Genomic DNA, 56,769 nt, shown 5'->3' with positions numbered 1-56,769 from the left:
CGCGACCAGGAAGAAGATGGCGCCCTTGAGGCCCTTCTTCGCCTCCGCGACGACCTCGGATTTGGCCAGCTCGACCTCGGCGCGGATCAGCGTCGAGACGTGTTGTGTGGCATCGCCGACGAGTTTCCCGAGGGACTGCTCGCTCGCTACCACGTCGTCATCGCTCGACAGGGGGAGGTAGGGCACGGCCCCCACGCCGTCGGGGCCGGTACGTTCGTGCTTGGGGCTGCTCACACCGGTCATCGTGCCACGTGCCCCGATCACGGGCGCGACGGACCGGCGAGTGTCGCCTCATCAATCGTCTTCGCGCGCGTGCACGCGGCTGCGGTGCAGCAGCATCGCGGCGGCCGAAAGCGAGGCGATGGCCGAGGCGATCAGCACCGCCGCCTTCGCCAGCTCGACGGCCTCCCCGTCGAGCGCGAGGTCGGCGATCAGCAGGCTCACGGTGAACCCGACGCCGCCGAGCATCGACAACGCGCCGATGTCCCGCCAGCCCATACCCCTGGGTTTCTCCGCGAGCTTGAACTTCACCGCCAGCAGGCTGGCGCCGAAGATCCCGAGCAGTTTCCCGCCGACCAGCCCGATCAGCACGGCCAGCGGCAACGCGGTGGTGAACACCGCGCTGAGCGATTCGCCGTCCACCTTGATCCCGGCGGCGAACAGCGCGAACAACGGCACCGCGACCGCGGCCGACCACGGCTGCAACCGGTGTTCGAGCCGGATGGCGGGCGCGTGCTCCTCGCCATCGTCGGCGCGGACGCGGGTGAGCAGACCGAGCGCGACGCCGGCGATGGTGGCGTGGATGCCGGCCGAGTGCACCGCGATCCAGGTGACCAAGGCCAGCGGCACGTAGATCCAGGCGCTGCGGACGCGGCGGTGCTGGAGATAGGCGTACAGCGCGAGGGCGACGACGGCGACGCCCGCGGCGACGAGGTCGAACTTCGCGGTGAACAGGATCGCGATGAGGAGGATCGCGCCGAGGTCGTCGACCACCGCGAGCGAGAGCAGGAAGACGCGGGCGCTGCTCGGCAGGTTCGACGCGGTCAGGGCGAGCACACCCAAGGCGAACGCGATGTCCGTGGCGACCGGGATGGCCCACGCGCGTTCGATGCCCGGCGTTCCCCAGCCGACCGCGAGCGCGACCAGCGCCGGGACGATCATGCCGCCGACCGCGGCGACCACCGGCAGGATCGCCTGCTTGAACCGCGAAAGCTCGCCGACCACGAGTTCGCGTTTGAGTTCGAGCCCTGCGACGAAAAAGAACAGCGCGAGCAGGCCGTCTTTCGCCCAGTCGCCGATGGTCAGATTCAGGTGGAGGAATTCGGGACCGAGCCGGAAATCGCGGATCGCGCGGTAAATGTCGTCGATGGGCGAATTGGCCCAGATGAGGGCGATCGCGGTGGCGCCGAGCAGGATCATCCCGCCGGTCGTCTCCGTGCGGAGGTAGCGGGCGAATTCCGCGACGGCTTTCGCGGGACGGGTGGGGCCGGTGCTCACGGCATCCTCCGGGTTTCGGCAACGACGAATACTGTTGCCGACCAGACTTCCCGGCGCACCTTGACGCGATTTTAACGCCTGGAGCTGCGGAAATCTCGCGTTCATGACGGCGACCACAAGATCATGCGGACGTCGGTGTCCCGTCCACATGCTGGGCTTCTAGCATGTCAACCGGAAACCGACAACGATGTCTTCACAAAGGACGGCATGGTGAGTACCTCTACCGAGGTCCAGCGAGACACGAGGTTTTTCGGGCACCCACGAGGGCTCGCGAACCTCTTCGGCGTCGAGATGTGGGAGCGTTTCTCGTATTACGGGATGCTCGGCATCCTCCCGATCTACCTCTACTACGAAGTCAGCCAGGGCGGCCTGGCGCTGCCGAAGGCCTCCGCGCTCGGCATCGTCGGCGCGTACGGCGGCATGGTGTACCTGTCGGCGGTGATCGGCGCCTGGGTCGCGGACCGGGTGCTCGGTTCGGAACGCACGCTGTTCTACAGCGCGATCCTGATCATGATCGGCCACATCAGCCTCGCCGTGCTGCCCGGTCTCGCGGGCATCGGTGTCGGCCTCGTCTGCGTGGCCGTCGGCAGCGGCGGGCTGAAGTCCAACGCCACCGCCATCGTCGGGACGTTGTACGCGCCTGGCGACGAGCGGCGTGACGGCGGTTTCACGATCTTCTACATGGGCGTGAACGTCGGTGGCTTCGTCGGCCCGCTCCTGACCGGGCTCGCGCAGAGCGAGATCGGTTTCCACGTCGGCTTCGGCCTCGCCGCGTTCGGGATGGCGCTCGGCCTGATCCAGTACACGATCGGCCGCAAGAACCTCGGCGAGAAGGCGAGCGAGGTCCCCAACCCGCTGCCCGCGTCGCAGCGCCCGCTGGTCTTCGGTGGCACCGCGGTGGGTGTCGCCGCGATCGTGCTGCTCGTGGTCTTCGGCGTGATCAACCCGGCCAACCTGGTCGACGTCGTCGTCTGGGCCGTCGCGATCATCTCGGTGATCTACTTCGTGGTGATCATCAGCAGCAAGAAGATCACCTCCGAGGAACGCAGCCGGGTCTACTCGTTCATCCCGATGTTCATCGCGAGCGCCGCGTTCTTCTCGCTGTACCAGCAGCAGTTCACCGTGGTCGCGGCCTACACCGACGAACGGCTGAACCGGACGATCTTCGGCTGGGAGATGCCGGTGGCGTGGGTCAACTCGATCAATCCGGTGTTCATCATCCTGTTCGCGCCGGTGATCGCGGCGATCTGGACGAAACTCGGCCCGCGGCAGCCGTCCTCGCCGATCAAGTTCGTGCTCGGCACGGTCACCATGGGCGTGGCGTTCCTGCTGTTCCTCCCGATGGTCGGCAGCGGCAAGAACGCGAGCCCGCTGCTCGCGCTGGCCGGCATCCTGTTCGTGTTCACCATGGCGGAACTGATGCTTTCGCCGGTCGGCCTCTCGCTGTCGACCAAACTCGCGCCGGAAGCGTTCCGGACGCAGATGGTGGCGCTGAACTTCCTGTCCATTTCGCTCGGTACGGCGATGTCCGGAAAGCTCGCCGAGTTCTACACGGTGGAGGACGAAGCGCCGTACTTCAGCATCGTGGGCGGGGTGGCCATCGTGGTCGGTGTGGCGCTCCTGGTGGCGACGCCGATGATCCGCAAGCTGATGAAGGGCGTTCACTGACGCGCTTCATGCCGCACTGACGAGCGATCCTCGAACGTGCTGAAAGGGCCCTTCACCGCATAGAAAGCGGTGAAGGGCCCTTTCGCTACCCGGCACTCACGTGATGGAAGGCGTAACTCGCGTGATTGAAGGCGTAACTCGCGTGATGGAAGGCGTAACTCGCGTGTTTGAAGGGCGAACTCGCGTGATTGGGCGGCGAACTCGGTGTGGCGCCTCTGATCACGCGAGTTGCGTCTCTGATCACGCGAGTTGCGCTTCTGATCACGCGAGTTCGCCGCTCAATCAAGCGTGTCGTCCGTCTGATCACGCGAGATCGCCGTCAGCCGACGGTCGTCCCGAACAGCACGCCGACGTAGTAGGTCACCAGCATCGTCAGCGCGCCGACGCCGACATTCCGCGCGATCGCCCGTCCGACGCGCGCGTCGCCCAGTTTCGCGCTGATGAGCCCGGTCAGCGCCAGCCCGACCACCACCGCCGACGCGCAGGCCCAGACCCGCGCCGAGGTCGGCGTCCACGAGATCGACAGCAACGGCAGCAGCGCGCCCACGGTGAACGCCACCAGCGACGCCCAAGCCGCCTGCCACGGGCTGGTCAGATTGTCCGGATCGATGCCGAGTTCGGCCTCGGCGTGCGCCTGCAGCGCGTCCTTTTCGGTCAGTTCGCGGGCGACCTCCGCGGCGAGTTCGGGGGAAAGGCCCTTCTCCTCGTAGATATCCGCTAGTTCCCGTTCTTCGGCCTCGGGCATCTCTTTCAGTTCACGCTTTTCCAGCCGCAACTGTGCGCGTTCGGTGTCGCGCTGGGTGCTCACGGAGACGTATTCCCCGCCCGCCATGGAAAGCGCGCCCGCGACGAGCCCGGCGATTCCCGCGGTGGCGATCGTGGTGGAGTCGGTGGTCGCGCCCGCGACGCCGACCACGATGCCCGCCACCGAGACGATCCCGTCGTTCGCGCCGAGAACCCCGGCGCGCAACCAGTTCAGCTTGCCGCCGAGGTCCGCGTGCGGTTCGTGCGGATGTGAAGTCGATACCGTATCGGTCACCTTTTCAGTGAAACACAAAGAACGGTACCCGGCGAGCGAAGACCGTTTCGGTGAATAGAGGCAAACCTTATTGACTATTGCCTTACCTAACCCATCGGCTACGTTGTTCCGGTGGCCGAGGTGGTGATCCTGATCGGGCTCCAGGCAGCCGGGAAGACGACGTTCTTCCGCCGGGAGTTCGCGGGAACGCACGTCCATGTCAGCAAGGACACCTTCCCCAACGCCCGGCGGCCGCAGGCCCGGCAGTTGCGGATGCTGGCCGAGGCGCTCGAAGAAGGTCGTTCGGTGGTCGTGGACAACACCAACCCGTCGCCGGAGGAATGGGCGCCGCTGATCGAGGTCGCCAGACGGTACGGCGCGCGCGTCGTCGGGTACTGGTTCCCGCCGGATATCGAAGGCTCCCATGAACGCAACGCGCGCCGGAATGGGAAAACCCGGGTGCCCGACGTCGGTCTGTATGCGACTCTCAAGCGGCTGCGGCGCCCGAGCGCCGAAGACGGTTTCGACGAGCTGTACACCGTCGGTTTCGACGGTGAAGGCGGTTTCGCCGTGAAGCGGGGGTGAGGACATGGACGCGAGTGATTTCGAGGCGCGGCAACGGGAACGCGAGTGGTTCCACGGCCTGACCGTCCCACCGGGTGCCTGGACGGTGCTCCGCGTCGACGGCCGGGGTTTCTCGAAGTTCACCGAAGCGCGGTTCGAGAAGCCGTTCGATCCCCGGTTCGCGGACTGTATGGCCGAGACGGCGAGCGCGTTGCTGGCGGAGTTCGCTTCGCCTTACGTGTACACGGAAAGCGACGAGATTTCGCTCGTGCTCCCACCCTCCGCCGAGCTGTTCGGCCGGGGTGTCGAGAAGCTCGTGTCGATCTCCGCCGGGGTCGCCTCGGCCGCGTTCACCCACGCGGCCGGGGTGCCCGCGCACTTCGACGGCCGGGTTTGGCTCGGCACGACGCTGGACGACGTCGTCGACTACTTCTCCTGGCGGCAGGCGGACGCGGCCCGCTGCGCGCTCAACGGCTGGTGCTACTGGATCCTGCGCAAGGCGGGGAAATCGGCAAGCGAGGCCGGGGCGGCTCTCGAAGGCACTGGTGTCTCCGAGAAGAACGAGCTGCTCTTCGCGCACGGCGTCAACTTCGCCGAAGTCCCCGCCTGGCAACGGCGCGGCGTCGGGCTGTACTGGGAGTCCTACGAGCGCACCGGCTTCGACCCGGTGCGGCGGATCGAGGTTTCCGCGACCCGCCGACGTGTTCGCGTCGATCGTGAGTTGCCCATGAAGGGCGAGTACCGGGCGTTCCTCGGCGAGCTGCTTCAGCCGATCGGTTCGGGCAGCCGCCGCACCGTGTAGGCGAGTTCGATCGTCTCGCCGGTCGCCGGGTCGCCCAGTTCCACGCGCCACGAGCCGGCGAACTGGTCGACGCCGTGCACCATCGGGATGGTCCCGGAGATCAGCACGGTGCCCGGCGCGTGGAGGCCGCGCTCGCGCAGCACGTCCAGCCAGTACGACGGCGGCAGCAGTTCCGCGAGTTTCCCTTGCTGGATCAGGGTTTCCCCGGCCCAGGCGGACAGCGTGAGATCGTCGAGCCGGTCCTGGACGTCCACGAGCCGCCACGCCTTGGTGGCGAGGACATCGGGGCCCGCGTTCTTGCTCCACGCGACGCCGTGCGCTTCGAGCGCGCGGTCGGTGTGGTCGCAGGCGGCGGTCAGGAGGACGTCCTCGGGCGCGGGACCGGTGATGACGATGGCCCATTCGGCCTCGCCGGAGGTCCGCTCGTGCTGCACCGGGACCTCGGCGGTCTGGCTCGCCAGGTACGGCGCGACGGGGTACAGCGCCGGGATCACCGAAGGCGCGGGGACGCCGAGTTCGGCCAGCTCGGCCACGTGGGCGGCGACGTCCTCCTGGCTGCGACCGGCGTATCCGGCGTTCAGCAGCGTGTGGACCTCGGTCCGCCGCTCCTGGCCGTCGGGAAGGGTGAAACGCAGCTCAGGCATCTGTCCTCCGAGATTGGGGGTTGCGCATACAGCTTGTATACAAGGAGTATATCCGCAATTCAACCCCTCCCGGCGGGGTTGCGGATCTCCTACGGACGGATGTGGACATGACCTCACCAGCCGGTGACCGGCGTTCGTTGCACAAGGCCTTCGCGGCCAGCCTCTCGGGCACGGCGCTCGAGTGGTACGACTTCGCGGCCTACTCGGTGGCGGCCGCGACGATCTTCGGGAATCTCTTCTTCCCGTCGGAAGACCAGCTCGCGAGCACGATGGCGGCGTTCTCCACCTACGCCGTCGGCTACCTCGCCCGGCCGCTCGGCGGGTTCCTGTTCGGCCGCCTCGGCGACGTGCTCGGCCGCAAGCGCATCCTGGTCATGACGCTCGTGCTCACCGGGGTGGCGACGTTCCTCATCGGTGTCCTGCCCACGTACGAGACCATCGGCGGCTTCGCGGCGGTGCTGCTCGTGGCGCTGCGGTTCGCGCAGGGTGTCGGCATCGGCGGCGAATGGGGTGGCGCCGTCCTGCTCTCGAGTGAGTTCGGCGATCCGAACAAACGCGGTTTCTGGGCGTCCGCCGCGCAGATCGGCCCGCCCGCGGGCAACCTGCTCGCCAACGGTGTCCTCGCCGTGCTGGCCGGGCTGCTCACCGAGGACCAGTTCAACAGCTGGGGCTGGCGGATCGCGTTCCTGCTTTCCGGCGCGCTGGTCGGGTTCGGCCTGTGGATCCGGCTCAAGCTGGAGGAGACCCCGGTCTTCAAGCAGATCCAGGAGCGCGGCGAACGTCCGTCGGCACCGATCTCCGAGGTCTTCCGCACCGAACGCCGCGCGCTGATCGCGGCCGTGCTGATCCGCGTCTGCCCGGACGTGCTGTACGCGCTGTTCACCGTCTTCGTCCTCACCTACGTCACCACGCACACCGACCTCTCGCGCGGCGCCGGGCTGGCCGCGGTGATGATCGGTTCGGCGTTCCAGCTGATCCTGATGCCGCTGTTCGGCGCGCTCTCGGACCGGGTCTCCCGGCGCAAGATGTACCTGGTCGCGACCATCGCCGCCGGGATCTGGCCGTTCGTGTTCTTCCCGATGGTCAGCGGTGGTTCGTTCGCCATGCTGGCGATCGGCATCGTGCTCGCGCTCGTCATCCACGCGGCGCTCTACGGGCCGCAGGCCGCGCTCGTCACCGAGCAGTTCTCGCCGCGCCTGCGCTACACCGGCAGCTCGCTGGCGTACACCCTCGCCGGCGTGATCGGCGGGGCGCCCGCGCCGCTGCTGTTCACCGCGCTGCTGGCCGGTTTCGACACCTGGGTCGCGATCGGGGTCTACTTGCTCGCCACCGCCGTCGTGACCATCATCGGTGTCGTGCTCGCCCGTGACCCGGACCGCGAGGAGGCGGCTGCCATGGAGCCCGTGCGATGACCTCGACCCCGAAGTCCTGGGTTTCACTGTCTACAGTGGAGGGTCTGCCGCTGATCGGCGGACAGGGCCGGTTCCGGACGCTCGCGACTGCGGAAGGCGGCCTGGCGTATGAGATCTGCTATCCGGCGGGTGTCGCTTCTCCCGTGCACAGCCACGATCACGACAGCATCGTGTACCTGGTTTCGGGTTCGCTGCGCGGCACGATCGACGGCCGGGAAGTGACCCTCGAAGCCGGCGGCACGATCGTCCACCCTCGCGGTGTTCCGCACAGCGTGGAGGCCATTGTGGACAGTCGGTGGGTCGAATTCAAGACGCCGCTGCCCGCGCGGCCGCCGATCGCGGAATGAAGAAACCGGGGCGGACACTGATCTCCAGCGTCCGCCCCGGTCGGGAGGAAAGTCTTACGCGTCCAGCTCGGCCAGCGCCAGCTTCGCCTTCTCCAGCTCGGCTTCGAGCTGGGCGACCTTCGCGGCCTGCAGCTCGCGGGCGGCGTTGATGACCTCGTCGATCGGGCCGGACAGGTCGGCGTGCAGTTCCTTGGCGGCGCGGGACACGGCCGCGGCCGGGATCTCCAGGCCCTTCGCGACCCACTTGCTGCCGTTCTTGAGCTCGGCCTGCCACTCGCCGTCGGCGGTGCCGGTGACCGTGAGGGTCAGCTCGACGGTGCGGGTCTTCTTCGCCGTCGTGGCGACCTTCGGGCGGCCACGCTTGGGCTTGGGGGACTCCGCCACTGCCTCTTCGGCAGCGGGCTCCGGGTTCTCCGGAGTCTCGGTCTTCGCCTCGGCCGGGGCTTCGGCCGTCTCCGCCTGCGGCGTCGAGTCGACGGGCGCTTCGGTAGCCGCTTCTTCGGACACGGCGTCAGTGCGTGTCAAGGCATCCACGGTCATCGTCGGTGTCGTCTCCTTGCCCGGGTATGGGGTGGTACCCGGCACATCCTAGAACAGGCGTTCGAGTAGAGCGAACCGGGGTGTGGTAGGCGTGTCGTATGCGAGGAACGGGCCGTTCCTCGCGAATTCCGCGGGGAACGGCCCGTTCACAGCACTTGAGGTGGCGCTACTCCTCGGTCTTGCCGGACTTCAGGCCCGAAGAGATCAGGTCCATCACCGACGAGTCGGCCAGCGTCGTCACGTCGCCGACCTGGCGGTTCTCGGCGACGTCGCGCAGCAGGCGGCGCATGATCTTGCCGGACCGCGTCTTCGGCAGCTCCTGCACGACCAGGATCTGCCGCGGCTTCGCGATCGGCCCGATCTCCTTGGCGACGTGGTTGCGCAGCTCCTGCACGGCCTCGTCGCCGCCGTCGACGGCGTTGCCGCGGAGGATGACGAAGGCGACGATGCCCTGCCCGGTCGTCGGGTCGGTCGCGCCGACGACGGCGGCCTCGGCGACCGTCGGGTGCGAGACCAGCGCCGACTCGACCTCGGTGGTCGAGATGCGGTGCCCGGACACGTTCATCACGTCGTCGACCCGGCCCAGCAGCCAGACGTCGCCGTCGGCGTCGTACTTCGCGCCGTCTCCGGCGAAGTAGTAGCCCTGGTCGGCGAAGCGGGACCAGTAGGTCTCGCGGAAACGCTGCTCGTCGCCCCAGATGCCGCGCAGCATGCCCGGCCACGGCTTGTCGAGCACCAGGTACCCGCCGCCGCCCTTGCCGACCTCGACGCCCTGGTCGTCGACGACCTTCGCCGAGATGCCCGGCAGCGCCTTCTGCGCGGAGCCCGGCTTCGTCGCGGTGACACCCGGCAGCGGCGAGATCATGATCCCGCCGGTCTCGGTCTGCCACCAGGTGTCGACGATCGGCGCCGAGTTCGCGCCGACGTTCTCGCGGTACCAGATCCACGCCTCGGGGTTGATCGGCTCGCCGACGCTGCCGAGCACGCGCAGCGACGAGAGGTCGTACTTCTGCGGGATCTCGTTGCCCCACTTCATGAACGTGCGGATCAGCGTGGGCGCGGTGTAGTAGATGGAGACCTTGTGCTGCTGCACGATCTCCCAGTGACGGCCTTCGTGAGGGGTGTTCGGCGTGCCTTCGTAGACGACCTGCGTCGTCCGGTTCGCCAGCGGCCCGTACACGATGTACGTGTGCCCGGTGATCCAGCCGATGTCGGCGGTGCACCAGTAGACGTCTTCGCCGGCCTTGTGGTCGAAGACGTTGTGGTGCGTGTACGCGGCCTGGGTCAGGTATCCGCCGGAGGTGTGCAGGATGCCTTTCGGCTTCCCGGTGGTGCCGGAGGTGTAGAGGATGAAGAGCGGGTGCTCGGAGTCGAACGCCTGCGGCGCGTGCTCGGCGGACTGGCCGTCGACCAGTTCGTGCCACCAGATGTCGCGGCCTTCGGTGATCGGCACCTCTTCGCCGGTGCGGCGGACGACGATGACCTTCTCGACCGATTCGGCGCCTTCGAGCGCTTCGTCGACGTTGGCCTTCATCGGGGCGGCCTTGCCGCGGCGGTACTGGCCGTCGGTGGTGATGACGATCCGCGCCGCCTGGTCGTCCACACGGGAACGCAGGGCTGTCGGGGAAAAACCCCCGAAGACGACACTGTGCAGGACGCCGATCCGGGCGCACGCGAGCATCGCGACGATCGCTTCGGGCACCATCGGCATCTGGATGGCGACCCGGTCGCCCGCCTCGAGCCCGAGCGACTCCAGCGCGTTCGCGGCCTTGGAGACCTCGTCCTTCAGCTGGGCGTAGGTGATGTCACGGCTGTCGCCGGGTTCGCCGACCCAGTGGATGGCGACCTGGTCGCCGTGCCCGGAATCGACATGGCGGTCGACGCAGTTGTACGCGACGTTGAGCTTGCCGCCCACGAACCACTTCGCGAACGGCGCATTGGTCCAGTCCAGTACCTGCGACCACTTCGTTTCCCAGTGAAGGCGCTCGGCCTGCTTGGCCCAGAACGCTTCGCGGTCGGCGTCGGCTTCGGCGTAGAAGTCGGCGGTGGCATTCGCTTGCGCGCTGAAAGCCTCACTCGGGGGGAAGGTCCTGCTCTCCGTGAGCAAATTGTCCAGCGCCGGCGACTGCTCGGTCATGGTGCGATGCCTCCTGTGATTCGCGTGTCTTCACGCCCGTTGGCACGCTATCGACGTTACGACGCGAAGTAAAAGGTTGCATCGTGGTTGCGCGCGGCATTCACACGCTTGAGGACAAAGCGGTACGGACCGCCGGCCATTCTGGTCCGGTGAGGGAGTAGACGACGGTGTCACGGATGGTTCCGTCCGGCCGTACGCGATGCGCGCGCAGCAGCCCTTCCCGTTGCGCGCCGAGACGTTCGATCGCCTTCTGCGACTTGAGGTTCCGGATGTCGGTCTCCCACGAGACGCGGTTCGCGCCGAGGTCGTCGAAAGCGTGGCGCAGCAACAGGAGTTTCGACTCGCGGTTGAGTCCGGTCCGCTGCCATTCGGAACCGATCCAGGTGTAGCCGACGGAAACGATCTTGTGGCGTGCGTTCATCGCGTAGAACGACGTCGTGCCCGCGACCTCGCCGGTGCGCGCGTCGATCTGCGCCCAGGCGCGGCGGTCGGCGTCGGCGAGGATGTCTTCGACCATGTCTTCGGCCGCGGCGAGGTTTTGCGGCTGCCGGAGGCTGAGCCAGGTCCAGATCGCCGGGTCGGAGCCCGCCGCGAAGAGGCCCTTGGCGTGGTCGCGGGTGAGGGGTTCGAGGCGGACGCGTTCGCCGGTCAAGGTCGCGTGGGTGTTCCAGTCGGTCACGATCTTGACGGTACGACCGGCAATGGCCTTACTGGATAGCCAGTTTCGAAGCATTCGAGAAGGCCACTACCGCGTTGCCTATGCTCGCGGGAACGATCGACGAAGGCGAGGCGGCATGGCCGAAGAGCGGGAAGAGCTCACTTGGGAGTTGTTCGGGACGGCCAGCAGGGAGCTCGCGCAGGCCGTCGCCGACGACGGCTTCGAGCCGGACCTGATCCTGTCGATCGCGCGCGGCGGGCTGTTCGTCGCCGGAGCGCTCGGCTACGCGCTGGACGTCAAGAACCTGCACGTGATGAACGTCGAGTTCTACACCGGCGTCGACCAGCGGCTCGACCTGCCGGTGATGCTGCCGCCGGTGCCGAACGTGGTCGACCTGACGAAGAAGAAGGTGCTCGTCGCCGACGACGTCGCGGACACCGGCGCGACGTTGAAGCTGGTGCGCGACTTCTGCGCCGACCACGTCGCCGAGGTGCGCTGCGCGGTCGTCTACGAGAAGCCGCGCTCCGAGGTCAAATGCGAGTACGTCTGGAAGCACACGGACCGCTGGATCAACTTCCCGTGGTCGGTGCAGGCGCCCGTGGTGCGGCGCGCGGGCCAGGTGCTGGACGCGTGACGGATCCGCTGAAGCCGCTGCTGGACCTCGAAGGGGTCGCCGCGGCCGCGAAATCGGCGCAGGACGCGGTGTTCGCCGTCCACCGGCTGCCCGCCAACCTGCGCGGCGGCGCGGCGACGGCCGCCGAAGCCTCCGTGCGGTCGGCGCGGGCGTCGGCCGGGATCGAAGGCGCCGCGCCCGAACTGCCCGAATCCGGTGAAGTGACCGATCCGGTCTTGGCGGGCGCGCTGCGGGTCGCGGAAGCGCTGGAGGGCCTGCTCCCGACGTGGCGACGCGCGCCGTTGCAGGCGTTGGCGCGTTTGCACGTTCTGGCCGCGTCGGATCTGGTGACGGACTCGGACGCGCTGGGACGGCCGCGGTCGTCCGGTGACGTCGGGCCGCGGCTGGAGATGCTGGCGCAGCTGGTCACCGGCGCGACGTCGGTGCCGGGGCCGGTGCTGACCGCCGTCGTGCACGGGGAACTGTTGGCGCTCAAGCCTTTCGGCTCGGCGGACGGCGTCGTCGCGCGGGCGGCGGCGCGGCTTTCGGCGGTGGCGACCGGGCTGGACCCGAAGGCACTGACGGTGCCGGAGGTCGCGTACTTCCGGCGGGTGCCGAAGTACCTCGAAGCCGCTTCGGCCTTCAGCTCCGGGACCCCGGAGGGCGTCCGGAATTGGTTGCTCTTTTCGTGTGAAGCGTTCGAGGCGGGCGCTCGCGAGGCGAAGTCCATCTCCGACGCCGCCGGCTGACCCTGGTGAGATCCCACACGGGATCTTGCCCAGGTGTAGTGCGTGACCACATGGCCTAAGCGGGCCGGGCGACCTAACGTCGTCCGGCATGAGTGGTGCGTATCACAGCGATCTGGCCGGTAAGTCCGCGCTGGTCACGGGCGCGGCGAGCGGGATCGGCCTGGCCTGCGCCGAAGCGCTCGCCGAGGCGGGGGCCAAGGTCCACCTCGCCGACATCGACGCCGCCGTCGAGAAGGCGGCGGCCGACGTCAACGGCATCGCGCACGTCGTCGACCTCACCGACGCCCAGGCCGTCGAGACCCTGCCCGCCGAGATCGACATCCTCGTCAACAACGCCGGTTTCCAGCACATCGCCCCGATCCACGAGTTCCCGCCGGAGACGTTCACCCGCATCCAGGCGCTCATGGTCACCGCGCCGTTCCTGCTGATCCGCCGCGCGCTACCTCATATGTACGACCGCGGCTGGGGGCGCGTGGTCAACATGTCCAGCGTCCACGGCCTCCGCGCGAGCCCGTTCAAATCCGCGTACGTCACCGCGAAGCACGCGCTCGAAGGCCTCTCCAAGGTCGCCGCGCTCGAAGGCGCGGAACACGGCGTGACCAGCAACTGCGTCAACCCCGGCTATGTTCGCACGCCGCTGGTCACCGGCCAGCTCCAGGCGCAAGCCGAGGAACACGGCCTCGAACGCGACGCGGTGATCGAACAGGTCCTCCTGCGCCGTTCCGCGATCAAGCGGCTCATCGAACCCGCCGACGTCGCCGCGTGCGTGCTCTGGCTGTCCGGCGAGCACGCCGCCCATGTCACCGGTACCTCGATCCCCCTCGACGGCGGCTGGACCGCCGCGTGAACCCTCAAGAAAGGACGTCCCCGGTGACCACCCAGAACCGTGGCTCGATCGCGAAGGTCGTCAGCGCCAGCCTGATCGGAACGACGATCGAGTGGTACGACTTCTTCCTCTACACCTCCGCCGCGGCGCTCGTGTTCGGCAAGTTGTTCTTCCCCTCCAACGATCCGCTGACCGGCACGCTGCTCGCGTTCCTGACCTACGCCGTCGGTTTCCTCGCCCGCCCGATCGGCGGCCTGGTGTTCGGCCACTTCGGCGACCGCGTCGGCCGCAAGAAGCTGCTGGTGCTGAGCCTGTTGCTGATGGGCGGTTCGACCTGCGCGATGGGCATCCTCCCGACGTACGCCACGGTCGGGGTCATGGCGCCGATCCTGCTGACGCTTTTGCGTCTCGTGCAAGGCTTCGCGCTCGGCGGCGAATGGGGCGGCGCGGTGCTGATCGTCTCCGAGCACGGCGACGACAAGCGGCGCGGATTCTGGGCGTCCTGGCCGCAATGCGGTGCTCCCGGCGGGAACCTGCTCGCGACGGCGGTCTTGGCGATCCTCGCCGCGACGCAGTCCGACGAGGCGTTCCTCAGCTGGGGCTGGCGGATCCCGTTCCTGCTTTCCGGTGTCCTCGTGGTGATCGGGCTGTGGATCCGGCTCGCGGTCAGTGAGTCGCCGGTGTTCCTCGCGGCGCAGAAGAACAACGCGACCACGCACGCGCCGGTCGTCGAGGTGTTCCGCAAGAGCTGGCGCGCGGTGCTGATCACGATCGGTTCGCGGATGGCGGAGAACGTCTCGTACTACGTGATCACCGCGTTCATCCTCGTCTACGTCACCACCGGGCTGGGCCTGCCGAAATCGGCGGGACTCAACGCGGTGCTCATCGGTTCGGCCGTGCACTTCCTGACCATTCCCCTGTGGGGCATGCTTTCCGACCGGATCGGCCGACGGCCGGTGTACCTGTTCGGCGCGATCGGCATGGCGGCGTGGAGTTTCGCGTTCTTCACCATGCTCGACACGAAGAACACGGGCGTCATCATTCTCGCGGCGACCGTCGGGCTGGTGCTGCACGGCGCGATGTACGGCCCGCAGGCCGCGTTCTTCTCCGAGCAGTTCCCGACGCGGGTGCGCTACACCGGTCTTTCGGTCGGCGGTCAGCTGTCGTCGATCGCCGCCGGGGCGGTGGCGCCGCTCATCGCGGTCGCGTTGTTCAAGGAGTTCGGCAGCACGATCCCGGTCTCGCTCTACGTGGTCGCCATGTGCGTGCTGACCGTGATCGCCCTGCTCGCCGCCCGCGAGACCAAGGGCGAGTCCCTGCACTCCGAAGTTCTCACGGAGCGCGGTCGCGTGTCAGCATGACCCTTGTGGACAGTTCCGCACAGTTGCGCCGGCTGCTCGAACTGCTCGCCTCCGGGGCGGGCAGCGAGCAGCTGGCGCACGTCCCCGTCGACCCGAAGGCCACCGAGCTGGCGCTGCGGATCCGGGACACCGTCGCCGAGCACCGGCGGCGCGAGGCGGAGCTGACCGCGCTGTTCGACACGGCTAGCGACCTCGCCCGGCTGGACGACCCGGACGCCGTCCTGCGGTCGATCGTGCGGCGGGCGCGGGCGCTGCTCGGCGTGGACGTCTCGTATCTCAGCCTCAACGACGAAACCGAGGGCAAGACGTACGTCCGCGTGACCGACGGCTCGGTTTCCGCCCTGTTCCAGGACATCGTGCTGGGCATGGGCGAGGGGCTCGGCGGGCTGGTCGCGCAGACCGCGCGGCCGTACGCGACGGCGGACTACTTCAACGACAAGCGGTTCCGCCACACCACCTCGATCGACACCGGGGTGCTCGACGAGGGGCTGACCGCGATCCTCGGGGTGCCGCTGGCGATCGGCAGCAAGGTCATCGGGGTGCTGTTCGCCTCCGACCGGAGCACCCGCGAGTTCTCGCCCGACGAGGTCGCGCTGCTGTCGTCGCTGGCCGACCACGCGGCGATCGCGCTGGACAACGCGCATCTGCTCGACGAGACGCGCCGCGCGGTCGCCGAACTGAACGCCGCCAACGCGACGATCAGCGGGCACAACGACGCGATGCGCCGCGCCGAGGACGCGCACGACCGGCTGATGGATCTCGTGCTGCGCGGCGGTGATCTGGCCGAGGTCGCCGCCGCGGTCGCGGACGTGCTCGGCGGCGCGATCGCCGTCTATGACGCCGACGGCGTCGCCCTCGCCCGGACCGATGGCGAGCTGGAGCTTTCGCGTGCGGCGGTTTCGGCGTCCAGGACGAGCGGGCGCGCGGTGTCCACTGAGGACGGTTGGCTTTGCGCGGTCCAGGCAGGTCAGGAATTCCTCGGCAGCCTCGTGCTCGGCGGCGGGCCGTCGCTCGGTGAGGCAGACCGGCGGCTGTTCGAGCGGGCGGGCGTGGTCACCGCCGTGTTGTTGATGCAGCGGCGTTCCGTCGCGCGGGCCGAGGACGAGGTGCGCGGGGAGCTGCTGTCGGACCTGCTCACCGCGCCGGGCCGCAATCCCGCCGCGCTGCTGGCTCGCGGTCGACGCCTAGGGGTCGATTTGTCGACATCGCACGCGGTGCTGGTCGCGCACGCCGACGACGTCTCCCGGCGGCGGCTGGCCGCGGCGGCTTCGCGGCACGCGGACCTGGTCGGGGTGCACGCCGACGAGGTGGTCCTTCTGGTTCGTGGCGCGGATCCGGGCGCGTTGGCGCGATCCGTGGCCGCGGAACTTGCGTCCACAATGGACTGTCCGGTGACGGTGGGGGCGGCGGGTCCGGCGGCGTCACCGAGGGAACTGGCCGTGGCGCACGCCGAAGCCGCGCGATGCGTCGCGTCGTTGCTGGCGCTGGGCCGCGCGGGGGAAGGCGCGAGCATGGCCGACCTCGGGTTCGTCGGGCTGCTGCTCGGCGAGCACGCCGACCTGGGCGCGTACGTGACCGCCACGATCGGCCCGGTGCTCGACTACGACGAACGCCGCGGCACCGATCTGATCGGTACCCTCCGCGCGTATTTCGCCTGTGGCGGTAACTTGACGCGCGCGAAGGATCTCCTCCACGTGCACGTCAACACGGTCGTGCAGCGGCTGGACCGCATCGCGTCACTGCTGGGCGAGCAGTGGCAGGCGCCCGAGCGCGCACTGGAACTCCAGCTCGCGCTCAGGCTGCACCGCCTCACCAATGACCGAAACGGATGACGTCGTCGAAGTCACGGCGAGGGATCTTGGTCGCCGAGGAGCCGGGCGACGGACCGGATTCCGCACCGTGCCCGAGCGCCACGACACCGATCGGGTCGTGATCCTCCGGTACGCCGAACTCGCTGTGGAGCCGCTCCACGCTTTCCGGCGCCAGCCCGAAGAACACCGCGCCGAGACCTTCGTCGACGGCCGTCTGGAGGATCAGCAACGTCGCCATCCCGGTGTCGACGTCCCAGTACGGCACGCGCCACCACGATTCGTCGCGGTCGGCGACACCCTTGTCCGGCTTGGCATAGCGGTCGAGGTACGCGTTCTTGACCGAGAGCGGCACGATCGCGACCGGCGCCGTGGTCACGGTTTCCGGCGCCCAGCTCGCCCCGAACTCCCAGAATTTCGCGAGTTCCTCGCCGGTGAGGACGAGAAATCCTTGTCCCTGTGAGAAACCGGCCGAAGGACCCTTCAGCGCGTTGCGCAGAATGCGCTGCAGGCTCGCCTCGGCGACGGGCTCGTCGGTGAACTTCCGGACCATGCGACGGCGTCGTACGACGTCCTGGAATTCCATACGATCAGCTTAGTGCGCAAGAGGTCGCCAGGTCACCGCTCGCGCGCGGGATCGTCGCCGAAGCGGGTGGGCGGACGCCGTCGAGCCAGCCTTCGAGCGCGGTGAACGCCGTGCGGAAACACGGGCCGATGGGCCGCAGCTTGTCCGGGTACGCGTCGTACAGTCCGTCGACGTGGTTGCCGTCGACGATCCGGTAGTAACGCTGCAGTCCGGCGCGGCCCTGGTCGGCGATCATCCCCTGGTAGACGTCGGAATCACGGGTGATCGGCAGTAGCGTGTCGAGGGTGCCGTGCAGGGTGATCAGCGGTTTGCCGATCCGGCCGGTCAGCGAGATCCGTTCCACCGCGCGGTGCACCGACGGCGGGCGAGTGGCGTAGTCGTAGTCGGTTCCGGCGAACGACGGATCGAATTCGGCCTGGTAGATGCGCTGGGTCAGGCCCCAATAGACGTCGTTGTGGTACGGCCAGAGGAATTCCGAGCCCGGCGCGAAACCGGCGTCGAGAATCTCTCGATGGGCTTTCGCGGAACCGGCGGCGTACGCGGGATAGGCCTTGATCGCGGGCGGCAGGAAGGTGAACAGGTTCGGGCCGTCTTCGTGCCAAAGCGTGCCCTCCCAATCGATTCCGCCGTCGTAGAGCCAAGGCCGGTTTTCGAGCTGCCAGCGGACGAGGTAGCCGCCGTTCGACATCCCGGCCGCGAGAGTGCGGCTCGGCAGGCGCCCGTAACGGTGCGCGACAGCTGCCTTCGCGGCGATCGTCAACTGGGTGACCCGTGAGTTCCATTCGGCGAGCGCGTCACCGGGGCGGCGTCCGTCGGTGTGGAAGTCCGCACCGGTGTTGCCCTTGTCGGTGGCGGCGAACGCGTAGCCGGCGGCGAGGACCTGGTCACCGATGGCGCGATCGTTCGCGTACTGCCGCCGCACGCCGGGCGATCCCGCGACCACCAGGCCGCCGTTCCAGCGATCGGGCAGCCGCAGCACGAACTGCGCGTCGTGGTTCCAGCCGTGCGTCGTGTTGGCCGTCGACGAATCCGGGAAGTAGCCGTCGATCTGGATGCCGGGAACACCCTTGGGCGCGGAGAATCCCGCCGAGGTGAGCCCGGCCCAGTCCGCCTGGACGGTGTGCCCGGTGACCAGGGTGCCGGTGGTCGTCAAATCGTCCAAACAGGACAGTTGTTGTTTCGCGGCGCCGGGAACGCGTACGTTCGCGCAGCCGCCCGCCGCCTGGGCGGGCACAGCCAGGGCCAGCATCATCGCGAGGACCAGTAAGAGCCGCATCGGGCGACGATAAGCGGCGTCTTCGCGTGCCGGTATCCGGTGTGACCACACAAAACGGGCCGCCGCTGTGGTGGTCTTCCACGTGGGAAGCGGGGGTCGGCGGTTTTAGCCTGAAATGATGCGAAAACTCCTCATCGGCGCGGTGGTTTCGGCATTGGTCCTTCTTTCGGCGACTCCGGCACAGGCGGCGGCGATCCGCCCGGTGACCGGGTTCGGGAGCAATCCCGGTGCGTTGCAGATGTTCGAATACGTTCCCGACGGCTTGCCGTCCGGGCGTCCGGCGGTGGTCGTGCTGCACGGCTGCACCCAGGACGCGGCCGGATACGCGCGTGGCTCCGGCTGGGTCGGGCTCGCGGACCGGCTGCGATTCAAACTCGTTCTGCCGCAACAGGTTTCGGCGAACAATTTCAATAAATGCTTCAACTGGTTCCAGGCGGGCGACATCAAACGAGGAGCCGGTGAGGCCGAGTCGATCGCTCAGATGGCGCGGTTCTCGGCCGGGAGTCGGACGTACGTGACCGGCCTGTCGGCGGGCGGCGCGATGACTTCGGTGATGCTGGCGGCGTATCCGGAGCTGTTCTCGGGTGGCGGTGTCGTCGCGGGGCTGCCTTACGGTTGCGCGGCCTCGATGATCGACGCGTACTCCTGCATGAACCCCGGCAAGGACCTGACTCCGAAGCAGTGGGGTGACAAGGTGCGCGCCGCGGGCGCCGGACCGCGTTCGCCGGTCAGTGCGTGGCACGGGACATCGGATTACACGGTCGCTTCGATGAACATGCGCGAGCTTGCCGAACAGTGGACCGATGTCGGCGCGGCCGTCGACACGCACGCCGTCGCCGGGATGGGGCATGGGCAGCCGATCGCGCCGGGAGCCGGATGTGGGCAGGCGGGGCCGTATCTGCTCGATGTCGGCGTGTGCGCCGCGGGCGAGCTCGCGGCGAAGTGGCGGCTAGGCGAGGACGGCGTCCAGTAGCCCGGGGAAGCGCGCGTGGACGTCCTCGGTGCGTAGCTCGACCCAGCGGGTCCGGCCCTCGACGAACGTCGTCGTGAGGCCGGCCTCGCGCAACACCTTCCAGTGATGGGAGAGCGTCGGCGCGCTGATCTCGACGTCGTACTCGGAGATGGCGCAGCTTCGCGGCGAAGGATTGCTTCGCAGGGCGCGGATCAGCTCCAGGCGCACGGGGTCGGCGAGCGCCTGGAGCACCGGCACGATCTCGATCTCGTCGATCGACGGCTGCGGCAGCGTGCTGCTCACGGCACTCCAAACTATTTGACAGTCATCGAATAGTCCCGCCACTATACCCGCCATGACGATTCGACGATCATCAAATGATCGGCTCGCGCTGGGGGCTCTGCTGGTACTCGCCGTCGGGACGTTCACCGTCGGCACCGACGGATTCGTCCTGAACGGGCTGCTGCCCACCATTGCCGCGGACCTGCGCGTTTCCGAAGCCGTCGCGGGCCAGCTGACCACTGTCTTCGCGGTTACCTACGCGATTTCCTCGCCGCTCATCGCGGCCTTCACCGGACGGCTCGACCGGCGCTGGGTGCTCGGCGCGGGGATGGTGCTGTTCACGATCGGCATGGCCGGTCAGGCGCTCGGCGAGAGCTTCGCCGTGGTCGCCGTCGCGCGCGTGCTGGCCGCCCTCGGTGCTGCCGCGTTCCAGTCCAACGCTTATGTCCTCGCCGGCGCGCTGGCGTCGGACGAGCGCCGCGGCCGCGCGCTGGCCACGGTCTCCGCCGGGATGAGCGTGTCGATGGTGCTCGGCGTGCCGATCGGGGTGCTGGCCGGGAACTGGTTCGGCTGGCGCGCGGTGATGTGGGGGATCGGCGCGGTGGCGCTGGTCGTGATGCTGCTCGTGCCGTTGTTGCCCGGCGTCCGGATGCCGACGGTGTCGTTGCGCGACAGGCTCGCCGTCGTCGTGCGGCCGCCTATCGCGCGTGTGCTCGGTGTGAGCGTTCTCGGTACCGCCGCGGGCTTCGCGGCCTTCGTGTACTTGCCGGTGCTGGTGGATCCGGTGGCGGCGGGCGCGATGATCTCGTGGCTGCTCGTCGGCTTCGGGATCGGGCAGATCGCGGGCAACGCCTTCGCGGGCCGGGCCACGGACTCACTGGGGTCTTCGCGCGTCCGGTCGATCTCGCTCATCGGGACGGTCGTGACGCTGGCGCTGCTGGATGTCGCCGTACTGAGTCTGCCTGGCTCGCTGATCCTCGCGCTGGCATCGGGTGTGTTCGGCGGAATGCTGATGGTGCCGCAGCAACACCGGCTGTTCTCGCTGGCGCCTGACGCGCCGACGGTCGCCCTGGGGCTGAACGGTTCCGCGATCTACGCCGGTGGCGCCCTCGGGGCCGCGCTGGGTGGCGTCGTCCTGTCCTCGGCGGGGGTTTGGTGGGTCGGCCCCGTTGCCGCCTTCGTTGCTCTGCTGGGCTTCGCGCTTTCGGTGCCTTCGCGGGCGAAGGTCGCCCAGCCCGCCTGACCAAAGTGGGAGCAAGGGACCTTTGCTACCACTTGTCTCAACGTCGAGAGAAGTGGTAGCAAAGGTCCCTTGCTCTCTTTCGCAGGTCGAGGGCCTATTCGACGGACCAGCGCTCCTCGATTCGCGCGAAGCGCCACACGAGGAGCGCGAAGACCCACGTAAGCACGAAGAGCGCGACGACCGCGTAGCCCACGTAGTCCAGGCTCAGCGACCCGATCGCCGCGAGCGGCCCGGTGGTGATGCCGAAGCGTTCGGTGATGATCGAGATGACCTCGATCGTCCCGATGAGCAAGGCGACCGCGACGGAAAGCGCCGTCACCGTGAGGTTGTAGTAGATCTTCCGCACCGGCTTCGCGAAGGCCCAGCCGTACGCGAAGTTCATGAAGCAGCCGTCGGCGGTGTCGAACAGCGTCATCCCCGCGGCGAACAGGATCGGCAGCACCAGGATCGCGTACCAAGGCAGCGAAAACGCGGCCGCGCCGCCGGCGAGCACCAGCAGGCTGACCTCGGTCGCGGTGTCGAAGCCGAGGCCGAACAGCACACCGATCGGGTAGATGTGCCAAGGCTTGCGCACCGCTTTGGTGGCGCCTCGGAGCAAGCGGTTCATGAAGCCGCGGTTGTCGAGCTGCCGCTCCAGCGCCGCTTCGTCGAGCTCGCCCCGCCGCATCCGCCGGAACACCTTCACGATGCCGACCAGCACCACCAGGTTCATGATCCCGATGAGGTACAGGAACACCGCGCGGAAACCGACGTCCCGATCAACCCGGTCGCCTCGTGCAGCGCCGACGAGTCGTCCTCGACGGCGCCGGCCAGCGCCCGCACGCCGAGCGACAACAGCAGGCACAGGGCGAACACGATCGTCGAATGGCCGAGGGAGAACCAGAATCCGACCGAAAGCGGCCGTTGCCCGTCGGCCATGAGCTTGCGGGTGGTGTTGTCGATCGCGGCGATGTGATCCGCGTCGAAAGCGTGCCGCATCCCGAGCACGAACGCCGTGACACCGAGCCCGACCCCGAACACGCCCGTGGCGCCGAGCTCGTACTGGCGCGGCGCCACGAAAAGCGTCAGGACCCCCCAGCCGATGACGTTGAGCAGCAGGATGAACCCGGCCATCCCGGCGACGGACACCCGTTCGCGTCGCGTGAGCGCGAGGCGTCGGGATGAACGGGTCTGCCCGCCGGTGTTCAGCTCGCGCGCACCCGGAGGGAGTCGAGAGCCTTGCGTACGTGGCCATCGTTGGCCGCCAGCGCCTTCGCCGCACTCGCGACGTCCTCGCCGGACAGCAGATGGACCAGCGCGACCTTGAGGTCGCCGTCGGCCTCGGTGAGCGCGTCGGAGCAGTCCGCCATGCTCATGCCGGTGGCCTCGCGCAGGATCCGGATGGTCCGTCCGCGCAGCTTGGCGTTCGTCGCCCGCATGCTGACCATCAGGTTCGAATACGTGCGGCCGAGCTTGATCATCGTCGCCGTCGAGAACGCGGTGAGGATGATCTTCTGCGCCGTGCCCGCCTTCATCCGCGTCGATCCGGCGATCGCCTCGGGGCCGGTGTCCACCGCGATGAGGACGTCGACACCCGGCGGCGTCACCGTCGCCGGATTGCCCGACACCAGGGCGGTACGGGCACCGAGACGACTGGCCGCGGCCAGCGCGCCGAGGACGTAGGGCGTCCGGCCGGAAGCCGTCAGCCCGAGCACGAAGTCGCCGGGCGCGACGGACTCGGCCACCTCGGCGGCTCCGGCCTTCGCGTCGTCCTCGGCGTCTTCGACGGCTTGGCGCAGCGCGCGTGCGCCGCCCGCGTGATGCGCGATGAACCAATCGGCGGGCACGTTGAACGTCGGCACGAGCTCCGCCGCGTCCAACGTCGCCAGCCTGCCGGACGTGCCGGCCCCGAAGTAGTGCACGCGGTGCCCCGACCGCAGCGCTTCCACGGCGAAGTCGACCGCCCGCGCCACCTGCGGCAGCACCGCGGCGACGGCTTCGGGGACCCGGCGGTCCTCGGCGTTGATCGCGCCGAGGATGCCCATGGTCGACATCAGGTCGATGTCGGTCGTCCGTGGATTGCGCTGTTCGGTTGGCGAATCGACGTGCACCACCTGGCGTGGGACGGTCATCATGCGCCTCACTTTTTCGCTCATTTGCCGGTTTCCCGCGGCCGCCGCCTGCCGTCGGGCCGGACGCCCAGACGGTGCGAGCCAACCGCGTCCCTGGTCGCGTCGAGAGCGTTGACCGACGCGTCCATGTGCCGCTGCGCGACACCGATGAACAGGCAGTCGATGACGGTCAGCTGCGCGATGCGACTGGCGGTCGCTCCCGAGCGGAACGTCGTCTCCCGCGCGGCCGTGGTCAGTACGTGGTCGGCGACCTCGGTGATCGGCGAACGCGGGAAGTTCGTCACGGCGACGGTGATCGCGCCGTGCTCACGCGCCACGCGCAGCGCCTCGACGGTGTCCGTGGTCGCGCCCGTGTGCGAGATGCCGATCGCGACGTCGCCGGGGCTCAGCACGGCGGCCGACGTCAGCATGATGTGCGTGTCCGACCAAGCGAAGCTGACCCGCCCGATGCGGTGCAGCTTCTGCTGCAGGTCCGCGGCGACGAACGCGCTCGCGCCCACGCCGTAGACGTCCACGCGGCCCGCTCCGGCCACGATGTCGATCACGCGCTGTAGCGACGGTACGTCGAGCTGGTCGGCGGTCTCCTCCACGGCACGCGCGTCCGCGAAGCTGACCTTGCCGATGACCGCGGCCAGGTCGTCCTCCGGCCCGATCTCGCCGCCGAGGTTGCGGGTCGACCGCGCCTCGGAACGGGCGGTGTCGGCCGCCAGGGCGATCCTGAGCTGCGGATACCCGCCGACGCCGACCGCCTTGCAGAACCGCGTGACGGTGGTTTCGCTGGTGTTCGCCGCGAGCGCGACCTCGGTGATGCTGCGCCGCGCGACCTGCGCGGGGTCGTCGAGGACGACCTTCGCGACACGCTGCTCAGCCCGGGCGAGCCCGGGCAGGAGGGAGCGAATCCGGACGAGCGGGCTCGCGTCAGCGTCCCGTGTCGGCTGCGCCGGCACGGCCTCGGACGGTGCGGCCGCGATTACGGAATCGGTATCGCCCACCGTGGGAAAGTTACTAACCGTTGGCATCTGCGACAAGGCTACCCACACCCTTCGGGAAGATCGCAACCTATCCGTGTCTGCGGATTCGATTTGCGATTAATCGTTGACCAGAAAGTCGCTAACCAGGTCGAGGCCGTTAACGAGGTCGAGCTAACGACTTGGCAACTTAGTGTCGCGATGCAAGGGGCTGTGTCCCGGTCAACGGGGTGGTCCGGTCAGCGGATCGGAGCTGGCCGGTTACCTAGTGCTCAACTTCCACCCGGTAGCGACGAAAGTAGGGGGATTATGCTCACTGTCCAGCAGTGTGCGGCCGCGTTCAGTGACTTTCACACCGTCCAAGGAAATTCCCCGGCCGGTGTAACGGGCATCGGTCGTGTAACGCCAGCGGAGGGTGATTTGTGAGCTTTGCGACACCTCTGCCGCCGCCCGCCACCAAGCTCGATGACCGTGCCCGCCGAGACCGGTTTGGTCCCCGACGGGAGCACCTGGTCCGTTTGCACGCACAGTAATCGTTTTCCAGGTGGCTCCACCGTCGGTACTTATTTCCAGGAACAGCGAGTCCGACGGACCTTCGGTGTCCACGAAGGTGTCGAAGGAGACCTTCAGTGGCCCGCCACGCGTCTGGAGCACCGGAGTCGTGAGCGTGGCCGTGGAGACGTCACCGGCGCCGCTGAACCATGCGTCGCGGCCGTGCGCTGGGCGGACCGCCATCGCCTTCGCGAGCGAACTCGCCCACGTCTCCCTGGCGATGTTGATCGAGCCCCAGTTCCGGGTGGGATGCACACGGTTGGTGAGCAGGATCGCGAACGACCGCGACGGCGGGTCGATCACCAGCGAGGTCCCGGTGAACCCGGTGTGCCCGGCCGTGGAGGGCGCCGACAGCGCGCCCATGTACCAGGGCTGGTCGAGCTCGAAGCCGAGGCCGTGCGCGTTGTCGGGGAACTTGTGGTTGTAGTTCGTCAGCATCGCCCGCACGGTCTCTTCGCGCAGGATCCGCTGGCCTCGGTACGCGCCGCCGTTGAGGATCGTCTGCGCCAGCACCGCCATGTCGGCGGCCGTGGAGAACACGCCCGCGTGCCCGGCGACGCCGCCAAGCGACCAGGCGTTCTCGTCGTGGACCTCGCCGCGTACGAGCCCCCGCGGCGGCTTCGCGGCGTACTCGGTCGCCGCGACCCTGGCGAGTTTCGACGCGGGCGGGTTGTACCCGGTGTCCACCAGGCCCAGCGGGGTGGAGATGCGGTCCTGGACCACCTTGTCCAGCGGTGCCCCGGCCACCTTCTCGACCAGGAAACCGAGCGTCAGCAGGTTGATGTCGGAGTAGAGGTACGTGCTGCCCGGCGCGTTCTTCAGGGGGCTGTCGAGGACGGCCTTCCGGCGCGAGGGGATGTCCGGGTAGCCCTCCCACAGCGACGGGAGCGGTGTCGCGGCGAAGCCCGAGACGTGCGTGAGCAGCTGCTGGACGGTGACGGCCTCCTTGCCGTTCACCCCGAACTCCGGCAGATACCGCACCACCGGCGCCGAGATGTCCAGCTTGCCCGCCTCGGCCAGCTGCATCACCGCGACGGAGGTGAACAGCTTCGAGATCGAGGCCATGTCGAAGATCGTGTCCGCGCGCATCGGCACCTGCTGCTCGGGCGGCAGTTCGGTGCCCTTCGCGTCGGCGTAGCGGACAGCGCCACCGACGGCCTGGCGCTCGACGACCACGCCGTCATGGGCGAGGAGACCGACCGCTCCGGAGAAATGCGGATGCCCGGTGGCGTCCGGCTTGGTCCAGCTCTCGATGAACCGCTCGGCCGCCTCGATCGGCGCCGGATCGAGACCGACGTCGGACGGCGCGCCGTCTCGCAGGACGGTGGACGCGGGCGCGAAGCCTTCGCGCGGCTTGTCGAACCGGCCCGCCGCGCGGTCTCGCTGGTGTTCGCTCCCCGGAATCGCCTGTGCTCCCGCCGTCGACAGCGTGGTCGCCGCGACCAGTACGGAGACGGCCGCGATCAGGATCTTCCTAACACGCAAGGTCGTTCCTCTCAGCGGTAGATGAGATGGCGACGGCGTTTCCGGTCGAATTCGGCCAGTTCGGCCTGCCAGGACCCGACGATCTCGTCCACTGCGGCGCCCTTGTCGATCATCGTGCGCAACCTGTCGGAGCCGGACAGCTTGTCGAGGAAGTTGTCGGGCCGCCACTTGAACTTGTCCGGATGCACCTGTTTCGCGGTGACGAACATGGTGACCGCGGTGCGGATGGCGTCGAACGCCCGCGGGTCCGTGACAGTCACCTGTACGCCACCGCAGGGCTCGTTCACGAACTTGCCGAACGTCGGCACGAAGTACGCTTCGCGGAACTTCACCCCGGGCAGCCGCAGCTCGCCGAGCTTCTCGCGCCAGCGCCAGTCGAGGCCCGGCGCGCCGATGATCTCGAACGGCCGGGTGGTGCCCCGGCCTTCGGAGAACACGGTGCCCTCGAACATCCCGGTGCCGGGATAGACGAGCGCGGTCTCCGGCGTCGGCATGTTCGGGCTCGGCGGGACCCACGTCAGCCCGGTGCGCTCGAAGAGCTGGTCACGTCGCCAGTCCCGCACTTCGACTATTTCGAGCCTGCCCGGCGTGACGCCCTCGGCGGGCAGGAACTCGGCGGCGAAGAACCGCGCGAGCTCGCCGACGGTCATGCCGTGCTGCTGCACGATCGGCTTCCGGCCGACCCCCGAGGCGAACGCCGGGTTCAGCATCGGCCCGGCGGCCTTGCCGCCCAACGGGTTCGGCCGGTCCAGCACGACGACCGCCGCGCCGACCTTCGCCGCCGCGACCATCGCCGTGTACAGCGACCAGATGTAGGTGTAGAACCGCGCGCCGACGTCGGCGATGTCGAAGACGACGGTGTCGACGCCGGCCTTTGTGAACATCCCGGCGAGCTTCGTCGCGTCGGCGCCGTACGCGTCGTAGACGGGCACGCCGGTGCGAGGATCGGTGTAGTCGCCCTCGGAGCCGCCCGCTTGCGCGCTGCCGCGGAAACCGTGCTCCGGCCCGAACGCGGCGAGCGGCCGGACGCCGGCGGCGACCATCGAGTCGACGATGTGGTCGCCGCTCGCCAGCACACCTGTCGGATTCGACAGCACGCCGAGCTTGCGGCCGGACAGCGGCGCCCAACCCCGGGCGGCGAGCACGTCCGCTCCGGTACGGGTGAGCGAGGGACCTTTGCTCTCGCTTTCCGGCTGGGCCCCCGCGACCGAGGACCCGGCCGTCAGCGCGGGCACCGCGAGCGCGCCGGTGGCGAGGAAGTGGCGGCGGTTGAGGTTCACCAGGTCAGCCCGTGGCCGAAGGGGTACTTCACCGTGCCGACGTCCTTGCCCGCGGGAACGTCCACCGGCAGCTTGCCCTGCGGTGTCACCTTCCCGAGGATCACCTTCGCCAGCGCCTCGAGCGAAGGCGAGATGTAGCCGTACGTGGCGAGCCACGTCTTGATCGGGTTCTCGTAACCAGCGTCGTAGGGGATCTGGGCGGCGACCGCGACGACGGGTTTCCCGGTGTCGGCCAGCGCCTGCAACAGCTTGCCCTGCAACGGATACGTGCCGACGTTGTTGGTCAGCACGACGACGAGGTCGACGTTCTTCGCCGCCGCGACGGCCTGCGAGATCTGCGCGTCGGTCGGCGTCTGCCCGGTCTGCAACGCGGTCGCCTGCGTGCCGTGCGCGGTGAGCTTCGCGGCCAGGGACGCCGTCGTGCTCACGCCCCAACCGGTCACGAGTGTCTTCGCGGGCTGCTGCTTGAGCGGAAGGACGCCGCCGTCGTTGCGGATGGCGGTGACCGACCGGTCGGCGATGCCCTGCGCGGTCGCGAGGTTGGCCGGGGTGCCGACCTTCGTCATCACCTTGGCCGGGTCGACGAACGGCGAGGTCAGAATGCCGCGGTTCAGCTTGAGCTTGAGCACCCGCAGGACGCTCTCGTCGATGCGCTGCTCGGTCAGCTCACCCTTGCGGACGGCGTCGAGCACCGAGTTGATCGCGAGTTCGAGGTTCACCGGCATGAGCAGCTGGTCGATGCCCGCCTTCAGCGCGAGCACCGGGATCTCCGCGTCGGTGTGCATCTCGCGCACGGCGTCCATCGAGAGCGAGTCGGTGACGACGACGCCGCGGTACCCGAGCTCCTCGCGCAGCTTGCCGGTGAGGATCGGCTTCGACAGCGTGGCCGGCTCCCCCGACGGGTCGAGGCTGGGGAACTGGATGTGCGCGCTCATGATCGAGTCGATGCCCGCCTTGATGGCGGCTTTGAACGGGGGCACGTCGGTCGCGCGCCAGCTCGCCTCGCTGCGGTCGATTCTGGGCAGCTCGTGGTGGCTGTCGGTGGCCGCGTCGCCGTGACCGGGGAAATGCTTCGCGGCCGCGGACACCGTCTCGGAGCGACGTCCGGAGTTCTGGAAGCCCCTCACCTGGGCCTCGACGAACTGGCTCGCCAGCTCCGGGCGGCCGGAGAACGACCGGACGCCGATCACCGGGTTGGCCGGGTTGGAGTTCACGTCGGCGTCGGGGGCGAAGTCCTGGTTGATACCGACGGCGCGCAGTTCGTGCCCGAGGATGCGGGCGGCCTCCTGCGCGGCCTTGGTGTCACGGCCGGCCGAGATCGCCATGGCGTTCGGCAGCTCGGTGGCGGGGGCACCCATCCGGGTGACCGTGCCGCCTTCCTGGTCGGTCGCGATCTGCAACGGGATGCGGGCGCCGCTGCGGAGCGCGGCCCGCTGGAGCCCGTTGGACAGCTTGGCGACCTGCACCGGGTCGTCGAAGTTGTCGCGGCTGTCGTTGTTGAAGTAGATGACGCCGCCCAGGTGGTACTTCTCGACCACCTGCGCGGGGGTGTCGACGCCGAAGTCGGCCTTGTTCTTGGCGTTGACCTCGTCGGCGGACTTCCCGTTCACCCACGTGACGAACAGCTGCCCGACCTTCTGCTCCAGGGTCAGCCCGCGCAGCGTCCGCTGCGCCTCGACGTCCGCCGTCACCGGCTGCGCGGTCGCCGGAACCGCCACCGAGGCTCCAGCACCCAGGGTGAGCAGGCCCGCGAGGGGCAGGGCGAGCGCATGGATCCTCCGATGACGGGCGTGCGCGGTTCGGGTCGTCACCTCAAGCCTCCCAGATTCGTGCCTGACTCTCAGATGGAAAGAAGTCCACCTGGAAGCACTGATATCCGGAAGCTACCCACGAGCACTTTGCTTGTCCATCGGCCACCCGCACGAACGGTCCGTTCATACACAAAGGGACGCGAAGGGGCCTGTCACGCTTGAAATCGGGGGCAAAACACTGGCGGCGCCCGTCGGCAAGAAGCCGGCGGGCGCCGCCAGTCGGTGCGGACCACTCGGGCGACCAAGCGTGCAACTCTGGTCGTACCTTCATGGACTCGGCGTCCGGCGTCCCGGTACGCAGTCCCTAGACGACGAGCCTCCCGCGGCGCGCTGCGCGTGGGTACCCGGTGTCCGCACACGGAGATTCGCCGGGGTGGAACAGGCTTCTCTTCTACCTGTTCCCTGGCCGACCGAACGTCCGCACCTACTTTCTACGCCGTGAGCCGGGTCACTTCAAGTGCGCAGACGGGTGCACCGGTACAGAGGCTCGATCTAGTGACACGGGCACCCTCCGCGACGGACAATTCGCGGCCCTGACTGCGAAAACCGGCCCGGTACCGCCGTGTGGGTGTGTGCTCAGCGGGTGCGTTTGCGCCGGTTGTAGCCGTACCAGGTGGCCCCCGCGGCGACGGCGCCGAGCGCGACCAGTCCGGCCGAGCGCGCCGGGATCCGGGTCCGCAGCGACATCGGGTGCTCGAAGGCGAGGATCTCCCAGCCCTGTTCCGTCGCGTGCTTGCGCAGGACGCGGTCGGGGTTGACGGCATGCGGCCGTCCGACGACTTCGAGGAGCGGGATGTCCGTGCTCGAATCGGTGTACGCGTGGCACTGGGTGAGGTCGTAGCCGTAGGTCGTCGCGAGTTGTTTCGCGGCGACGGCCTTGTTTTCGCCGTAGCAGTAGAAATCGACTTCGCCCGAGTAGCGACCGTCCACAATCTGCATCCGCGTGGCCACGCTTCGCGTCGCGCCGAGCATTTCGGCGACCGGTGCGACGACTTCCTCGCCGGTCGCCGACAGCACCACGACGTCGTGCCCCTCCGCTCGATGCGAGGAGATCAGTTCCGCCGCCTCCGCGTAGACGAGCGGGTCGACGACGTCGTGCAGCGTCTCGCGGACGATCGCGGACACCTGCGCGACGTCCCATCCGGTGCACAGCGCGGAAACCTCGGCCCGCATCCGCTCGGTCTTCGCCGCGTCCGCGCCCGCGAGGGAGAAGACGAGTTGGGCGTACGCGCTGCGAAGCGCGGCTCGGCGGTTGATGAGGCCTTCGCGCAAAAGGGGCTTGCTGAAGGCCAACGCGCTCGATGACGCGATGATCGTCTTGTCGAGATCGAAGAACGCCGCGACCTGGTTTGGCGTCGTGCTGGGTCGGTCCACTCGCCAAGGATAGGAGAGCCGGACGGGCGCGCGCCCGTTGGTCGACCACGATCGGTCCGGCGCGGTGGAAAATTCACGACCGCCCACTCGATCCGGCGCGTCGTGCCGTTATCGAATTGTGGGTACGGAGGTCGCCCGCAACGGGCCGGTACCGGAGTTACAGTGAGATTGTCCCGGTGTTGCACCGGGCCCAGGTTCAGTCCGACCCCCCGGGGCTGAACCCCAGGCGGCCCTCGTCCCTCCCCCCTGGCGGGGGCCGCCTCCTCGATCCCTTGCGGTGTCAGTGGTTCAGACCTCGACGGCCGCGAAAACCCCGCCCGGGCAACGCAGGAACCGGCCGGAGTTCGTTAACTTTCTTTTCTCTCAACAATTTTCGTGCTCGTTTCCGGCTGCGATCAGAGTCGTGGGTTCGTAGTGGAAAGGGTCCGACAAAACCGCGGGAAACCGGTTTCCCGTGGCGGAGTTGTCCACAACACCCCGGTTGTCCACAGGTGGGACGGAATGGCGTTGTGCGCGGTGGGCGACCGGCGCGACCGTGGAGTCATCACCCGAGTCCGACCGAATCACTGGGGGAGTCATGACCGTGGAACGTCCGCTCGTCGTCGCCGGCGACGAAATCCTGCTCGACGAGATCCTGCGCGTGGCCGCCGCCGCGGGCTGCGAGGTCGAACGCGCACCCGATCTGGACGCGGCGCGCGGAAGATGGGCTCGCGCGCCGCTCGTGGTCCTCGACGAGGAGGCCGCGAGCGCGCCGAACCGCCTGCTACGGCGGAACAAGGTCCTGCTGATCTGCAAGGGCGCACCGACACCGGTGACGTGGGAGCGCGCCTTCAACACCGGTTCGGAGAAGGTCCTTTCGCTCCCGGACGAGGAAGCCGACCTCATCGGCGAATTCGCCGACGTCGTCGACGGGCCGGCGCGTGACGACGGCGTCGTCATCGGGATCATCGGCGGGCGTGGCGGTGCCGGGGCTTCCGTGCTGGCGGCCGCCGTCGCGTATCAAGCGGAGAAGTCCGGCACCGGCGGGCTGCTGGTCGACTGCGACCCGCTCGGCGGCGGGGTCGACGTACTCCTCGCCGCCGAACGTGATCGCGGGCCCCGGTGGCCGGAGCTCGACCTCGGCGGCAGGGTGTCCATGGCCGCGTTGAGCGAAGCCCTGCCGCGAAAGAAGTACTCGACCGGCTCACTGTCCTTTGTGTCCTATGGACGGGAAGGACACGGCCCCGGGCCCGAGGCGATCGAGGGCGTGCTGAACGCCGGACGGCGCGCGGGGCGGACCGTCGTCTGCGATCTGCCGAGATATTTCGGCCCCGAGACGTCCGCCGCGATCAGGCTGGCCGATCTCGTCGTGGTCGTCGTCCCCGCGGAACTCCGTGCCTGCGCCGCCGCGAAACAGGTCCTGGCCAGGCTCGAACCCCACGCGACGAGGATCGGTGTCGCGGTCCGCGGGCCGTCGCCCGCCGGGCTGATCCCTCAGGAGATCGCCGACGCCGTCGGCGTCCCGCTCATCACGTCGATGGGCCGCGAGCGGTCCCTCTCGCTGGCCCTCGACCGGGGCGAATTCGTCCCGAGACATCGCGGGCACCTGGCGACGGCGGCCACCGAGGTCCTCGCGGCGGCGCGCGGAAACCTGGCCGGTGCGTCGAGATGACCGAAGACCTGGTCGAGCGGGTCCGGCGGCGGCTGGCCGGATCGGCCGCCCCGGCGGATCCGGTGAGCGTCGCTCGGGCGGTCCGCGCCGAAGCGGGCGGCGCGCTCGGGCAGGACGCCGTCCTCGGAGCGGTCCGGCTGGCCCGTGACGAGTTCGTCGGCGCCGGCCCCCTCGCGCCGCTTCTCGAAGAGCCCGGCGTCACCGACATCCTCGTGTCCGCTCCCGACGAGGTCTGGGTGGACACCGGTGAAGGCCCCAAGGCGACGGACATCCGTTTCGCCGACGAGGAAGCGGTCCGCCGACTGGCCCAGCGGCTCGCCCTCGCAGGCGGGCGACGGCTGGACGACGCGCAACCGTTCGCCGACTGCTGGTTGCCGGGAGTGGGGCCACAAGGCCGGGTCCGGATGCACGCGGTACTCCCGCCGCTCGCGCCAGCCGGGACCTCCCTCTCGCTCCGCGTCCTCCGGCCCGCCACCCATGATCTCGCCGAACTCCGGTTGCGCGGGGTGTTCGGCACCAGCGGCGCGGATCTGCTCGACTCGGTCATCCGGCGACGGCTCGCGTTCGTGGTCTCCGGCGGGACCGGGACGGGCAAGACGACCTTGCTCGCCGCGTTGCTCGGCGCCGTCCCGCCGTCCGAACGCATCGTCTGCGTCGAGGACGCCGGAGAACTGCAACCGGACCATCCGCAGTTCGTCAGCCTGCTCACCCGCCCGGCCAACGTCGAGGGCGCGGGCGAGATCGGGCTGAGCGAACTGGTGCGTCAGGCGCTGCGAATGCGTCCGGACCGCCTGGTCGTCGGAGAAGTACGCGGCGGGGAGGTGATCGCGTTGCTCAACGCGATGAACACCGGGCACGAAGGTGGCGGCTGCACCGTGCACGCCAATTCCTCGGAGGAGGTCCCCGCGCGGATGGAGGCGCTGGCCGCGCTCGGCGGGCTGAAACGGGACGCTTTGCACAGCCAGCTGACGGCAGCGGTGCGGGTGGTCCTGCACATGGTCCGGCTGCCGAGCGGGATCCGGCGGCTGGACGAGGTCGGCGTCCTCCGGTCCTATCGAGGCGAGGCCAAAGTCGTTCCGGTCTGGAGCAAAGGCACCTGGATCGGCGACGAAACTCCGTTCGAGGAGTTGGCGGCATGAACCCGTGGTTCCTGCTCTCCTGCGGCGCGGGACTGGCCTGCTGGCCGAGGCCGATGGCTCGCGTGCCTATCGCCTGGCGTCCGCCACGGGCGCTTCGGACGGGTTGGTGGCCTCTGCCGGCGCTGCTCGTCCTGCCGTTCCTCGGGATCGGCTGGGCCGTCGCGGTACTCGTGCTCACCGTGACCATCCGCCAGGAGGTCCGGTCGCGAGCGCGGGCGAACGCGGCGCTGGCCGAAGCCGAGCTCACCGCGTCGGTTCTGCGGATGATGATCGGTGAACTCCGTGCGGGCGCCCATCCGGTGACGGCGGCCGAAGCCACCGCGGAGGCGATCCCCGCGGCGTCCGAGCGGCTGCGCGGGCTCATCGCGGCCGCCCGGCTCGGTGGTGAGACCGCGGCCGATCCGGACGCGCCACCGGCACTGGTGAACGCGTGGACGCTCGCGAACCGGTTCGGGCTGCCGATGGCCGACGTGCTCGACGCGGCGAGACGGGACGCGGAGGCCGGGATCGGCTTCCGCCGCCGGCTCAAAGCCAAGATGGCCGGTCCCCGGGCGAGTGCCGCCGTACTCGCGGTCCTCCCGCTGGTGTGCCTGCCGCTCGGCGAGGCGATGGGGGCGGGCCCGGTCCAGGTCCTCACGGGGACGGGCGCCGGTCAGTTGCTGCTCGTCGTGGGCAGCGGGCTGATCTGGGCGGGCACGGCTTGGTGCCGCGCCCTCACCGGGCGGGTGGCGTCGTGCTGACCGGCGCGGCGTTGATCCTGCTGGGCGGTGCCGTCTTCTGTTGGCCACGCGTCGCGGCCGGAGGCGTAGCGCGGCCAGGACGGCTTCTCACGCGGCTTCGGACACGGCCGCCCCGGGACAACGGCGTCTTCGAACTCGTCCGGTCCGCTGCCACTCTCGACCTGCTGGCCGCGTGCCTGGCGGGTGGGCTGCCGGTACCCGTCGCACTCGAGGCCGTCGTACCGACGGCCTCACCGAAGACCGCGGCGGCTCTTCGTTCGGTGGCGTCGCATCTCGCCGTCGGCATCGGGCCGGCGGAAGCCTGGGCGCCGGTCCGCGACCGGCCCGGCCTGACCGAACTGGCCGTCGCCGCCGTCCGGACGGCGCGGGCGGGCACCGCGCTCGCCACGCACGCGAAGGACCTCGCGCGAAGACTGCGCGAGTCGCTCTCCGCCGAAGCCGAGGAACGCGCGGAACGGGCGGGAGTGCTGTTGGCGGCACCGATCGGCCTGTGTTTCCTCCCCGCGTTCCTCTGCCTCGGCGTCCTCCCAGTCGTGCTCGGCCTGGCCGGTCGTCTCGACTTCCTCTGATCGAAAGGCGCTCCCATGCACAAGCTCCCCACCTTCCGCGAAGACGACGGCATGGCGACGATCGAATACGCCATCGCCACCCTGGCCGCCGCCGCGCTGGCTGCCCTCCTCTATGTGGTCATCGAAAGCGAAGCCGTCCGAGCCGGGCTCACCGCGCTCATCGAGCGCGCCCTGTCGGTGAAGTTCTGATGCGCGGCGAAGACCGCGGCTCCGTCACGGTGGAGGCCGCACTCGGCATCGGCGCGCTGACCTTCGTCTCGGCCCTGCTGCTCGCCGGGATCGGGGTCGCGTCCGATCAGCTTCGCTGCACCGACGCGGCCCGCGAGGCCGCCAGGCTCCTCGCCCGCGGCCAGCCCGCCCGTGCCGAACAGGCGGTCCGGGAGATCGCGCCGTCCGGCGCCCGGCTGGACGTCGTCCGCGAAGGCGACACCATCACGGCCGGAGTCGAGGCCGAGCCGGTCGCCGGGTTCCTGCCGGGTATCCGGCTGCGCTCCAGCGCCTTCGCCGTCGCCGAGCCGGGGAGCGGGCCGTGACCGCGGACGATCGCGGTGTCGCGACCGTGTGGACCGCCTCGATGGTCGCGGTCCTGGTCTGCGCGGCCGCGATCGCCTTCTGGATCGGCGCCGCGGTCACGACCCGGCACCGTGCCGAGGCCGCCGCGGATCTGGCGGCCCTCGCGGCGGCCTCGCACGCGTCGAGCGGTCCCGCCGCGGCCTGCGAACGGGCACGGCAGGTCGCCGTCCGGATGTCGGTCACGCTGCTGACCTGCCGGTGGGAACGAGGCGACGCCCTGGTCGAGGTGCGGTCGGAGCCCTCGGGCCGTCCGGCGGTCACCGGGCGGGCGGAGGCGCGGGCCAGGGCGGGTCCGGTCGACCGGTCACCGTGACAGGGGTCGCACGACGAACGGTCGCCAGGCGAGGAGTACGCGCGAGTAACCGCTGGGCGCGAGCAGCGGTCGTTGACGCGCGGCGAGCGGTCGAAGCCATGATCAGCTCACCGCCGAACGGCCGCCCGCCGCTCACCGCGAGCGCCGTCACGCAGGCGGGAAGCCCAGGTCGGCTGCGACGAACGGCTCCAGACCGGTCGTGCGGACCCGATAACCGGACGTCCGGCGTTCGGTCCGTCCGGTCGCACTACCGCGCGTTCATCGCTAAGTAACCGCCGGTTGTCGCGTGAGGTCTTCTCCCGATGTGCAACTTGCCGTTTATTGAGATGTGCGCCACTTCGAAAAGTTCGCCGAGGCCGGTGCGACAGAGACAGACACAGGACAGAGTTGACCTGAGGCAGGGACAGTAATGTTGGACGCGAATTGGCCGGACAGCTGGCGGGGCGCCTTCCGCATCGAAATGCGTGCGGAGGCGATCGGTCTCGCCTGGCGTGGCTGGCCGGTGCTCCCGGGCGCCGAGCCCGCGGCGCTCACCGCCGACGGTGACGACCTCACCTGGCGGCGTCCGGTCCCGGCCCAGGACAACTGGCGCGAGCTGACCGAGACCCACCCGCACGAGGTCGCCACCTGGTTCGGCGACGACACGCACAGCCTGCTCGTCGCCACCGGCACCGTGCTCGACGCCATCGAGGTCGACGACGAACTCGGCAAGGCCGCCGCCCGCCTGCTGCGCGCCACCGGGCACCCCGCCCCGATCGTCGCGATGCCGAACGGCCGCTGGCTGTTCCTCACCACCGTTGCCACGAGCATTCCGCGGGAACTGGCCGACCAGGCCTCGATCCAGTGGCACGGCGCGAACGGCTACATCCCGCTGCCCCCGTCGCCGTTCCAGCACGGTGTCGTGCACTGGCGGGTCAAGCCCGAGGTCTGGGGCTGGCAGCTGCCCGAGGCCACCGACGTGCACGACGTGCTCGTTCGTGCGCTGGCCGGTGACCAGGCCGTCGCCCCGGTGGCGAGCCTCAGCACCGCCGCCTGATCAACCCACAATTTCAAGCCACCCCGTGGCCGGACACGGACCCGTGCTGACGCAAAGCCCCGAGCACGGTGTCCAGAACGGCCACCGCCCCCGCCTTGTCCAGCGGATCGTTGCCGTTCCCGCACTTCGGCGACTGGACGCAGGACGGGCAGCCGGCCGGGCACTCGCAGGAAACGATCGCCTCCCGCGTTGCGGCCAGCCAAGGGACAATCGCGGCAAATCCGCGGTCGGCGAATCCCGCACCCCCGGGATGGCCATCGTGCACGAACACCGTCGCCTCCCCGGTGTCCTCGTGCCACGCGGTCGACACCCCGCCAATGTCCCAGCGGTCGCAAGTAGCGAACAGCGGTAGCAGGCCGATCGCCGCGTGCTCGGCGGCATGCAGGGCACCGGGGACGCGCGCCGGATCCAACTCGGCGCCCGTCCCCGGTGCCCCGCCAAGTTCCTCGGTCCCCGCCCTGGAGCCTCCGGTCCCCACCGGCTCCAGAGCTTCGGTCCCCGTCCGATGGCCCCCGGTCCCCGCCGCGCCATCGGACGCGCCGAGCAGCTCGGCCGAGATCGTGTACCAGACGGCACGGGTGTGCAGGCTCTGCTCCGGCAGATCCAGCGGAGTCTGGTCCAGCACCTCACCGGACGGACGTCTCCGCAAGTAGCCGACCACTTGCGAGCTCACCGAAACCTCGCCGAGGTTCACCGTGACCCCGCCGTGCACCCGCTTCTCTTCGGTGCGCAGCACGCTGATGTCGACGATCTCGCGCGGTGACGTGGTCCAGTCCGGATCCTCCGCGTGCACCAGGGCGAGCCCGGTCTCCAGATCCAGCTCGTCGACCACATAGGACGAACCCTGGTGCAGGTACACCGCACCGGGATGGACCGCGTAGCAGGCGGATCCCGGGTCGACCGTGCCGAGCATCCGGCCGGAATCGGCTTCCACCACCGCGATCTGCTCGCCGCCGGAACCCCGGATGCCGACCTCGGCGTGCGGCCGGTCGCGCGAGGTCCAGTACCAGCCGCTCGTGCGGCGGCGGATGATCTTCTCCTTGACCAGGTCGGCGAGCACGGCGCGCGCCGAGTCCCCGCCGAAGGCCGCGACCTCCGGCTCGGTCAGCGGGAGTTCGGCGATGGCGCAGGCCAGCTGCGGCCCGAGCACGTACGGATTCGATGGATCGAGGACCGCGGCCTCCACCGGCCGGTCCAGGATCGCGGCCGGATGATGCACGAGATAGGTGTCCAGCGGGTCGTCTCGGGCCACGAAGACGACCAGTGCCGCGTCGCCCGCGCGCCCGGCCCGGCCGGCCTGCTGCCAGAACGACGCGAGCGTGCCCGGATAACCGGCCAGCACCACCGCGTCCAGCCCGGCGATGTCGACGCCGAGTTCGAGCGCGTTCGTCGTCGCGACCCCGAGCAACCGCCCGGACAGCAACGCCGCTTCCAGTGCGCGCCGTTCCTCCGGCAGATACCCGGAGCGGTACGCGGCGACGGACTCCGCCAGCGCACCGTCCACTTCGGACAGAATGCGCCGGGCGCCGAGCGCGGTCAGCTCCGCGCCTCGCCGCGACCGGACGAACGCCAGGGAGCGGGCGCCTTCGATGACCAGTTCGGCGAGGATCCGGGCAGCCTCGGCGCCCGCCGAGCGCCGCACCGGTGCCCCGTTCTCACCCGAGAGTTCCGACAGCAGCGGGGGTTCCCACAACGCGACCGTGCGGGCGCCGCGCGGCGAGCCGTCCTCGGTGACCGGGACGCAGTCCTGTCCGGTGAGCTTCGACGCGAACGCCGCCGGATCCGCCGTGGTCGCGGACGCGAGGACGAAGACCGGCGAAGCCCCGTAGTACGCCGCGACCCTCCGCAGCCTGCGCAGCAGCAGCGCCACGTGGGAACCGAACACACCGCGATAGCTGTGGCATTCGTCGACGACGACGAACGAGAGCCGCCGGAAGAACCGGGACCAGCGCGCGTGCGAAGAGAGGATCCCGCGGTGCAGCATGTCCGGGTTCGTGAACACCCAGTTCGCGTGCGCGCGGACCCAGTCCCGCTCCTCCATCGGGGTGTCGCCGTCGAACGACGCCGCCCGCGCCTTCTTGATGTCCAAAGAGGACACCGCGCGTAACTGGTCGGCGCCGAGCGCCTTGGTCGGCGACAGGTACAGCGCCGTGGCCCGCTCGTCCTCGACCAGTGCCGAGAGCACCGGCAGCTGGTACGCGAGCGACTTGCCCGACGCGGTGCCTGTCGAGATCACGACGTGCTCGCCTTCGCGGACCAAGGACGCGGCCTCCGCCTGATGCCGCCATGGCGCCTCGACCCCGTTCGCCTTCAGCGCCTCGACGACGGGACCCGCCACCCAATCCGGCCAGTCCACGGAATCCGCCGGGCGGGCCGGCAGCTCGGCCACATGGGTGACCGGGTACAGCGAAGCCGGGATCCCCGCCGTCGCGCGGTCGAGAAGCCGCCGGCCCTTGCCGGATCGCACCGTGCCGTCCACCTTCGGAAGCTTCGCACAGCGCACCGACAGAAACGGTCCGCCGCCGGGCGGAACGGGCACTGGAAGCGGCCGCCGATGATCGATACAGTGACCAGCCTCACAAGATTACGGAACGTACGGTGGCGGGGACGCCTTGCCGTCCGCCATCCCACTACCAATACACTCCCGCAATCCACACCGACTGTGGCGAGCGTCATGTGAGACGTGCCTTGCAGTACGACTAGCGTGATGCCCGGTTCAGTTCCCCATGCCAACGTCGGCACGCCGGTTCCATCGGCGGATCGTCGTTGGCCAACGGCGACGTCTCCAGGAGGACGAATGTCCCGGCAGTTCCTCGCGGAGGGCGAACTCACGCTCTCCGGAGGTGGTTACACCATCGTCGGTGTAATCGCCGTGGTCGCCCTTGCCGCACTGGTCATCGGCTACGTTCTGCTCAAGGAGGTCTTGGCCGCCGGCCAGGGCACCTCCAAGATGCAGGACATCGCGAAGGCAGTGCAGGAAGGCGCGGCTGCCTATCTCAAACGGCAGCGCAACACCCTCGTGATCTTCGGGGGAATCGTGTTCGTGCTGCTCTTCGCTTTGCCGGCCGATGACTGGAACGAGAAGATCGGCAGGTCCATCTTCTTCTTGGTCGGCGCCGGATTCTCCTTCGCGATCGGCTATCTCGGCATGTGGCTGGCGACGCAGGCGAACCTTCGCGTCGCGGCCGCATCGCGTGAGGAAGGCGGCCGCGAGAAGGCGATGCGCCTGGCCTTCCGCACCGGTGGCGTCGTCGGCATGATCACCGTCGGTCTCGGTCTCTTCGGCGCCGCGGTGGTCGTCCTGGTCTACACCGGACAGGCGCCGAAGGTGTTGGAGGGCTTCGGTTTCGGTGCCGCGCTGATCGCGATGTTCATGCGTGTCGGCGGCGGTATCTTCACGAAGGCCGCCGACGTCGGCGCGGACCTGGTCGGCAAGGTCGAGCAGGGCATCCCCGAGGACGACCCGCGCAACGCGGCCACCATCGCCGACAACGTCGGTGACAACGTGGGCGACTGCGCCGGTATGGCGGCGGACCTCTTCGAGTCGTACGCGGTCATGCTCGTCGCGGCGCTGATCCTGGGTAGCACGGCCTTCGGCGTGCACGGCCTGATCTTCCCGCTCATCGTTCCCGCCATCGGCGTGATCACCGCGGTCATCGGTGTCTACATCACCAAGGCCAAGGCTGGTGAAGGCGGCCTGGTCACGATCAACCGCTCGTTCTACATCTCCGCGGGGATTTCCGCGGTGCTCTCGACGATCGCCGCGTTCGTCTACCTGCCCGGTTCGTTCTCCGAGCTGACCAGCGGTGCCACCAGTGAGCCCGGCAACCCGGCGCTGATCGCGACCATCTCGGTGATCATCGGCATCGTGCTCGCCGCGATCATCCTCAAGCTCACCGGCTACTACACCGGCACCGAGCACAAGCCGGTGAAGGAGGTCGGCAAGTCTTCGGAAACCGGTGCGGCGACGGTGATCCTGGCCGGTATCTCGGTCGGTTTCGAGTCCGCCGTGTACACCGCGCTGGTCATCAGCGCGGCCGTGTTCGGCGCGTACCTGCTCGGTGGCGGCGTCGCGCTGTTCGCCGTGGCGCTGGCCGGTACCGGTCTGCTCACCACGGTCGGCGTCATCGTCGCGATGGACACCTTCGGCCCGATTTCGGACAACGCGCAGGGCATCGCCGAGATGTCGGGTGACGTCGACGAGGACGCGGCGCAGATCCTCACCGAACTCGACGCGGTCGGCAACACCACCAAGGCCATCACCAAGGGCATCGCGATCGCCACGGCGGTCCTCGCGGCGACGGCGCTGTTCGGGTCCTATCAGGACGCGATCAGCAAGGCGCTGAAGTCGATCCCGGAGGCGGCGCAGGCCAGCGCGTCCGCGCTGAACTTCTTCGTCAACGAAGTGGTCAGCCCGAACACCCTGGTCGGTGTCATCATCGGTGCGGCGGTCGTGTTCCTGTTCTCCGGTCTCGCGGTCAACGCGGTGTCCCGTGCCGCCGGCGCGGTCGTCTACGAGGTGCGCCGCCAGTTCCGCGACATCCCGGGGATCATGGAGGGCACCACCCGTCCCGAGTACGGCCGGGTCGTCGACATCGTCACGCGCGACTCGCTGCGTGAGCTGACCACGCCCGGCCTGCTCGCGGTCTTCGCCCCCATCGCGGTCGGCTTCGGCCTCGGCACCGGCGCGCTCGCCGGTTACCTGGCCGGTGCGATCGCTTCCGGCACCCTGATGGCGATCTTCCTCGCCAACTCCGGTGGCGCCTGGGACAACGCGAAGAAGCTCGTGGAGGACGGAAGCCACGGCGGCAAGGGGTCGGACGCGCACGAGGCCACCATCATCGGTGACACCGTGGGTGACCCGTTCAAGGACACCGCCGGTCCCGCGATCAACCCGCTGATCAAGGTGATGAACCTGGTGTCGGTGCTGATCGCCCCGGCGGTCGTGCAGTTCTCGATCGGCGCGGACGCCAACGTCGGCATCCGCATCGCGATCTCGCTGGTCGCCGTCGCGATCATCGTCGCGGCGATCGTGGTCTCCAAGCGCCGCGAGTCGGTTCTTTCCGAGACCCCCGCGCAAACGAAGGCGTAAACGGTTCTCTCCACCGCCGGGCCCGTCACGATCTTTCGTGGCGGGCCCGGCGTCTGTCCGGCGCAGGCTAATGTCTGCCCGTCACGCCGATCCGATCCGGGGGAGTCCCTGCCATGAGGCGTCCGATCATCCTGTTCGCCGCCGTTCTCCTGCTGGCGGGCTGCGGTGGCGCCGAGCGGACGGCCGCTCCTTCTCCTTCTTCTCCCGCCCCTGCGGCAGGGAGTTCCTGGATGGACGGTTTCTGCGGTTCGCTGATCGACTTCGCCAAGATCGGCGATTTCCGGCTGCCCGACTTCGAACAGGACGACGTCGCCAGTGCGCGGAACGTGATGGACGAGGCCTTCGGGGTGTTCGCGCCCGGGTTCGACAACGCGGTCACCGGATTGGGGAACCTGGGCCAGGCTCCGAGCGCGGAAGCCGATGCGGCGCGCAAGAGCATCGTCGACACGCTGACACCGATCCGGGACAAGGTGCTCGCCGCGAAGGCGGCCCTCGACGCGGCACCGAAGGACGACAAGGCCGCCGTGGCGGCCGCCGCGGTTTCCTTCCGGCAAATCGGGTCCGACATCAACGACATGCCCGACCCGTTCCAGCAGCTGGAAACGAACGTTTCGTTGAAAACGCTGGCCGCGCAGGCCCCGAACTGCAAGAAGCTGCCTTCCTGACCGTTCTTCGGCGTCGCGTTGATTTGCATTGCCCCCCGGTATCGGTACCGTCGGGGGCCAGCCGGGAAGTCGTCAGGTCGGGAGGTGTTTTCGTGCGGCCGCGGTTCACCGTCCTTGCCGCGCTAGCAACAGGTATCGGACTCGGCCTCGCCGGGTGCGGGCAGCAGCCCGCGGTGACTTCCCACGCCAGACAAGAAGGTCTCGCGACGGTCAGCGCGTCGGAGGCCGACCCCGCCTCCGCCTGGACGGAGGGGTACTGCGGCGCGGCGGGCGGCCTCGTCCGGACGCTGGCGACGCTGCCCAGCGTCGATCCGAGCACGCCACAACAGGCTTCCCGTACCTCCAGCGAACTGATGGCCTCGGTGGTCGAAGGGCTGGACCGGACCTCCGCCGCCTTGGCGAACCTCGGGCCTGCGCCGGTCGCGGGCGGTGACTCCGCGCGCACGTCCGCCGTCGCCCAGCTCGACGGCATCCGGGCCCGTGCCGACGACGTCCGCCACCGCCTCGACTCCTCAAGCGACCCCGAAGCGACGAAAACGGCGCTTCGCGACGCGAGGACGTCCCTCGACGAACTAGACCGCCTCGACCTCCTCAGGGGCCTTAACGACGTTCCTCAGCTCGCCGCGGCGAGCAGCCGGATTCCGAATTGTCAGGACTTGGTCAAACAACCTCGCTGAGTCACCGCCTCATCACTGGCCATGAGTCGAACTTGTGTTCTATTCTGTCCGGGTGGACGGGACGATCTCGCTCTTCTCGGCGGAGGCGAGCGGGCCGGGGCTCGCCGACCTCGCCGGAGTGCTGTGCGGGCCCGGGCGGATGACGGGCTTCGGGCGGACGGCCGCGCGGCTGTCCGCCGTGGTCGACGAGCCGTGGCGGGCGGGTGCCCTCGCCAGGGAATGCCGACGTCGCGGCGCGGAGGCGCAGGTCTCGGCCGCCGAATGTGGGCGGCCGCTCGTGAGAACGCCGTTCCGGGTCGATCTGCTGCCACTCGAGCAGCGCTGGAACCGTGGTGAAGAGAAGGTCCTGCCGGAGGGCTTCCGGCTCGATGGGGCCATGTTGAGGATGTGGGCCCTGGCGGCGGGCAGTCCCCAGGGCAACGGCTACCTGCTCGCGCTCGATCCGGAGGCGCCGGAGACGCACGAGCGGCTGATCACGGCGCTGGCCCAGCTGGGCGTGCCGGCGAAGGTGCAGAAAGGCGAAGAGGCGCTGCTGCGGGTCACCGGGCGGAGGAGGCTCGCGCACGTGCTGGAGCTGATCGGAGACGCGCCGGCGGGTGCCGAGCCCGCTTGGCCCAGTCTCGTGCCGGTGGTGCGCGCCGTCTGAAGCTCGTGAGGGGTAGGGACGGTTGGTCCCACGATGTCTTGGTGCCGCTGCCCGGCGGTTTCGCGTGCTTGGGCGGACGGCTCGCGTGACTGGGGAGACGACACGTGTGCTCGGGCGGCCGACACGTGTGTCTGGACGGCCGACACGTGTGTCTGGACGGACGACACGTGTGTCTGGATGGACGACTCTCGTGATCAGACGGGCGACACGTGTGCTTGGAGGGACGACACGCGTGCTTGGACGGACGACACGCGTGATTGGGGAGACGGCTCGCGGCGGAACCCGGGCGCGCGAGTGTCGTCCATCCAGTCACGCGTGTCGTCCGTCTGATCACGTGAGATGGCCGTCTGATCACGCGAACCGGCCGCCTGGTCACGCGAAACCGCCGGCTGGTCACGCGGCCGGCTGGGCGGCACAAAGGCCTCGTGAGTGGTTAGGGCGGTTAGAACCCGTCCTAGCCACTCACGAGGAGGGTGAGGTCAGGGTTTCGGAGCCCGGCAGTTCGGGTTCGAAAGGTCCAGTTCACTGTGCGAGAGACAGGAGGTCAGCTGGTAGGTCTGCTGCCCGTAGTTGATGCCCTTCCGCACGGTCACCTTCCCGGCCGCGTCGACCTCGCACGGGTTGTTCATCGTGCACCGCTGGCCGCTCTCGTTGCCGGTGTTGTTGACGCCGACGACCTTCCCCGTGGCGGTCTCGATGATCGGCGACCCCGAGGTCCCGCCGATCGTCTTGCACGCCGAGGTGTACCTGATCGAGTCCTTCCAGACCCAGTTCGCCTCACGCAGTTCGTGGACGAAGCCGTCGACGTTGCAGGAGTAGATCTTCTTCCAGTAACCCGACACCACGTCCATCGCGATACCCGCCGACGGACGGGTCGGCGAGAGCGTCAGCGGGGCGATACCGTAGGCCGACTTGATCTTGGCGTAGCTGGTGTCGAGCTGGTAGAGCGAGACGTCGGTGTCGGTCATCGTCGCGTAGAGCAGCTTCTTCGCCTTGAGCGTGCCGAGCGATGAGCGGCCGTCCTTGGACAGCAGGCTGAAGGTCCGCGTGGACGGCTTGTCGACGATTACTTCCCCGGGGTCCGGGAAACCTTCTTGCAGGCAATGCCCGTTTGAAAGGACGAGGGCCGGGTCGTCGAGGCTCGCCTCGGGCGGTTTGACCACCGACCCGGAGCAGTTCGACAACGCCACGGTTCCGGCGAAGGTGGTCGTGGCCGCGTGCGCCGGCGCGATGCCGACCAGGGCGGACGCGGTCAGCATGGCGAACAGTGTGCCGAGGAGTCGTCGGGTCACGTGGAGTCCTTTCGGGTCGGCGTGGACATCAAGTGAAGCGTTGGCGGGTGTGAGCCACCACCGTCGAACGGAGGGTGTTCGCCCCGTCACGCGGGACCCCAGGCGGACGTGTCCGACATCACGTGCTAGGTGTTGAAAGGAAACATCGACGAGGTCAGCGGCGATGCGCTGGACACACGATCGGCGGCGTGTTGCACCACCTAGCCGTGGTCCGGGCGGTGCGAGCGTGCACACTGACGGGTCGAGAGGCGGCGCGAAGGCGCCGAAGATGAGCGGAGAGCAGGACAGCGTGGCAGGAGCACGGACGAAGAAGACCGCGGCGTCGGACGACGGCGCGGGCCGTCGTCGGCTGGTGATCGTCGAGTCGCCGACCAAGGCCCGCAAGATCGCCCCGTACCTCGGCGGTAACTACGTCGTGGAGTCCTCCGTCGGACACATCCGCGACCTCCCTCGCGGCGCTGCCGACGTCCCCGCCCAGTACAAGGGCGAGTCGTGGGCGCGGCTGGGGGTCGACGTCGACAACGACTTCAAGGCGCTCTACGTCGTCACGCCGGACAAGAAGTCCAAGGTCACGGAGCTGAAGGGCCTGCTGAAGGACGTCGACGAGCTCTACCTCGCCACAGACCCCGACCGCGAGGGCGAAGCCATCGCGTGGCATCTGCTGGAGACCCTCAAGCCGAAGGTCCCGGTGCGCCGGATGGTCTTCCACGAGGTCACCGAGCAGGCGATCCGCGCCGCGGCCGACAGCACCCGCGAGCTCGACGGCGACCTGGTCGACGCGCAGGAGACCCGCCGCATCCTGGACCGGCTCTACGGCTACGAGGTCTCGCCCGTGCTGTGGAAGAAGGTCATGCCGAAGCTTTCGGCGGGCCGCGTGCAGTCCGTCGCGACCAGGATCGTGGTCGAGCGTGAGCGCGAGCGCATGCGCTTCACGTCGGCGTCGTACTGGGACATCTCCGCCACGATGGACGCGGGCGCCGACGCGTCGCCGCGCAACTTCCCGGCCAGGATGATCGCCGTCGACGGCGCGCGTCTGGCCACCGGCCGTGACTTCGGCTCGGACGGGCAGCTCAAGGCCTCGAACAACGAGATCCGCGTGCTGGCCGAGGCCGACGCGGTGCGACTGGCCGAGGCGCTGAAGAACCGCGATTTCAAGGTCGCGAGCGTCGAGGAGAAGCCGTACACGCGGAAGCCGTACGCCCCCTTCATGACCTCGACCCTGCAGCAGGAGGCGGGCCGCAAGCTCCGGTTCACCTCCGAGCGCACCATGCGGATCGCGCAGAAGCTGTACGAGAACGGGTACATCACCTATATGCGTACCGACTCCACGACGCTGTCGGAGTCGGCGATCTCGGCGGCGCGGAGCCAGGCGACGCAGCTGTACGGCAAGGAGTACGTCTCGCCGTCGCCGCGCCAGTACACCCGCAAGGTGAAGAACGCGCAGGAAGCCCACGAGGCGATCCGTCCTTCGGGTGAGGTCTTCCGCACGCCGGGCCAGGTCGCGAAGGATCTGGACACCGACGAGTACCGCCTCTACGAGATGATCTGGCAGCGCACGATCGCGTCGCAGATGGCGGACGCGAAGGGCACCACGATGTCGGTGCGCATCGTCGGCACCGCCACCAGCGGCGAGGAGGTCACCTTCGCCTCGTCGGGTCGCACGATCACCTTCGCCGGGTTCCTCAAGGCGTACGTCGAGGCCGTCGACACCGAGAGCGGTGGCGAGGCGGACGACAAGCAGAGCCGTCTCCCGCAGCTGGTCAAGGACCAGGCGCTGACCGCGACCGAGCTGAGCCCGGACGGGCACACCACGTCGCCGCCGGCGCGCTACTCGGAGCCGAGCCTGGTCAGCAAGCTCGAAGAGCTGGGCATCGGCCGCCCGTCGACGTACGCGTCGATCATCAAGACCATCCAGGATCGCGGCTACGTGTGGAAGAAGGGTTCCGCGCTGGTGCCGTCCTGGGTCGCGTTCGCCGTGATCGGCCTGATGGAGCGGCACTTCGAGCGGCTGGTCGACTACGACTTCACCGCCGGTATGGAGGACGAGCTCGACCGCATCGCCGCCGGTGACGAGCACCGCACGCAGTGGCTGTCGAAGTTCTACTTCGGTGGCGACATGGGCGTCGACGGTTCGGTCGGCCGTCTCGGCGGGCTGAAGAAGCTGGTCGGCTCGGGTGTCGAGGACATCGACGCCCGCGAGATCAACTCGATCCCCCTGTTCACCGACGCCGACGGGCACACCGTCGTCGTGCGGGTCGGCCGCTACGGCCCGTACCTCGAGCGCGAAGTCGACGGGACGTCGCAGCGGGCGAACCTGCCCGAGGACCTGCCGCCGGACGAGCTGACCAAGGAGATCGCGGAGAAGCTGTTCGCGACGCCGCAGGAAGGCCGCGTTCTCGGCAAGGACCCGGTCAGCGGACACGAGATCGTGGCGAAGGAAGGCCGCTTCGGCCCGTACGTCACCGAGCTCCTGCCCGAGCCGGAGCCGCTTCCCGAAGGCGCGACGGCCGCGCAGAAGAAGGCCGCCAAGGCGAAGCAGCCGAAGCCGCGGACGGGCTCGCTGTTCAAGTCGATGTCGATCGAGACGATGACCCTCGAAGACGCGCTGAAGCTGCTCTCGCTGCCGCGCGTGGTCGGCAAGGACCCGGAATCCGGTGACGAGATCACCGCGCAGAACGGGCGCTACGGGCCGTACCTGAAGAAGGGCACGGACTCGCGTTCGCTCACGACCGAGGACCAGCTGTTCTCGATCACGCTCGAAGAGGCGCTGAAGATCTACTCGGAGCCGAAGCAGCGTGGCCGGTCCGCGACCGCGAAGCCGCCGCTCAAGGAACTGGGCGACGACCCGGTGTCCGGCAAGCCGATGGTGGTCAAGGACGGCCGCTTCGGTCCGTACGTGACCGATGGCGAGTACAACGCGACGCTGCGAAAGTCGGACAGCATCGAGGAGCTGACCGCCGAGCGCGCCGCCGAGCTGCTCGCGGAGAAGCGTGCGAAGGGTCCGGCGCCCAAGCGCAAGGCTCCGGCGCGGAAGACGGCGGCGTCGAAGACAACGGCCACCAAGACGACCGCGGCCAAGAAGACCGCCACGACCAAGACGGCGGCTACCAAGGCCACGGCGACCAAGACAGCGGCGAAGAAGCCTTCGACGCGCTCGACGGCCACGAAGACGAAGTAGCTCCCTGAGCGCGCTATGAACGGGCCGTTCCTTGCAGATTTCGCAGGGAACGGCCCGTTCATCGCACGCGGGGACGCTCGTCAGGAGCGAAGGCCCGCCCAGAAGCCGCACCGGTGATCGGCCGCGTGAGCGACCGGCCGGATCGCGTCCGGCGCGAGCGACAGCACGACATCGCGATCCCAGCGGGGTGATCCGGACGCGTTCGGATCACCTGTGCGCATGAACGTGGTCCAGTACGTGATCATCTGCTCCGAAAGGCGTCGCTGCGCCGGATCCAGCGACTTCTCGACTCCGCTGAGCTCGAACAGGTAGACCAGATCCAGGGCGTGCGCCGCGCCGTGCGGGAGGCCGGGCGCCTCGATCCGGTTCACGTCGGGAGCGTTCTTGTCGTCGAATTCGTAGGCGTACAACGGAGTTCGCCGCGAGAGCAGCCTGTTCCCCTCGGCCGTCGGACAGGCCCACGAACGGTCGGTGGTGACCGTCGCCCACGCCATGGCGGGTGATTCGTAGTCCCGCGACGGATACTTCGCCGCCACCTCGTCCGCGCGTTCGCCGAAGGCGTTGCGCAGAAACTCCTGATAGCGCTCCTCGGTGATCGGTTTGTGCTGGGCGACGCCCGCGATGAACGACCTCATCTCGTCGTGCGTGCCGCCCGAAAGCACCGGCACCCGGTGGAAAGCGCCCCGCCGCACGGCTTTCGCGGGGTCGAGCGGGAGCAGCGGGGTGCCGTAGGTCAGGTGATTGGCGAAGGACTGGTGGTCCTTCAGCAACTCCGCGGCCGGGAGACGACGCAGGCAGCCGAGCGCGTCCGGGCCCTCGCAGCCGTGGCTTTCGGCCACCGCCGCGCCGTCGGCTTCGGTCTTGGCGAGCGGCGAGTACGGGGTCTGCGCGGGCTGATTCGGGATGAGACCGCCGGGAGGCCAGTCCAGCAGGCAGGAGCCGGACATGATCGCGGCCTTGTGGAACAGGCCTGCCGCGGCGGGCGAGGTGAGCAGCGCGCAGGTGCTCATCCCGCCCGCGGACTGTCCGGCCAGTGTCACGTTCCGCGGGTCGCCGCCGAACGCGGCGATGTTGCGCTGGGTCCAGCGCAGCGCGGAAAGCTGGTCCATGAGCCCGAAATCGCCGGAACCCACGAGGCCGGGAAGGCCGAAGTAGCCGAAGACGCCGAGCCGGTAGTTCGTCGTCACCACGACGACGTCGCCCTGATCCGCCAGCCGTTGCGCGCCGTAGAGGCTCCCCGCGTCCATCGTGTAACCGCCGCCGTGCAGCCAGACGAGCACCGGCAGGCGACGGCTCCCCGCGTCACGCGGCACGGTGACGTTCAGGAAGAGACAGTCCTCGGCGCTGTCAGGCAGATACTGGGTGCAGGCGGGGCCGGGTTTCGTGGCGTCGGCGACGTCCTTCCACGTTTCCGGCGGGCGCGGCGGCTTCCAGCGGTCCTCGCCGACGGGTGGCGCGGCGAACCTGATCCCGTTGAACGTCCTGGTCGCCCCGGATTCCACGCCGCGGACCTGGCCGGTGTCGGTGCGCACGACGAGCGGGTCCGCGGGGGCGACGATCGTGAGAAGGCCGGTGACGATGGCCAGCACGAGATGCATGAGCGGTCCTTTCAGGAGGCCGCGAGGCGGCGCCACAGCCCGACGCGGCGGAAATAGAGGTGTTGCAGAACCTGCACGGCGACGAACGTGACGCCGTACAGCGCGGTGCCGAGGGCGGGAACGGAGTCCACCGGCAGCGTGTACGCCAGCAGGACGCGCCCGGCGGCGTCGGCGATCAGGGCGACGCCCCACAGGACGGTCGCGACCCGCCAAGCCCGCCGGAACCACTCGTGCCGTGGCCACAGCTCGTTCCATTCGCGGGCGCGCAGGGTGTCGGCGAATCGGCTCTTCGCGACCATCGAGCGGGCCATGCCGTACGCGAGCGGCCTGGAGAACAGCAGCGAAACGAGGAATCCGGCGCCGATCACCCCGGTGACCCAGCCCGCCTTCGCCAGCATGAACCGCGGGCTGCCGGTGACGAAGGAGAAGCCGGCGCTGACCGCGAAGATCGTCAGCACGAAGATCGCGAGCGTGTCGATCTTCCGCCACCGGATCGCCCGGTAGAGGACGAAGAGCACGGTCGGCAGGGCGCAGAGGGCGAGCGCGAACAGCGCGCCGACGCCGAAGCCGCGAAGTACGTAGTACCCGGCGACGGGCACGACGACCTCGAGCAGCACCACACCCCACTGCCGGATCACGGGATCATTGCCTTCGGGTCGCGAGATCGAAGAGGGTCACCAGTTCGGCCGCGTAGGCGGTGAGGTCCGGCTCCGGTGTGCCGGCGAGCAGGAACACCGGGCCCTCCACCGAACGCCGGATCGTCGTCGCCATCACGTGGACGTCGAACTCGCGGAACTCGCCCGACTCCTGGCCCCAGCGCAGGATGCGTTCGACCGGTTCCAGCGCCGCCCGCTCGTTCGCGGGGTCGTAGTCGAGGGCGCCGCCGAGGAAGATGTTCAGCAACGCGCGCATCCGGGTCGGCTGCGCGGCGGCGAATTCGAGGTTCGCCTCCAGATACGTCCGCAGTGCCTCGCTCGCGGACGCGGGCTCGCTCATCCGCTCGGCCATGAACGCGCCGATCTCGCGGAAGACGTCTTCGAGGACCGTGCGGACGAGTTCCTCCTTGTTCGCGAAGTGGTACGAGATGAGCCCGGTGCTCGACAGCTTCGCCTGTTTCGCGATCCGGGCGAACGACGCGCGGGTGTAGCCGAGCTCGGCGATCGTCTCGATGGCCGCGGCCACGATCTGTGCGCGTCTCGCACTCTCGGTGAACGTCTTCGCTTTTGCTTGCATGAGCAAAAAATAGCTCAGTCGAGCAAAACTGTCGACCGGAAACCGCTCGCCGACCGCTCGCCGAACGACCTCACCCGTTCGAACAAAAGTTCTAAAAATTGTCGGTACCAGGGTGTTCAATGGTCAGGTGAGCATTTCAACGACCGCTGTCTTCGACGTCATCGACGAGGTCATCGCCCCGCTGGCCGCCGAGGTTCCGGAGCGTCCCTCGGTGATGGAGTTCTACGACCCGGAGCTCGCCGTGCCGCCGGTGCTGGCCGACGAGGAGCCGACTCCAGGGCTCACCCTGGCCGAGGAGGTGGAGCAGTACACGCGGTTCGTGAGCGGGATGGCGACCATCGGGCTGGCCCCCGGCGGTGAGGTCACGCCCGAGGCCGTCGGGCTGTATCGCGCGCTGCGCGGCGGGTTCATCCGCGGCGTGGTGACCGGCGTGTTCCCGTCGCGCGCGGAGCCGTGGGAGGTGCGGTTCTTCGGCGACGAGGACTACACGACGGTGCTGAACAAGCTCGGCAAGCGGGCGCGGCTGCGGTCCGGTTTCCTCAGCGCGCTGCCGGGCTGGGTGTTCGACGGGCTGCCCGACCATCCGCCCGGCACCGGCGAGACCGTCCGCATCGAGACGGACGCCGGCGGGCTGATCCCGGTGCGGGCGCGTGATGCCGTCGAGGTGATCCGCGAGGGTGCTTCGCGGCCGCGGCACGGCACGGTCCTCGTCGATCTCGCGGTGCGGAACGCCATCCTCGCCGAGTACCCGCACGGCGCGTTCGGCCTGGTGGACAACGACCTCGGCCGGTACCAGTTCAGCGCGGCGATGGACGCCGACGGCCGCTGGACGCTCACCTGGGGCCCGGCCAGCCGGTCGACGGCCGAGCAATGGATCGTGAAGGCGGTGCAGAACCATGCGTGAACCGGCGACCGTGAAGGAACTGATGAGGCGCGCCGCCGAGCCGGTGCTGCGCGCCGTGCCCGAGCGGCGGAGCGTGTACCTGGGCTACGACCCGGAGATCACCGACGACGAGATCCGCCGTCTGTGCCCGTCCTACGACGGACCGGCGGATCTCGTCACCCAGGCCGAGCGGTACGCGGCCAAGGCGGCGATGCTCGAAGAGGCCGGGCTGATGGAGAACGGCGAGATCCATCCGGCCGCGGTCCGGATGCACGGCGTGATGCTGCGGGGTTCGGTGCGAGGCGTCCTCACCGGCGTCTTCGCGTCCGCGCCCCGTTCGGTGCGCGTCGACTGCTACGGCGACGGGCAGCAGGCGGTCGTCTGGCGGATGAGGTCGGGGCGGCGGACCACGTTCAGCCTGAGCGATTTCGGTGAGCTGGGCGCCCGCGTCTTCGGCGGGCTCCCGCACGTCCCCGCCGGTGAGACCGAGCCGATGCGCATCAGGATCGACGAGCACGGCGTGCCGTTGCCCGGCCAGGACGAGGAGGTCGGACTGGTCGCCGACACGCTGAGCCGTCCGCGGACGGGCACGGCGATCCTCGACCTGGTCGCCTTCGGCGGGCTGAACGCCGAGTACCCGGACTACGGCTTCGTGATCGTCGACAACGATCTGGGGAGGTTCGTGTTGTACGCCGCCCCTTCCGAAGGGTGGCTGATGTTCGGTGGAATGGACCGCCGGGCACTGGCGGGCTGGCTGCACGAGGCGGTGGACATGAGCCGTACATAGTGCCGCTGGCGCCTCGATGAACGACTGGGGAGGGCGGGCATGGACCTGGACCGGCGCGCGGCCGACGCGTGGTTCCGGCGGCGAGGGCTGCCGATGGTCATCCACCGGCGGAGGCGTGGGGCGGCCATGTTGCGCCGGTCCACGCCAGGGCTGGTGTTCCTGTGCCTGCTCGACCTGCTCCTCGCCGGGCTGCTGAAGCTGCTCGACGTCCCCGAGGATGTGCTCGCGGCCAGGATGCGCAGCAGCGGCGTCGGTTACGTCCTCGGCGTGCTGGCGCTGACGTTCGCCGTGGTCGTGGTGCCGGTGATCGCCGGCCGCCTGATGGCGAAGCTGCTCCGCGCGCTCAGCCGCACCAGGGTCCGGTTGGCCGTCATGGCGGTGACGATCGGCTTCTGGTTGTTCGTGCTGCCGGTCGGCGAGCGGCTCACCGGGCTGGTGGCCTGGGACAACCCGCTGTGGGTCGCCGTGCTCGCCAACCTCGCCGCGCTGGGCGTGCTGATGCTGCTGGTGCGGATCGGCGTCGGTTCGATCCTGACCTGGGCGGCACGGAGCGCGGTCGCGCAGGTCAGAGCCATCGGAACGCTGGCTTCACGGGCGCTGCCGCTGCTCCTGCTGGTGGTGATGTTCAGCTTCTTCACCGCCGAGTTGTGGCAAGCGGTGGAACGGCTGACGCCCGGCCGGTTGTGGCTGGTGGCCGGTTTTCTCGTGCTGATCGGCGCGGTGTTCCTGGCGTCGATGCTGTCCGACGAGATCAAGGAGCTGAAGTCCTGGACCGTGGAACCCGGGGCGGCCGTCCTGCGCGGCACGCCGTTCGACGACGACACGCCTCCGCCGGAACGGCGCGCCCTGACGAAGACCGAGCGGCTGAACATCGCCTTGGTGCTGTTCTTCGCGCAAGCGGTGCAGATCGTGGCGTTCGGGGTGCTGGTGTTCGCCTTCTTCGTCGTGTTCGGGGTGCTGATCCTCACCCCCGAGGTCGTCACCGAGTTCGCCGGCCGTGAATCGGCGCCCGGAACACTGTTGGGTGTCCCCCTTCCGGTCAGTTCCGCGCTCGTCAACGTCTCCGTCTTCCTCGCCGTCTTCTCCGGTCTGTATTTCGCCGCATCGACCGCGACGGATGCCCGGTACCGGCGTTCTTTCTTCGAACCTTTGCTGGAGGATGTGAAGATCAGCCTCGCGGCGCGTGACATTTATCTGGCCCATTGGGCGGATGTGCGGCGGGCCGAGGTGGTTACCCTGGAAGCAGAGGACATTCCGTAGTGAGGTGGTCACCATGAGCGGGAAGGGCGAGACTCCCTTCTTCGATGCCCCCGACTTCGTGAAAGGCGATGGCACTCAGGCAGATCCTCCAGGCGACAGGTTCGCCGACCCACTGTCCGGGCTGGTCACGACGGCCCCGGCGTCCCCTCCGGCGGGAGCCGACGAGGTCCACGTGCAGGTGCCGGGACCGGTGCAGCCCGACCCCGAAGTCGTGAGCCGGATGGTCAACGCGGCCATGCTCGCGGACGAGCGGCCCGCCGAAAACCCGGGCCCCGAGCAGACCGCCGCGCAGCCGCCCGCCAGGGTCGTCAGCACGGTCGGTGAGCAGGGCGCTGCGCCGATCGGGATCCTGCCCCAGCAGCGCACCTGGCCGTCGAGGCCTTCCCAGCTGATCCGTCCGCCCCGGCGGGTGAAGCAGGAAGAGCCGGTCGATGTCGACGAAGAGGCCGAAGTCGAAGTGCGGCGGGCAAAGCGCTCCATGCAGATGCCGCGGCTCGGTAAACCGTCGTCGAACACGGCAGGCGTCATGATCGCGATCGCCCTCATGATCATCTTCGCGATCCTGGCCATCCAGCTGCTGGCCAGCCTGTTCAACAGCATCGCGGGGATCTTCGGGTAACCCGTCCGGCGGATAGCGCCGGACGGGGCCGTCCATCCAGACGTCACCCATCGGGATACCCTGGCCCTACGGTCGGGGTACCCGGTGTTGACCCGGGTCGCACCCCGGCGCCGCGTGACTAGTGGGGTGGGCGTATCAGCGAGGGCGTGCGGTCGGTGCCCGAAGCGGGCACGGGTGATTCGGCGGGGCGTGACGCTTCCACCATGCACCGGGTGCGGCGGGTGCTGGCGATCAAGCCGTTCCGCCGGATCTGGGGTGTCTCCTACCTGTGCAGCGTCGCGGACTGGCTGAACCTCCTGACGCTGACCGGTCTGGTCACCAAGCTGACCGACAACTACGCCGCGCAGAACTTCGCGTTCGTCGGGGTCGTGCTGACCTCGCTGCTGCCGGGGCTGCTGTTCGCCCCGCTCGGCGGGCTGCTCGCCGACCGGTTCGACCGGCGCAAGGTGATGGTGCTCTGCGACCTCGGCCGGTGCGGGTTCCTGCTGTCGATCGCGTTCGTCGGCACGCCGTGGTGGGTGTTCGTCGGCAACTTCCTGGTCGGCTGCTGCTCGATGATGTGGATCCCGTCGAAGGACGCGGCGGTGCCGAACCTGCTGCGCCGTCCGGACCAGGTCGAGACGGCCAACCAGCTCGGCATGGTGATGACCTACGGCCTCGCGGTGATCACCGCGGCCGGGGCGAACGCCGTGCTCACCGGTAGCAACACGACGTTCCACTTCTTCCAGGGCGACGCCCAGCTCGGTATCGCCAAGGTCGCCGTCGTCATCACCGGCCTGCTGTACCTGACCAGCGCGATCGTGATCGCGACCCGCATTCCCGAGCTGTCGCTGCGCAACGTCCACGCGGTCGAGAAGCCCAAGGTCAAGGCCGCCGACGAGGAGAAGTTCGGCTTCCGGCAGATGATCGCCGACGGCGCCCGCTTCGTGCGGACGACACCGCTGGTCCGCGGGCTGATGATCGGCGCGTTCGGCGCCTTCGCCGCCGGTGGCGCGGTGATCGGTTCGGCCAAGCCGTACTCGTCCAGCCTGCTCGCCGGTGACGCGGCGTTCAACCTGCTCGTGCTCGCCGTCTTCCTCGGGCTCGCCACCGGGATGGCGGTGGCCCCGAAGCTCGCGCGGCGGCTCGCGCACGACCGGCTGTTCGGGATCTCGATCGTCGCCGCGGGCCTCTGCCTCGTCGTCGTCGCGTTGTCGCCGCATCTCGCCGTTTCGCTGGTCGCGGTCGCCGCGGTCGGGGTCTGGGCCGGAACGGCGTTCCTGACCGGTGTCACGATCATCGGTTCGCGGATCGAGGACTCCATCCGCGGCCGGATCAACGCGATCTACCAGTCGCTGATGAAGATCGTGCTGTTCGGCTCGACGGTGCTCGTGCCCGTGCTGATCAGCCTGGTGCAGCCGACCGCGATCTCCGTGTGGGGGAGCACGATCACGATCGACGGGACGCGGCCGGTGATGATCGGCGGCGGTGTCCTCGCGCTGCTCGCCGGCATCTTCGCGTACCGGCAGATGGACGACCGGCGGGCGGAGCCGATCCTCGCCGATCTCCGCAACGCCTTGCGCCGCAGTCCGCGTCGCGTGAACGGGCTGCTGATCGCGCTGGAGGGGACGCGGGCGATCAACACCGAGACGCAGGCGGCGCGGCTGGCCGAATGGCTGCGCGCGGGTACGCGTCCGGTCGTGCTGGCCGCGGACCCGGCGCTGGACGATCAGCGGCTCGCGAAACTCGTCTCCGGTGCTTCGCTGTCCGGTGCGCGGGCGCAGGCGCTGGCCGCCGCCGCGGTGCGGGCGGACATCGTCGAACGGGACATCCAGCCGGCGCTCGACGCCGGGTCCGTCGTGGTGATGGAACGGTTCGTGGACTCGCCGCTGGCGCATCTGTCCGCGGTCGCCGGGCTGGACAGCCAGGAGCTCGAAGGGCTCGCCGACTGGGCGACCGGCCGGTTGCGGCCCGACATCACCATCCTGCTCGACGCCGATCCCGGCACGGTGATGCGGAAGTCCGCGTCGCTGGACGCGCAGTGGCGGGTGCAGCATCTGCTCACGGAGATGGCCGCCGCCGACCCGGACCGGTATGTCGTGGTCGACGCCGAAGGCACCGAGGACGAGGTGAGCGACCGGGTGCGGACCGCGATCCGAGCGGTGCTCGTCGGCAGGCTCGCCGGGCTCGCGCCGTCGGAGGAAAAGGTCGAGGTGAAATGACGGAAGCCCCTGCGCTGATCGGTGTCTGGAAGCAGCTCGTCGGCCAGGAGCCC

52 protein-coding genes and 1 pseudogene (2 of these 53 running past the window's edge) are annotated in these 56,769 nt (G+C 69.0%); 31 read left to right on the top strand and 22 right to left on the bottom strand.

Annotated elements, in window-relative coordinates; all coding sequences use genetic code 11:
• Positions 1–243: the start of a phage holin family protein gene (locus H4W30_RS19220; RefSeq protein ID WP_192744021.1), read on the bottom strand. Its footprint begins 261 nt before the window's first position; only the first 243 of its 504 coding nucleotides appear in the window; it begins with the start codon at positions 241–243; its stop codon lies off the left edge, out of view.
• Positions 244–294: 51 nt separating this feature from the next.
• Positions 295–1,497 carry a Na+/H+ antiporter NhaA gene (gene nhaA, locus H4W30_RS19215; protein ID WP_192744020.1) on the bottom strand — a complete coding sequence of 401 codons (1,203 nt, stop codon included), beginning with the start codon at positions 1,495–1,497 and terminating at the stop codon, positions 295–297.
• Between the two features lie 207 nt (positions 1,498–1,704).
• Between nhaA and H4W30_RS19210 the strand changes: the two genes are divergently transcribed.
• Entirely contained in the window at positions 1,705–3,165 is a 1,461-nt protein-coding gene (locus tag H4W30_RS19210) for a peptide MFS transporter (protein WP_192744019.1), read from the top strand.
• A gap of 319 nt (positions 3,166–3,484) precedes the next feature.
• On the opposite strand, the gene H4W30_RS19205 is transcribed toward H4W30_RS19210, so the two are convergent.
• Positions 3,485–4,204 carry a VIT1/CCC1 transporter family protein gene (locus H4W30_RS19205; protein WP_192744018.1) on the bottom strand — a complete coding sequence of 240 codons (720 nt, stop codon included), beginning with the start codon at positions 4,202–4,204 and terminating at the stop codon, positions 3,485–3,487.
• A 111-nt stretch (positions 4,205–4,315) separates the two neighbouring features.
• Between H4W30_RS19205 and H4W30_RS19200 the strand changes: the two genes are divergently transcribed.
• On the top strand, positions 4,316–4,768 hold the full coding sequence (locus H4W30_RS19200) for an AAA family ATPase (protein ID WP_192744017.1): 453 nt from the start codon (positions 4,316–4,318) through the stop codon (positions 4,766–4,768).
• A gap of 4 nt (positions 4,769–4,772) precedes the next feature.
• Positions 4,773–5,549, top strand: a complete 777-nt coding sequence (locus H4W30_RS19195) for a tRNA(His) guanylyltransferase Thg1 family protein (protein ID WP_192744016.1) — start codon at positions 4,773–4,775, stop codon at positions 5,547–5,549.
• On the opposite strand, the gene H4W30_RS19190 is transcribed toward H4W30_RS19195, so the two are convergent.
• The gene (locus tag H4W30_RS19190) at positions 5,513–6,193 is read right to left on the bottom strand and encodes a DUF2848 domain-containing protein (protein ID WP_192744015.1); all 681 of its coding nucleotides are present in this window, start codon (positions 6,191–6,193) and stop codon (positions 5,513–5,515) included. The two genes, H4W30_RS19195 and H4W30_RS19190, sit on opposite strands and share 37 nt — an antisense overlap.
• Before the next feature lie 107 nt (positions 6,194–6,300).
• Between H4W30_RS19190 and H4W30_RS19185 the strand changes: the two genes are divergently transcribed.
• Entirely contained in the window at positions 6,301–7,605 is a 1,305-nt protein-coding gene (locus H4W30_RS19185) for an MFS transporter (protein ID WP_192744014.1), read from the top strand.
• The gene (locus H4W30_RS19180; RefSeq protein WP_192744013.1) at positions 7,602–7,952 is read left to right on the top strand and encodes a cupin domain-containing protein; all 351 of its coding nucleotides are present in this window, start codon (positions 7,602–7,604) and stop codon (positions 7,950–7,952) included. The genes H4W30_RS19185 and H4W30_RS19180 overlap by 4 nt, the downstream gene beginning before the upstream one ends.
• 54 nt (positions 7,953–8,006) lie before the next feature.
• Here H4W30_RS19180 and H4W30_RS19175 read toward each other — a convergent pair whose 3' ends face one another.
• The 3 genes from H4W30_RS19175 to H4W30_RS19165 all read right to left on the bottom strand — a co-directional run bounded on the left by H4W30_RS19175 (position 8,007) and on the right by H4W30_RS19165 (position 11,308).
• A complete protein-coding gene (locus tag H4W30_RS19175) occupies positions 8,007–8,492 on the bottom strand; it encodes a DUF6319 family protein (RefSeq protein ID WP_192744012.1) in 486 nt (161 codons plus the stop codon).
• Between the two features lie 166 nt (positions 8,493–8,658).
• Positions 8,659–10,629, bottom strand: a complete 1,971-nt coding sequence (gene acs, locus H4W30_RS19170) for an acetate--CoA ligase (protein ID WP_192744011.1) — start codon at positions 10,627–10,629, stop codon at positions 8,659–8,661.
• A 100-nt stretch (positions 10,630–10,729) separates the two neighbouring features.
• Positions 10,730–11,308 (bottom strand): GNAT family N-acetyltransferase, encoded by a 579-nt coding sequence (locus H4W30_RS19165; protein ID WP_192744010.1) that lies wholly within the window; start codon positions 11,306–11,308, stop codon positions 10,730–10,732.
• 115 nt (positions 11,309–11,423) lie between these two features.
• Between H4W30_RS19165 and H4W30_RS19160 the strand changes: the two genes are divergently transcribed.
• The 5 genes from H4W30_RS19160 (at position 11,424) to H4W30_RS19140 (ending at position 16,668) form a co-directional block, all read left to right on the top strand.
• Positions 11,424–11,921 (top strand): phosphoribosyltransferase, encoded by a 498-nt coding sequence (locus H4W30_RS19160; RefSeq protein ID WP_126730058.1) that lies wholly within the window; start codon positions 11,424–11,426, stop codon positions 11,919–11,921.
• Positions 11,918–12,649, top strand: coding sequence for a Fic family protein (locus H4W30_RS19155; protein ID WP_192744009.1), 732 nt, complete (start codon positions 11,918–11,920; stop codon positions 12,647–12,649). Before H4W30_RS19160 ends, H4W30_RS19155 begins: the two co-directional genes overlap by 4 nt.
• An 88-nt stretch (positions 12,650–12,737) precedes the next feature.
• Complete coding sequence (locus tag H4W30_RS19150; protein WP_192744008.1) at positions 12,738–13,496, top strand: 3-hydroxybutyrate dehydrogenase; 759 nt, start codon at positions 12,738–12,740, stop codon at positions 13,494–13,496.
• Between the two features lie 23 nt (positions 13,497–13,519).
• Positions 13,520–14,836 carry an MFS transporter gene (locus H4W30_RS19145; protein ID WP_192744007.1) on the top strand — a complete coding sequence of 439 codons (1,317 nt, stop codon included), beginning with the start codon at positions 13,520–13,522 and terminating at the stop codon, positions 14,834–14,836.
• Entirely contained in the window at positions 14,833–16,668 is a 1,836-nt protein-coding gene (locus tag H4W30_RS19140) for a helix-turn-helix domain-containing protein (RefSeq protein ID WP_192744006.1), read from the top strand. The genes H4W30_RS19145 and H4W30_RS19140 overlap by 4 nt, the downstream gene beginning before the upstream one ends.
• On the opposite strand, the gene H4W30_RS19135 is transcribed toward H4W30_RS19140, so the two are convergent.
• Positions 16,646–17,230, bottom strand: a complete 585-nt coding sequence (locus H4W30_RS19135) for a nitroreductase family protein (protein ID WP_192744005.1) — start codon at positions 17,228–17,230, stop codon at positions 16,646–16,648. The genes H4W30_RS19140 and H4W30_RS19135 overlap by 23 nt on opposite strands.
• 4 nt (positions 17,231–17,234) lie before the next feature.
• The gene (locus H4W30_RS19130) at positions 17,235–18,506 is read right to left on the bottom strand and encodes a tannase/feruloyl esterase family alpha/beta hydrolase (RefSeq protein WP_192744004.1); all 1,272 of its coding nucleotides are present in this window, start codon (positions 18,504–18,506) and stop codon (positions 17,235–17,237) included.
• Between the two features lie 115 nt (positions 18,507–18,621).
• Between H4W30_RS19130 and H4W30_RS19125 the strand changes: the two genes are divergently transcribed.
• A complete protein-coding gene (locus H4W30_RS19125; protein ID WP_192744003.1) occupies positions 18,622–19,479 on the top strand; it encodes an extracellular catalytic domain type 1 short-chain-length polyhydroxyalkanoate depolymerase in 858 nt (285 codons plus the stop codon).
• On the opposite strand, the gene H4W30_RS19120 is transcribed toward H4W30_RS19125, so the two are convergent.
• Positions 19,456–19,761 carry an ArsR/SmtB family transcription factor gene (locus tag H4W30_RS19120; protein WP_192744002.1) on the bottom strand — a complete coding sequence of 102 codons (306 nt, stop codon included), beginning with the start codon at positions 19,759–19,761 and terminating at the stop codon, positions 19,456–19,458. The genes H4W30_RS19125 and H4W30_RS19120 overlap by 24 nt on opposite strands.
• A 52-nt stretch (positions 19,762–19,813) precedes the next feature.
• Here H4W30_RS19120 and H4W30_RS19115 point away from each other — a divergent pair, with 52 nt between their 5' ends.
• Positions 19,814–20,983: an MFS transporter gene (locus tag H4W30_RS19115; protein WP_192744001.1), complete on the top strand. Its 1,170-nt coding sequence runs from the start codon at positions 19,814–19,816 to the stop codon at positions 20,981–20,983.
• Between the two features lie 94 nt (positions 20,984–21,077).
• Here H4W30_RS19115 and nicT read toward each other — a convergent pair.
• The 7 genes and pseudogenes from nicT to H4W30_RS19080 all read right to left on the bottom strand — a co-directional run bounded on the left by nicT (position 21,078) and on the right by H4W30_RS19080 (position 30,564).
• A pseudogene (gene nicT, locus H4W30_RS19110) lies at positions 21,078–22,111 on the bottom strand (Nickel transporter NicT).
• Positions 22,112–22,167: 56 nt separating this feature from the next.
• The gene (locus H4W30_RS19105) at positions 22,168–23,097 is read right to left on the bottom strand and encodes an N-acetylmuramic acid 6-phosphate etherase (protein ID WP_192744000.1); all 930 of its coding nucleotides are present in this window, start codon (positions 23,095–23,097) and stop codon (positions 22,168–22,170) included.
• 17 nt (positions 23,098–23,114) lie between these two features.
• Complete coding sequence (locus tag H4W30_RS19100) at positions 23,115–24,113, bottom strand: MurR/RpiR family transcriptional regulator (RefSeq protein ID WP_225949385.1); 999 nt, start codon at positions 24,111–24,113, stop codon at positions 23,115–23,117.
• A 210-nt stretch (positions 24,114–24,323) separates the two neighbouring features.
• Positions 24,324–26,099 (bottom strand): serine hydrolase, encoded by a 1,776-nt coding sequence (locus H4W30_RS19095; protein WP_192743999.1) that lies wholly within the window; start codon positions 26,097–26,099, stop codon positions 24,324–24,326.
• Positions 26,100–26,110: 11 nt separating this feature from the next.
• The gene (locus H4W30_RS19090; RefSeq protein WP_192743998.1) at positions 26,111–27,379 is read right to left on the bottom strand and encodes an exo-beta-N-acetylmuramidase NamZ family protein; all 1,269 of its coding nucleotides are present in this window, start codon (positions 27,377–27,379) and stop codon (positions 26,111–26,113) included.
• Positions 27,376–29,190: a glycoside hydrolase family 3 protein gene (locus tag H4W30_RS19085; RefSeq protein ID WP_318780619.1), complete on the bottom strand. Its 1,815-nt coding sequence runs from the start codon at positions 29,188–29,190 to the stop codon at positions 27,376–27,378. The genes H4W30_RS19090 and H4W30_RS19085 overlap by 4 nt, the downstream gene beginning before the upstream one ends.
• A gap of 576 nt (positions 29,191–29,766) precedes the next feature.
• Entirely contained in the window at positions 29,767–30,564 is a 798-nt protein-coding gene (locus H4W30_RS19080; protein WP_192743997.1) for an HAD family hydrolase, read from the bottom strand.
• A 577-nt stretch (positions 30,565–31,141) separates the two neighbouring features.
• Here H4W30_RS19080 and ssd point away from each other — a divergent pair.
• The 8 genes from ssd (at position 31,142) to H4W30_RS19040 (ending at position 36,585) form a co-directional block, all read left to right on the top strand.
• Positions 31,142–32,215: a septum site-determining protein Ssd gene (gene ssd / locus H4W30_RS19075; RefSeq protein ID WP_192743996.1), complete on the top strand. Its 1,074-nt coding sequence runs from the start codon at positions 31,142–31,144 to the stop codon at positions 32,213–32,215.
• Positions 32,212–33,354, top strand: coding sequence for a TadA family conjugal transfer-associated ATPase (locus H4W30_RS19070; protein ID WP_192743995.1), 1,143 nt, complete (start codon positions 32,212–32,214; stop codon positions 33,352–33,354). The genes ssd and H4W30_RS19070 overlap by 4 nt, the downstream gene beginning before the upstream one ends.
• Positions 33,351–34,094: a type II secretion system F family protein gene (locus tag H4W30_RS19065; RefSeq protein ID WP_192743994.1), complete on the top strand. Its 744-nt coding sequence runs from the start codon at positions 33,351–33,353 to the stop codon at positions 34,092–34,094. The genes H4W30_RS19070 and H4W30_RS19065 overlap by 4 nt, the downstream gene beginning before the upstream one ends.
• Complete coding sequence (locus H4W30_RS19060) at positions 34,088–34,663, top strand: type II secretion system F family protein (RefSeq protein WP_192743993.1); 576 nt, start codon at positions 34,088–34,090, stop codon at positions 34,661–34,663. Before H4W30_RS19065 ends, H4W30_RS19060 begins: the two co-directional genes overlap by 7 nt.
• 15 nt (positions 34,664–34,678) lie before the next feature.
• A complete protein-coding gene (locus H4W30_RS19055) occupies positions 34,679–34,852 on the top strand; it encodes a DUF4244 domain-containing protein (RefSeq protein WP_192743992.1) in 174 nt (57 codons plus the stop codon).
• On the top strand, positions 34,852–35,196 hold the full coding sequence (locus H4W30_RS19050) for a TadE family type IV pilus minor pilin (RefSeq protein WP_192743991.1): 345 nt from the start codon (positions 34,852–34,854) through the stop codon (positions 35,194–35,196). The genes H4W30_RS19055 and H4W30_RS19050 overlap by 1 nt, the downstream gene beginning before the upstream one ends.
• Positions 35,193–35,549: an Rv3654c family TadE-like protein gene (locus H4W30_RS19045; protein WP_192743990.1), complete on the top strand. Its 357-nt coding sequence runs from the start codon at positions 35,193–35,195 to the stop codon at positions 35,547–35,549. Before H4W30_RS19050 ends, H4W30_RS19045 begins: the two co-directional genes overlap by 4 nt.
• A 409-nt stretch (positions 35,550–35,958) precedes the next feature.
• Complete coding sequence (locus tag H4W30_RS19040; protein WP_192743989.1) at positions 35,959–36,585, top strand: bifunctional DNA primase/polymerase; 627 nt, start codon at positions 35,959–35,961, stop codon at positions 36,583–36,585.
• Positions 36,586–36,598: 13 nt separating this feature from the next.
• Here the strand turns inward: H4W30_RS19040 and H4W30_RS19035 are convergent, their stop codons facing one another.
• Positions 36,599–39,064: a DEAD/DEAH box helicase gene (locus tag H4W30_RS19035; RefSeq protein ID WP_192743988.1), complete on the bottom strand. Its 2,466-nt coding sequence runs from the start codon at positions 39,062–39,064 to the stop codon at positions 36,599–36,601.
• 318 nt (positions 39,065–39,382) lie between these two features.
• On the opposite strand from H4W30_RS19035, the gene H4W30_RS19030 reads away from it, so the two are divergent.
• From H4W30_RS19030 to H4W30_RS19015, 4 genes are all read left to right on the top strand, one after another.
• On the top strand, positions 39,383–41,677 hold the full coding sequence (locus H4W30_RS19030; protein ID WP_192743987.1) for a sodium-translocating pyrophosphatase: 2,295 nt from the start codon (positions 39,383–39,385) through the stop codon (positions 41,675–41,677).
• 113 nt (positions 41,678–41,790) lie between these two features.
• Entirely contained in the window at positions 41,791–42,342 is a 552-nt protein-coding gene (locus tag H4W30_RS19025; protein ID WP_225949384.1) for a hypothetical protein, read from the top strand.
• Positions 42,343–42,434: 92 nt separating this feature from the next.
• Positions 42,435–43,019 (top strand): hypothetical protein, encoded by a 585-nt coding sequence (locus tag H4W30_RS19020; protein ID WP_192743986.1) that lies wholly within the window; start codon positions 42,435–42,437, stop codon positions 43,017–43,019.
• Positions 43,020–43,053: 34 nt separating this feature from the next.
• Complete coding sequence (locus H4W30_RS19015; protein ID WP_126730099.1) at positions 43,054–43,665, top strand: hypothetical protein; 612 nt, start codon at positions 43,054–43,056, stop codon at positions 43,663–43,665.
• Between the two features lie 479 nt (positions 43,666–44,144).
• Here the strand turns inward: H4W30_RS19015 and H4W30_RS19010 are convergent, their stop codons facing one another.
• The gene (locus H4W30_RS19010; protein WP_192743985.1) at positions 44,145–44,957 is read right to left on the bottom strand and encodes a S1 family peptidase; all 813 of its coding nucleotides are present in this window, start codon (positions 44,955–44,957) and stop codon (positions 44,145–44,147) included.
• A gap of 268 nt (positions 44,958–45,225) precedes the next feature.
• Between H4W30_RS19010 and topA the strand changes: the two genes are divergently transcribed.
• Positions 45,226–48,135 (top strand): type I DNA topoisomerase, encoded by a 2,910-nt coding sequence (topA, locus tag H4W30_RS19005; protein WP_192743984.1) that lies wholly within the window; start codon positions 45,226–45,228, stop codon positions 48,133–48,135.
• Between the two features lie 80 nt (positions 48,136–48,215).
• On the opposite strand, the gene H4W30_RS19000 is transcribed toward topA, so the two are convergent.
• Genes H4W30_RS19000 through H4W30_RS18990 form a run of 3 tightly spaced genes read right to left on the bottom strand, consistent with a single transcriptional unit; the run spans position 48,216 to position 50,966 of the window.
• The gene (locus H4W30_RS19000) at positions 48,216–49,733 is read right to left on the bottom strand and encodes a carboxylesterase/lipase family protein (protein ID WP_192743983.1); all 1,518 of its coding nucleotides are present in this window, start codon (positions 49,731–49,733) and stop codon (positions 48,216–48,218) included.
• A gap of 11 nt (positions 49,734–49,744) precedes the next feature.
• Positions 49,745–50,371: a VC0807 family protein gene (locus tag H4W30_RS18995; RefSeq protein WP_192743982.1), complete on the bottom strand. Its 627-nt coding sequence runs from the start codon at positions 50,369–50,371 to the stop codon at positions 49,745–49,747.
• Between the two features lie 4 nt (positions 50,372–50,375).
• A complete protein-coding gene (locus H4W30_RS18990; protein ID WP_225949383.1) occupies positions 50,376–50,966 on the bottom strand; it encodes a TetR/AcrR family transcriptional regulator in 591 nt (196 codons plus the stop codon).
• A 112-nt stretch (positions 50,967–51,078) separates the two neighbouring features.
• Between H4W30_RS18990 and H4W30_RS18985 the strand changes: the two genes are divergently transcribed.
• The 6 genes from H4W30_RS18985 to H4W30_RS18960 all read left to right on the top strand — a co-directional run.
• On the top strand, positions 51,079–51,870 hold the full coding sequence (locus H4W30_RS18985; RefSeq protein WP_192743981.1) for an ESX secretion-associated protein EspG: 792 nt from the start codon (positions 51,079–51,081) through the stop codon (positions 51,868–51,870).
• The gene (locus tag H4W30_RS18980) at positions 51,863–52,636 is read left to right on the top strand and encodes an ESX secretion-associated protein EspG (protein ID WP_126730107.1); all 774 of its coding nucleotides are present in this window, start codon (positions 51,863–51,865) and stop codon (positions 52,634–52,636) included. Before H4W30_RS18985 ends, H4W30_RS18980 begins: the two co-directional genes overlap by 8 nt.
• 39 nt (positions 52,637–52,675) lie before the next feature.
• Positions 52,676–53,896: a hypothetical protein gene (locus tag H4W30_RS18975; RefSeq protein ID WP_192743980.1), complete on the top strand. Its 1,221-nt coding sequence runs from the start codon at positions 52,676–52,678 to the stop codon at positions 53,894–53,896.
• Between the two features lie 4 nt (positions 53,897–53,900).
• On the top strand, positions 53,901–54,515 hold the full coding sequence (locus tag H4W30_RS18970; RefSeq protein ID WP_192743979.1) for a hypothetical protein: 615 nt from the start codon (positions 53,901–53,903) through the stop codon (positions 54,513–54,515).
• A 146-nt stretch (positions 54,516–54,661) separates the two neighbouring features.
• On the top strand, positions 54,662–56,716 hold the full coding sequence (locus H4W30_RS18965; RefSeq protein ID WP_192743978.1) for a bifunctional MFS transporter/dTMP kinase: 2,055 nt from the start codon (positions 54,662–54,664) through the stop codon (positions 56,714–56,716).
• Positions 56,713–56,769, top strand: the start of a protein-coding gene (locus tag H4W30_RS18960) for a DNA polymerase III subunit delta' (protein WP_192743977.1). The gene runs 1,152 nt beyond the window's last position; only the first 57 of its 1,209 coding nucleotides appear in the window; the start codon lies at positions 56,713–56,715; its stop codon lies off the right edge, out of view. The genes H4W30_RS18965 and H4W30_RS18960 overlap by 4 nt, the downstream gene beginning before the upstream one ends.

The organism is Amycolatopsis roodepoortensis (assembly GCF_014873915.1).
Taxonomy (GTDB): Bacteria; Actinomycetota; Actinomycetes; order Mycobacteriales; family Pseudonocardiaceae; genus Amycolatopsis; species Amycolatopsis roodepoortensis.
The sequence above is the reverse complement of the archived record's forward strand: the minus strand, read 5'-3'. Positions and strand labels throughout refer to the sequence as shown.

Bases quoted from the DNA above. Each gene is read 5' to 3' on its own strand.
- H4W30_RS19210 (WP_192744019.1), top strand. From the start codon at position 1,705: ATGGTGAGTACCTCTACCGAGGTCCAGCGAGACACGAGGTTTTTCGGG.
- H4W30_RS19195 (WP_192744016.1), top strand. From the start codon at position 4,773: ATGGACGCGAGTGATTTCGAGGCGCGGCAACGGGAACGCGAGTGGTTC.
- H4W30_RS19190 (WP_192744015.1), bottom strand. From the start codon at position 6,193: ATGCCTGAGCTGCGTTTCACCCTTCCCGACGGCCAGGAGCGGCGGACC.
- H4W30_RS19185 (WP_192744014.1), top strand. From the start codon at position 6,301: ATGACCTCACCAGCCGGTGACCGGCGTTCGTTGCACAAGGCCTTCGCG.
- H4W30_RS19180 (WP_192744013.1), top strand. From the start codon at position 7,602: ATGACCTCGACCCCGAAGTCCTGGGTTTCACTGTCTACAGTGGAGGGT.
- H4W30_RS19175 (WP_192744012.1), bottom strand. From the start codon at position 8,492: ATGACCGTGGATGCCTTGACACGCACTGACGCCGTGTCCGAAGAAGCG.
- acs (WP_192744011.1), bottom strand. From the start codon at position 10,629: ATGACCGAGCAGTCGCCGGCGCTGGACAATTTGCTCACGGAGAGCAGG.
- H4W30_RS19160 (WP_126730058.1), top strand. From the start codon at position 11,424: ATGGCCGAAGAGCGGGAAGAGCTCACTTGGGAGTTGTTCGGGACGGCC.
- H4W30_RS19150 (WP_192744008.1), top strand. From the start codon at position 12,738: ATGAGTGGTGCGTATCACAGCGATCTGGCCGGTAAGTCCGCGCTGGTC.
- H4W30_RS19140 (WP_192744006.1), top strand. From the start codon at position 14,833: ATGACCCTTGTGGACAGTTCCGCACAGTTGCGCCGGCTGCTCGAACTG.
- H4W30_RS19135 (WP_192744005.1), bottom strand. From the start codon at position 17,230: ATGGAATTCCAGGACGTCGTACGACGCCGTCGCATGGTCCGGAAGTTC.
- H4W30_RS19130 (WP_192744004.1), bottom strand. From the start codon at position 18,506: ATGCGGCTCTTACTGGTCCTCGCGATGATGCTGGCCCTGGCTGTGCCC.
- H4W30_RS19125 (WP_192744003.1), top strand. From the start codon at position 18,622: ATGATGCGAAAACTCCTCATCGGCGCGGTGGTTTCGGCATTGGTCCTT.
- H4W30_RS19115 (WP_192744001.1), top strand. From the start codon at position 19,814: ATGACGATTCGACGATCATCAAATGATCGGCTCGCGCTGGGGGCTCTG.
- H4W30_RS19105 (WP_192744000.1), bottom strand. From the start codon at position 23,097: ATGATGACCGTCCCACGCCAGGTGGTGCACGTCGATTCGCCAACCGAA.
- H4W30_RS19100 (WP_225949385.1), bottom strand. From the start codon at position 24,113: ATGCCAACGGTTAGTAACTTTCCCACGGTGGGCGATACCGATTCCGTA.
- ssd (WP_192743996.1), top strand. From the start codon at position 31,142: ATGACCGTGGAACGTCCGCTCGTCGTCGCCGGCGACGAAATCCTGCTC.
- H4W30_RS19070 (WP_192743995.1), top strand. From the start codon at position 32,212: ATGACCGAAGACCTGGTCGAGCGGGTCCGGCGGCGGCTGGCCGGATCG.
- H4W30_RS19065 (WP_192743994.1), top strand. From the start codon at position 33,351: ATGAACCCGTGGTTCCTGCTCTCCTGCGGCGCGGGACTGGCCTGCTGG.
- H4W30_RS19055 (WP_192743992.1), top strand. From the start codon at position 34,679: ATGCACAAGCTCCCCACCTTCCGCGAAGACGACGGCATGGCGACGATC.
- H4W30_RS19050 (WP_192743991.1), top strand. From the start codon at position 34,852: ATGCGCGGCGAAGACCGCGGCTCCGTCACGGTGGAGGCCGCACTCGGC.
- H4W30_RS19040 (WP_192743989.1), top strand. From the start codon at position 35,959: ATGTTGGACGCGAATTGGCCGGACAGCTGGCGGGGCGCCTTCCGCATC.
- H4W30_RS19030 (WP_192743987.1), top strand. From the start codon at position 39,383: ATGTCCCGGCAGTTCCTCGCGGAGGGCGAACTCACGCTCTCCGGAGGT.
- H4W30_RS19025 (WP_225949384.1), top strand. From the start codon at position 41,791: ATGAGGCGTCCGATCATCCTGTTCGCCGCCGTTCTCCTGCTGGCGGGC.
- topA (WP_192743984.1), top strand. From the start codon at position 45,226: ATGAGCGGAGAGCAGGACAGCGTGGCAGGAGCACGGACGAAGAAGACC.
- H4W30_RS19000 (WP_192743983.1), bottom strand. From the start codon at position 49,733: ATGCATCTCGTGCTGGCCATCGTCACCGGCCTTCTCACGATCGTCGCC.
- H4W30_RS18990 (WP_225949383.1), bottom strand. From the start codon at position 50,966: ATGCAAGCAAAAGCGAAGACGTTCACCGAGAGTGCGAGACGCGCACAG.
- H4W30_RS18980 (WP_126730107.1), top strand. From the start codon at position 51,863: ATGCGTGAACCGGCGACCGTGAAGGAACTGATGAGGCGCGCCGCCGAG.
- H4W30_RS18975 (WP_192743980.1), top strand. From the start codon at position 52,676: ATGGACCTGGACCGGCGCGCGGCCGACGCGTGGTTCCGGCGGCGAGGG.